Source organism: Streptomyces sp. NPDC001406, from assembly GCF_042895285.1.
In the GTDB taxonomy this organism is placed as follows: domain Bacteria; phylum Actinomycetota; class Actinomycetes; order Streptomycetales; family Streptomycetaceae; genus Streptomyces.
Genome location: NZ_JBIAWG010000003.1, coordinates 304,008 through 360,808 on the forward strand (window position 1 = coordinate 304,008; position 56,801 = coordinate 360,808).

Annotated in this window: 51 protein-coding genes and 1 tRNA gene (2 of these 52 cut by a window edge); 29 read left to right on the forward strand and 23 right to left on the reverse strand. The window is 71.1% G+C overall.

Annotation, left to right across the window (positions count from 1 at the left end; all coding sequences use genetic code 11):
- Both ACFY1J_RS08745 and ACFY1J_RS08750 read left to right on the forward strand, forming a co-directional pair.
- Positions 1–581: the final stretch of a DUF2334 domain-containing protein gene (locus tag ACFY1J_RS08745; protein ID WP_390730922.1), read on the forward strand. Its footprint begins 1,204 nt before the window's first position; 581 of the gene's 1,785 nt are visible here — the last part of the coding sequence; the start codon falls outside the window, past its left edge; its stop codon occupies positions 579–581.
- A gap of 35 nt (positions 582–616) precedes the next feature.
- A complete protein-coding gene (locus tag ACFY1J_RS08750; RefSeq protein ID WP_390730923.1) occupies positions 617–1,642 on the forward strand; it encodes a glycoside hydrolase family 113 in 1,026 nt (341 codons plus the stop codon).
- Between the two features lie 9 nt (positions 1,643–1,651).
- Here the strand turns inward: ACFY1J_RS08750 and ACFY1J_RS08755 are convergent, their stop codons facing one another.
- Positions 1,652–2,536: a rhomboid family intramembrane serine protease gene (locus ACFY1J_RS08755; RefSeq protein ID WP_390730924.1), complete on the reverse strand. Its 885-nt coding sequence runs from the start codon at positions 2,534–2,536 to the stop codon at positions 1,652–1,654.
- 96 nt (positions 2,537–2,632) lie between these two features.
- Between ACFY1J_RS08755 and ACFY1J_RS08760 the strand changes: the two genes are divergently transcribed.
- Together ACFY1J_RS08760 and ACFY1J_RS08765 are read left to right on the forward strand one after the other, a co-directional pair.
- Positions 2,633–3,355 carry a vWA domain-containing protein gene (locus ACFY1J_RS08760; RefSeq protein ID WP_390709094.1) on the forward strand — a complete coding sequence of 241 codons (723 nt, stop codon included), beginning with the start codon at positions 2,633–2,635 and terminating at the stop codon, positions 3,353–3,355.
- A 94-nt stretch (positions 3,356–3,449) separates the two neighbouring features.
- The gene (locus tag ACFY1J_RS08765; RefSeq protein WP_390709093.1) at positions 3,450–5,099 is read left to right on the forward strand and encodes a cytochrome bc complex cytochrome b subunit; all 1,650 of its coding nucleotides are present in this window, start codon (positions 3,450–3,452) and stop codon (positions 5,097–5,099) included.
- Here the strand turns inward: ACFY1J_RS08765 and ACFY1J_RS08770 are convergent.
- Together ACFY1J_RS08770 and ACFY1J_RS08775 are read right to left on the reverse strand one after the other, a co-directional pair.
- Positions 5,074–6,030, reverse strand: a complete 957-nt coding sequence (locus tag ACFY1J_RS08770) for an acyl-CoA dehydrogenase family protein (protein ID WP_390709092.1) — start codon at positions 6,028–6,030, stop codon at positions 5,074–5,076. The genes ACFY1J_RS08765 and ACFY1J_RS08770 overlap by 26 nt on opposite strands.
- A complete protein-coding gene (locus ACFY1J_RS08775; protein WP_390709091.1) occupies positions 6,030–7,169 on the reverse strand; it encodes an acyl-CoA dehydrogenase family protein in 1,140 nt (379 codons plus the stop codon). Before ACFY1J_RS08775 ends, ACFY1J_RS08770 begins: the two co-directional genes overlap by 1 nt.
- A gap of 59 nt (positions 7,170–7,228) precedes the next feature.
- Here ACFY1J_RS08775 and ACFY1J_RS08780 point away from each other — a divergent pair, with 59 nt between their 5' ends.
- From ACFY1J_RS08780 to ACFY1J_RS08790, 3 genes are read left to right on the forward strand one after another with little or no spacing between them, the layout of a single operon-like run.
- Positions 7,229–8,014, forward strand: a complete 786-nt coding sequence (locus ACFY1J_RS08780; protein ID WP_390709090.1) for an SDR family oxidoreductase — start codon at positions 7,229–7,231, stop codon at positions 8,012–8,014.
- 15 nt (positions 8,015–8,029) lie between these two features.
- Positions 8,030–8,665, forward strand: a complete 636-nt coding sequence (locus tag ACFY1J_RS08785; protein WP_390709089.1) for a TetR/AcrR family transcriptional regulator — start codon at positions 8,030–8,032, stop codon at positions 8,663–8,665.
- Positions 8,666–8,682: 17 nt separating this feature from the next.
- Complete coding sequence (locus tag ACFY1J_RS08790) at positions 8,683–9,840, forward strand: acetyl-CoA C-acetyltransferase (RefSeq protein ID WP_390730925.1); 1,158 nt, start codon at positions 8,683–8,685, stop codon at positions 9,838–9,840.
- 151 nt (positions 9,841–9,991) lie between these two features.
- Here the strand turns inward: ACFY1J_RS08790 and ACFY1J_RS08795 are convergent, their stop codons facing one another.
- From ACFY1J_RS08795 to ACFY1J_RS08810, 4 genes are read right to left on the reverse strand one after another with little or no spacing between them, the layout of a single operon-like run.
- Complete coding sequence (locus ACFY1J_RS08795) at positions 9,992–11,041, reverse strand: NAD(P)H-dependent flavin oxidoreductase (RefSeq protein ID WP_390730926.1); 1,050 nt, start codon at positions 11,039–11,041, stop codon at positions 9,992–9,994.
- Entirely contained in the window at positions 11,041–11,781 is a 741-nt protein-coding gene (locus tag ACFY1J_RS08800) for a CoA-transferase subunit beta (protein ID WP_390730927.1), read from the reverse strand. Before ACFY1J_RS08800 ends, ACFY1J_RS08795 begins: the two co-directional genes overlap by 1 nt.
- Positions 11,778–12,629, reverse strand: a complete 852-nt coding sequence (locus tag ACFY1J_RS08805; RefSeq protein ID WP_390730928.1) for a CoA transferase subunit A — start codon at positions 12,627–12,629, stop codon at positions 11,778–11,780. Before ACFY1J_RS08805 ends, ACFY1J_RS08800 begins: the two co-directional genes overlap by 4 nt.
- Positions 12,630–13,373, reverse strand: coding sequence for an enoyl-CoA hydratase family protein (locus ACFY1J_RS08810; RefSeq protein WP_390709084.1), 744 nt, complete (start codon positions 13,371–13,373; stop codon positions 12,630–12,632).
- 101 nt (positions 13,374–13,474) lie between these two features.
- Between ACFY1J_RS08810 and ACFY1J_RS08815 the strand changes: the two genes are divergently transcribed.
- The 3 genes from ACFY1J_RS08815 to ACFY1J_RS08825 are packed head-to-tail and all read left to right on the forward strand — an operon-like array spanning position 13,475 to position 15,402.
- Positions 13,475–14,233 (forward strand): SDR family oxidoreductase, encoded by a 759-nt coding sequence (locus ACFY1J_RS08815; RefSeq protein ID WP_390709083.1) that lies wholly within the window; start codon positions 13,475–13,477, stop codon positions 14,231–14,233.
- 1 nt (position 14,234) lies between these two features.
- The gene (locus ACFY1J_RS08820) at positions 14,235–15,140 is read left to right on the forward strand and encodes an SDR family oxidoreductase (protein WP_390730929.1); all 906 of its coding nucleotides are present in this window, start codon (positions 14,235–14,237) and stop codon (positions 15,138–15,140) included.
- Between the two features lie 49 nt (positions 15,141–15,189).
- On the forward strand, positions 15,190–15,402 hold the full coding sequence (locus ACFY1J_RS08825; RefSeq protein ID WP_390730930.1) for a hypothetical protein: 213 nt from the start codon (positions 15,190–15,192) through the stop codon (positions 15,400–15,402).
- Between the two features lie 87 nt (positions 15,403–15,489).
- On the opposite strand, the gene ACFY1J_RS08830 is transcribed toward ACFY1J_RS08825, so the two are convergent.
- Entirely contained in the window at positions 15,490–16,374 is an 885-nt protein-coding gene (locus ACFY1J_RS08830; protein ID WP_390709080.1) for a hypothetical protein, read from the reverse strand.
- A gap of 138 nt (positions 16,375–16,512) precedes the next feature.
- Here ACFY1J_RS08830 and ACFY1J_RS08835 point away from each other — a divergent pair, with 138 nt between their 5' ends.
- The 6 genes from ACFY1J_RS08835 to ACFY1J_RS08860 all read left to right on the forward strand — a co-directional run bounded on the left by ACFY1J_RS08835 (position 16,513) and on the right by ACFY1J_RS08860 (position 24,862).
- Positions 16,513–16,863 carry a chorismate mutase gene (locus ACFY1J_RS08835; protein ID WP_363297136.1) on the forward strand — a complete coding sequence of 117 codons (351 nt, stop codon included), beginning with the start codon at positions 16,513–16,515 and terminating at the stop codon, positions 16,861–16,863.
- A gap of 138 nt (positions 16,864–17,001) precedes the next feature.
- On the forward strand, positions 17,002–17,547 hold the full coding sequence (locus ACFY1J_RS08840) for a two-component system response regulator (RefSeq protein WP_390709079.1): 546 nt from the start codon (positions 17,002–17,004) through the stop codon (positions 17,545–17,547).
- A gap of 56 nt (positions 17,548–17,603) precedes the next feature.
- Positions 17,604–20,102 carry an aminopeptidase N gene (pepN, locus tag ACFY1J_RS08845; protein WP_390730931.1) on the forward strand — a complete coding sequence of 833 codons (2,499 nt, stop codon included), beginning with the start codon at positions 17,604–17,606 and terminating at the stop codon, positions 20,100–20,102.
- Positions 20,103–20,147: 45 nt separating this feature from the next.
- A complete protein-coding gene (locus tag ACFY1J_RS08850; protein ID WP_390730932.1) occupies positions 20,148–20,984 on the forward strand; it encodes an NAD(P)H-binding protein in 837 nt (278 codons plus the stop codon).
- A gap of 1,110 nt (positions 20,985–22,094) precedes the next feature.
- Positions 22,095–23,456: a pyridoxal phosphate-dependent decarboxylase family protein gene (locus tag ACFY1J_RS08855; protein ID WP_390709076.1), complete on the forward strand. Its 1,362-nt coding sequence runs from the start codon at positions 22,095–22,097 to the stop codon at positions 23,454–23,456.
- Positions 23,453–24,862 (forward strand): lysine N(6)-hydroxylase/L-ornithine N(5)-oxygenase family protein, encoded by a 1,410-nt coding sequence (locus ACFY1J_RS08860; RefSeq protein WP_390730933.1) that lies wholly within the window; start codon positions 23,453–23,455, stop codon positions 24,860–24,862. Before ACFY1J_RS08855 ends, ACFY1J_RS08860 begins: the two co-directional genes overlap by 4 nt.
- A 97-nt stretch (positions 24,863–24,959) precedes the next feature.
- Here the strand turns inward: ACFY1J_RS08860 and ACFY1J_RS08865 are convergent, their stop codons facing one another.
- Entirely contained in the window at positions 24,960–26,765 is a 1,806-nt protein-coding gene (locus ACFY1J_RS08865) for a bifunctional metallophosphatase/5'-nucleotidase (RefSeq protein ID WP_390730934.1), read from the reverse strand.
- Positions 26,766–26,915: 150 nt separating this feature from the next.
- Here ACFY1J_RS08865 and ACFY1J_RS08870 point away from each other — a divergent pair, with 150 nt between their 5' ends.
- Positions 26,916–27,602: an SIMPL domain-containing protein gene (locus ACFY1J_RS08870; protein ID WP_390730935.1), complete on the forward strand. Its 687-nt coding sequence runs from the start codon at positions 26,916–26,918 to the stop codon at positions 27,600–27,602.
- Between the two features lie 165 nt (positions 27,603–27,767).
- Complete coding sequence (gene pyk / locus ACFY1J_RS08875; RefSeq protein WP_390709072.1) at positions 27,768–29,204, forward strand: pyruvate kinase; 1,437 nt, start codon at positions 27,768–27,770, stop codon at positions 29,202–29,204.
- Positions 29,205–29,321: 117 nt separating this feature from the next.
- Here pyk and ACFY1J_RS08880 read toward each other — a convergent pair.
- Positions 29,322–29,405: transfer RNA gene (locus tag ACFY1J_RS08880), tRNA-Leu, on the reverse strand.
- Positions 29,406–29,500: 95 nt separating this feature from the next.
- Between ACFY1J_RS08880 and ACFY1J_RS08885 the strand changes: the two genes are divergently transcribed.
- Complete coding sequence (locus ACFY1J_RS08885) at positions 29,501–30,154, forward strand: ANTAR domain-containing response regulator (RefSeq protein ID WP_390709071.1); 654 nt, start codon at positions 29,501–29,503, stop codon at positions 30,152–30,154.
- A gap of 65 nt (positions 30,155–30,219) precedes the next feature.
- Here ACFY1J_RS08885 and ACFY1J_RS08890 read toward each other — a convergent pair whose 3' ends face one another.
- The 9 genes from ACFY1J_RS08890 to ACFY1J_RS08930 all read right to left on the reverse strand — a co-directional run bounded on the left by ACFY1J_RS08890 (position 30,220) and on the right by ACFY1J_RS08930 (position 40,176).
- On the reverse strand, positions 30,220–30,936 hold the full coding sequence (locus ACFY1J_RS08890) for an ABC transporter ATP-binding protein (protein ID WP_390709070.1): 717 nt from the start codon (positions 30,934–30,936) through the stop codon (positions 30,220–30,222).
- On the reverse strand, positions 30,933–31,844 hold the full coding sequence (locus tag ACFY1J_RS08895; RefSeq protein WP_390709069.1) for an ABC transporter ATP-binding protein: 912 nt from the start codon (positions 31,842–31,844) through the stop codon (positions 30,933–30,935). Before ACFY1J_RS08895 ends, ACFY1J_RS08890 begins: the two co-directional genes overlap by 4 nt.
- 5 nt (positions 31,845–31,849) lie before the next feature.
- Entirely contained in the window at positions 31,850–33,670 is a 1,821-nt protein-coding gene (locus tag ACFY1J_RS08900) for a branched-chain amino acid ABC transporter permease (RefSeq protein ID WP_390709068.1), read from the reverse strand.
- 5 nt (positions 33,671–33,675) lie between these two features.
- The gene (locus tag ACFY1J_RS08905) at positions 33,676–34,608 is read right to left on the reverse strand and encodes a branched-chain amino acid ABC transporter permease (RefSeq protein WP_390709067.1); all 933 of its coding nucleotides are present in this window, start codon (positions 34,606–34,608) and stop codon (positions 33,676–33,678) included.
- Between the two features lie 106 nt (positions 34,609–34,714).
- Positions 34,715–35,950, reverse strand: coding sequence for a branched-chain amino acid ABC transporter substrate-binding protein (locus ACFY1J_RS08910; protein WP_390709066.1), 1,236 nt, complete (start codon positions 35,948–35,950; stop codon positions 34,715–34,717).
- Between the two features lie 290 nt (positions 35,951–36,240).
- Positions 36,241–36,858 carry a Tat pathway signal sequence domain protein gene (locus ACFY1J_RS08915; protein WP_390730936.1) on the reverse strand — a complete coding sequence of 206 codons (618 nt, stop codon included), beginning with the start codon at positions 36,856–36,858 and terminating at the stop codon, positions 36,241–36,243.
- Positions 36,855–37,274 (reverse strand): hypothetical protein, encoded by a 420-nt coding sequence (locus tag ACFY1J_RS08920; RefSeq protein ID WP_390709064.1) that lies wholly within the window; start codon positions 37,272–37,274, stop codon positions 36,855–36,857. Before ACFY1J_RS08920 ends, ACFY1J_RS08915 begins: the two co-directional genes overlap by 4 nt.
- 64 nt (positions 37,275–37,338) lie before the next feature.
- Positions 37,339–37,830, reverse strand: a complete 492-nt coding sequence (locus tag ACFY1J_RS08925) for a PaaI family thioesterase (protein WP_390709063.1) — start codon at positions 37,828–37,830, stop codon at positions 37,339–37,341.
- Positions 37,831–37,896: 66 nt separating this feature from the next.
- Positions 37,897–40,176, reverse strand: a complete 2,280-nt coding sequence (locus ACFY1J_RS08930) for an FdhF/YdeP family oxidoreductase (RefSeq protein ID WP_390709062.1) — start codon at positions 40,174–40,176, stop codon at positions 37,897–37,899.
- Between the two features lie 232 nt (positions 40,177–40,408).
- On the opposite strand from ACFY1J_RS08930, the gene polA reads away from it, so the two are divergent.
- Positions 40,409–43,135: a DNA polymerase I gene (polA, locus tag ACFY1J_RS08935; protein ID WP_390730937.1), complete on the forward strand. Its 2,727-nt coding sequence runs from the start codon at positions 40,409–40,411 to the stop codon at positions 43,133–43,135.
- Positions 43,136–43,530: 395 nt separating this feature from the next.
- A complete protein-coding gene (locus ACFY1J_RS08940) occupies positions 43,531–43,938 on the forward strand; it encodes a hypothetical protein (RefSeq protein ID WP_390709060.1) in 408 nt (135 codons plus the stop codon).
- On the opposite strand, the gene ACFY1J_RS08945 is transcribed toward ACFY1J_RS08940, so the two are convergent.
- On the reverse strand, positions 43,859–44,716 hold the full coding sequence (locus ACFY1J_RS08945; RefSeq protein WP_390730938.1) for a DUF4184 family protein: 858 nt from the start codon (positions 44,714–44,716) through the stop codon (positions 43,859–43,861). The genes ACFY1J_RS08940 and ACFY1J_RS08945 overlap by 80 nt on opposite strands.
- 315 nt (positions 44,717–45,031) lie before the next feature.
- On the opposite strand from ACFY1J_RS08945, the gene ACFY1J_RS08950 reads away from it, so the two are divergent.
- From ACFY1J_RS08950 to ACFY1J_RS08960, 3 genes are all read left to right on the forward strand, one after another.
- Positions 45,032–46,738 carry a lytic transglycosylase domain-containing protein gene (locus tag ACFY1J_RS08950; protein WP_390730939.1) on the forward strand — a complete coding sequence of 569 codons (1,707 nt, stop codon included), beginning with the start codon at positions 45,032–45,034 and terminating at the stop codon, positions 46,736–46,738.
- Between the two features lie 144 nt (positions 46,739–46,882).
- On the forward strand, positions 46,883–47,017 hold the full coding sequence (locus ACFY1J_RS08955; protein WP_345010136.1) for an SPW_0924 family protein: 135 nt from the start codon (positions 46,883–46,885) through the stop codon (positions 47,015–47,017).
- Positions 47,018–47,042: 25 nt separating this feature from the next.
- Complete coding sequence (locus ACFY1J_RS08960; protein WP_390730940.1) at positions 47,043–48,035, forward strand: DUF3068 domain-containing protein; 993 nt, start codon at positions 47,043–47,045, stop codon at positions 48,033–48,035.
- 5 nt (positions 48,036–48,040) lie between these two features.
- On the opposite strand, the gene hrpB is transcribed toward ACFY1J_RS08960, so the two are convergent.
- Together hrpB and ACFY1J_RS08970 are read right to left on the reverse strand one after the other, a co-directional pair.
- Positions 48,041–50,569 carry an ATP-dependent helicase HrpB gene (gene hrpB / locus ACFY1J_RS08965; protein ID WP_390730941.1) on the reverse strand — a complete coding sequence of 843 codons (2,529 nt, stop codon included), beginning with the start codon at positions 50,567–50,569 and terminating at the stop codon, positions 48,041–48,043.
- Positions 50,570–50,627: 58 nt separating this feature from the next.
- Positions 50,628–51,437, reverse strand: a complete 810-nt coding sequence (locus ACFY1J_RS08970; RefSeq protein ID WP_390709342.1) for a class I SAM-dependent methyltransferase — start codon at positions 51,435–51,437, stop codon at positions 50,628–50,630.
- 368 nt (positions 51,438–51,805) lie between these two features.
- On the opposite strand from ACFY1J_RS08970, the gene rpsA reads away from it, so the two are divergent.
- The 4 genes from rpsA to ACFY1J_RS08990 all read left to right on the forward strand — a co-directional run bounded on the left by rpsA (position 51,806) and on the right by ACFY1J_RS08990 (position 55,577).
- Complete coding sequence (rpsA, locus tag ACFY1J_RS08975) at positions 51,806–53,296, forward strand: 30S ribosomal protein S1 (RefSeq protein WP_067042841.1); 1,491 nt, start codon at positions 51,806–51,808, stop codon at positions 53,294–53,296.
- Positions 53,297–53,556: 260 nt separating this feature from the next.
- The gene (locus tag ACFY1J_RS08980) at positions 53,557–54,495 is read left to right on the forward strand and encodes a PAC2 family protein (protein ID WP_390730942.1); all 939 of its coding nucleotides are present in this window, start codon (positions 53,557–53,559) and stop codon (positions 54,493–54,495) included.
- Positions 54,496–54,546: 51 nt separating this feature from the next.
- On the forward strand, positions 54,547–55,146 hold the full coding sequence (gene coaE, locus ACFY1J_RS08985) for a dephospho-CoA kinase (RefSeq protein WP_390730943.1): 600 nt from the start codon (positions 54,547–54,549) through the stop codon (positions 55,144–55,146).
- A gap of 50 nt (positions 55,147–55,196) precedes the next feature.
- Entirely contained in the window at positions 55,197–55,577 is a 381-nt protein-coding gene (locus tag ACFY1J_RS08990) for a tetratricopeptide repeat protein (RefSeq protein WP_316753559.1), read from the forward strand.
- A 54-nt stretch (positions 55,578–55,631) separates the two neighbouring features.
- On the opposite strand, the gene ACFY1J_RS08995 is transcribed toward ACFY1J_RS08990, so the two are convergent.
- The gene (locus ACFY1J_RS08995) at positions 55,632–55,940 is read right to left on the reverse strand and encodes a DUF6343 family protein (RefSeq protein ID WP_390709053.1); all 309 of its coding nucleotides are present in this window, start codon (positions 55,938–55,940) and stop codon (positions 55,632–55,634) included.
- A gap of 55 nt (positions 55,941–55,995) precedes the next feature.
- On the opposite strand from ACFY1J_RS08995, the gene ACFY1J_RS09000 reads away from it, so the two are divergent.
- A protein-coding gene (locus tag ACFY1J_RS09000) for an acyltransferase domain-containing protein (RefSeq protein ID WP_390730944.1) crosses the window boundary here: on the forward strand, positions 55,996–56,801 show its 5' portion. The gene runs 106 nt beyond the window's last position; only the first 806 of its 912 coding nucleotides appear in the window; it begins with the start codon at positions 55,996–55,998; its stop codon lies beyond the right edge, outside the window.

Sequence of the window (56,801 nt, forward strand, 5' to 3'; positions counted from 1 at the left end):
CCAACCCCTACGACGGCGTGACCGGTGACGACTTCGAGTTCTACCGGGCGCACGTCGACGCCGCCGACAACGTCGTCTACGACGGCCCGGTCGCCGAGGACTCCGCCCTGTGGGCGCAGACCCGCGTCACCAGCGCGCTCCTCCAGTTCGCCCTGGCCGGCCTGCCCAAGCCGGCGCTGTGGACCACCCCGCACTACGCGGGCTCGGCGGCCGACTACAAGGTCTTCAGCTCCAACTTCTCGGCGCGGCTGGAGCGTTCGCTCTACTTCGCCGGGACGCTGAGCGGGGCCCCGTCCGACCCGAACCGGTTCATCGGCCAGTTCTTCCCGTACGTGGTGAAGGACGTGTACGGCACCAAGGTGCTGCCGGAGAACATCGGCAACTACGAACCGGAGGCGTACAACAACCACCCGGCCCGGCTGCCCGCCGACCTCATCGCGTCGGCGAAGGCCAACCTGGCCGTACGGGACGGCGTGGCGAGCTTCTTCTACCACCCGTACTACCCGGTGCAGCCGTTGAAGGACACGATCGACGGCATGAAGGCACTCGGCTACACCTTCGTCAGCCCGGCGGCGCTGTGACGGCGCCCGCCCCCAGGAGGAGGACCGTCGCCGTCATGGCGGCGGTCCTCCTCGCCGTCGGCGGCTGCGTGTCCACCGGCGGCGGCAAGGGGTCCGCCCACGGCAGCACGCACGCCCCCCGTCCCGAACCGGGGACCTCGACCATGCGCGGCATCACACTGCCCTCGTGGTACCGCACCGACTACGACAGCCCGGCCGCACCCCGCTACCTGCGCGGCATCAGGGCCACCGGGGCACGCTGGGTCACCTTCACCCCGACCTGGTACCAGAAGCGCGTCACCGACTCCGCCCTGCACACCACCGAGGAGACGGCGAGCGACGCGAGCCTGCGCGGGATCGTCGAGCGCGCCCATGCGGCCGGCCTCAAGGTGATGATCAAGCCGCACGTGGACCTGCCCGGCGACGCGGACCGCGCCGGGATCCGCCCCCGCGACCGGGCCGCCTGGTTCGCCGCCTACCGCCGCTTCATCACCCACTACGCGGACATCGCCGCCGACACCGGAGCCGAACAGCTCGCGGTCGGCACCGAACTCGCCGGGGTGTCCGGCGACACCGCCGCCTGGACGCAGGTGATCAAGTCGGTCCGCGACCACTACGACGGCCCGTTGACCTACGCCGCCAACTACGACGAGTACCAGCACATCCACTTCTGGCAGGCCCTCGATCTCATCGGCATCGACGCCTACTGGCCCCTCGTCGAGAAACCCACCACCGATCCCGCCCTGCTGGACCGCGCCTGGGCGCCGATCCGGGAGAAGCTCGCCGCGTACTCCGCACGGCAGCACCGCCGGATCCTGTTCACCGAGGCCGGCTACGTCAGCCAGCGCGGCGCCACCACCGCCCCGTACTCCTGGACCGTCAGCACACACCCGGCGGATGCCGAACAGGCCGCCGCCTACCGGGCGCTCCTCGACTCCTTCGAGGGCCGCACCTGGTGGGCCGGCGTCTGCTGGTGGATGTGGGACGACTGGCCGAACAGCGGAGAGACCCCGGCACACCTGGCGTACACCCCGCACGGCAAACCCGCGGAGGAGGTGCTGCGCCAGAAGTGGGCCGGCTGACTCCCTGACCTAGGCAGCGGCCCCGGTCAGCTCCGTGACCTTCGTGATCGTCAGCACCACCAGCAGGGCCAGGAGCGCCACGCACACGCCCGCCTGGACGAGGGCCCGTCGGCGGTCCCGGGGCGCGTAGGCGTATCCCAGCGTCACCACACCGCCCGCCAGGAGACCGCCGAGGTGCCCCTGCCAGGAGGTCACCCACGCGGAGGCCACCAGCCACAGCAGCAGACCCGTCATCAACCGGTTGACCGCGTTCATGTCGGCGTCCAGGCGGCGGGCCATGACGTAGTAGGCGGCACCCAGCCCGAAGATCGCGCCGGACGCGCCGAGCGTGGGCGTCTTCGGCGCGATCAGCAGCACGAGGACCGAACCGCCGAGCGCCGACAGCAGATACAGCGCCGTGAACCGCGCGCGGCCCAGCAGAGTCTCCACCACCCGGCCCAGGTTCCACAGCGACACCATGTTCATCACGATGTGCAGGATGCCGAACGTGCCCTGGGTGGGCGGCAGATGGAGAAACGCCCCGGTCAGCAGCCGGTACCACTCCCCGTGGGCGACGCCCTCGGGAAGGTAGCCGACGGGCACGGTCCCCAGCATGTCGAACCGGTCGACCACCGACGGGCGCACCAGCTCGGCAAGGTAGGCGAGGACGTTGAGCCCGATGAGCACGTACGTCACGAGCGGCACCGCGGAGATCCGGCCGCCGAACGCGGTACGCGCCTGCCGCACCGACCGCGCGCCCTCCTTCACGCACTCCACGCACTGGTGGCCCACGGCGGCCTCGCGCATGCAGTCGGGGCAGATGTAGCGGTCGCAACGGGTACAGCGGACGTACGACTCCACCTTGGGATGGCGGTAGCAGGTGGTGACGGTGGACTCGGGGGACTCGGCATCCACGGCCGGCTCCTCGCAAGGGTCTGGGGACAGGGTGAGCCGGTGGGGTCGGCGGCGAACAAAATAGCGAACCCCGGTGCGTGTGGGAGGGTGGGGGCCATGGTTGCGATCAGTCTCAGCAAGGTTCAGGAGACCGCGCCCGCGCTGGTCAACCTGTACAAGACGGCCGGAGTGTCCCTCACGAAGCACGGGCTGGACGGACAGCGGGCCGCCGTGTACCTCGTGGTCGACTACTCGGGCTCCATGAAGCCGTACTACCAGGACGGCAGCGTCCAGGCGCTCGCCGACCGGGTCCTCGGGCTGTCCGCGCACTTCGACGACGACGGCCGGGTGCCGGTGGTGTTCTTCTCCACCGACATCGACGCGGTCACCGACATCGCCCTCGCCGACCACGAGGGCCGCATCGCACGGATCGCGGCCGGGCTCGGGCACATGGGCAAGACCAGCTACCACCTGGCGATGGACGCCGTCATCGACCATTACCTCGACAGCGGGTCCACCGCCCCCGCCCTGGTGATCTTCCAGACCGACGGCGGCCCGATCAACAAGCTCGCCGCCGAACGGTTCCTGTGCAAGGCCGCGCCCCTGCCGCTGTTCTGGCAGTTCGTCGGCTTCGGCGACCCGGACAGCAAGCAGTTCGACTTCCTGCGGAAGCTGGACGAGCTGGCCGTGCCGCAGAAGCGGGTGGTGGACAACGCGGGCTTCTTCCACGCGGGTTCCGATCCGCGGCAGGTGTCCGACGCCGAGCTGTACGACCGTCTCGTGGGCGAGTTCCCCCAGTGGCTGGTGGCCGCGCGGGCGCGGGGGATCGTACGGGCATAGATCGTGTCGGCCGGCCATAGATCGTGTCGGCCCCGTTGGCTCAGCCGCAGCGTCGTGTCACCCTGAGGGAGATCCGGCGGGGAGGCGACGACGTATGGACGGCGCACGATCGGGGAACGGCGAAGGGGCTTTTGCCCGCAGGGGCGAGCCCGCCAAGGGTGAGCGGCTCGCCGACTGGGCCGACGGACGGCTCGGGCTCTACGCCCTGGCCAAGGCCAATATGCGCAAGGTGTTCCCGGACCACTGGTCCTTCATGCTCGGCGAGGTCTGTCTCTACAGCTTCCTCATCCTGATCCTCACCGGCGTCTACCTCACGCTCTTCTTCGAGCCGAGCGGCGCAGAGGTCGTCTACCACGGCTCCTACGGCCCGCTCAACGGCATCGTCATGACCAAGGCGTACGAGTCGACGCTGCACATCAGCTTCGATGTGCGCGGCGGACTGCTGATCCGGCAGATCCACCACTGGGCGGCGCTGGTCTTCGTCACCGGCATGCTCGTGCACATGATGCGGGTGTTCTTCACCGGCGCCTTCCGCAAGCCGCGCGAGCTCAACTGGGTGTTCGGCTGGACCCTGCTGATGCTCGGCATCATCACCGGCCTGACCGGCTACTCGCTCCCCGACGACCTGCTCTCCGGGACCGGCATCCGCTTCGCCGACGGCGCGATCCTGTCCGTCCCGGTCGTGGGGACGTATCTGTCCATGTTCCTGTTCGGCGGGGAGTTCCCCGGCCACGACATCATCTCGCGGCTCTTCCCGATCCATGTCCTGCTGCTGCCCGGGATCATGCTGGGCCTGGTCGTGGCCCATCTGATCCTGGTCTTCTTCCACAAGCACACCCAGTACCCCGGGCCCGGACGGGACCAGAAGAGCGTGGTCGGCATGCCCTTCCTGCCGGTCTACATGGCCAAGGCGGGCGGCTTCTTCTTCCTCACCTTCGGCGTGCTCGCGCTGATGGGCGGGATCGCCAGCATCAACCCGGTGTGGGCCTTCGGGCCGTACCGGCCGGACCTCGTCACCACGGGCGCGCAACCCGACTGGTACCTCGGCTTCTCCGAGGGCCTGATCCGGGTGATGCCGGGATGGGAGATCGACGTCTGGGGCCACACGCTGGAGCTGGGCGTCTTCATCCCGTTCTCGCTGTTCCCGCTGATCCTGCTCGCGCTGGGCCTCTATCCCTTCGTCGAGGCGTGGGTCACCGGCGACCGGCGCGAGCACCACATCCTGGACCGGCCGCGCAATGTGCCCGTGCGCACCGGGCTGGGCGTGGCCTGGCTGAGCCTGTACGTGGTGCTGCTGATCGGCGGCGGCAACGACATCGTGGCCACGCATCTGCATCTGTCGATCAACTCGATCACCTGGTTCGTGCGGATCTCCGTCTTCGTCGTGCCGGTCGTCGCCTTCACGCTGACCAAGCGCATCTGTCTCGGGCTGCAACGCCGGGACCGGGACAAGGTGCTGCACGGCAGGGAGACGGGCATCATCAAACTGCTGCCGCACGGCGAGTACGTCGAGGTCCATGAACCCCTGTCGCAGGACCGGCTGTTCGTCCTGACCCAGCACGAGCAGAACCCGCCGTACGAGATCGGGCCCCGTGAGGACGCAGGCGGCGTGCGGCGGCCGGTCACCGTGTCCCAGCGCGTGCGCGCACGGCTCGCCCGGGCGTTGTTCGGGCCCGAGACCCATGTCCCGAAGCCGACCCGCGAGGAGTACCGGGAGCTCACCAGCGGCGACCACCACCACTGAGGACCCGCTCACGGCACTCGTCCGGGCCGCCCCAGGCCATGCGCAGCGCGCGGGCCCTGGTCAGCCACAGGGACAGGTCGTACTCGGCCGTGTACCCGATCGCGCCGTGCAGGTGCAACGCGGTGCGGGCGGTGGCGTAGGCGGCCTCGCACGCCTTCAGCTTGGCGGCGGCCACGTCGGCCGGGTCCATCGTCAGCGCGGCGCCGAAGAGCAGGGGGCGCGCGAACGCGAGGGCGGTCCTCGCGTCGGCCAGCCGGTGCTTCACGGCCTGGAACGAGCCGATGGGGACGCCGAACTGGGTGCGCTGCCGGACGTACGCGACGGTCCGGTCGAGCAGCGCGAGGCCGACGCCGAGGGCCTGGGCGGCGGTGGCGAGGCGCGCCCAGGTGAGGGCGTGGTCCACGGGCGGGTCGGGGGTGAGGAGTTCGCCGCCGGGCAAGAGCGGGGTGAGACGGCGCGCCGGGTCGAGGGAGGGGCGCACCGGGCCGGCGCCCGGGGACAGGCGCAGACCGTCGGGGGTGAGGGCGAGACGGGCGGTCGCCGCGTCCCCGTCCAGCGCGTACCCGCCCGCCGCGACCGTCGCCAGGGTCTCGCCCGCCGCGAGCGACGGGAGGAACCGCTTGGCCGGGCCGGGCTCGGTGAGCAGCGCGGCCGCCGCGACGGTCTCGACCAGCGGGCCGGGCACGACGTGCCGCCCCAGCTCCACGAAGGCGACGGCGAGTTCCACCGGCCGGGGCCCCATCCCTTCGTACGCCTCCGGTACCACGAGCCCGAACACCCCCGCCTCTGCGATACGGCGCCACAGCGCGCGGCCGCTCGTACGGTCGCCGCGGCTCCAGTCACGGACGACCGACGGTGTGTCCGCGGCGGCCAGCATCGCGTGCAGGGAGCCGGCGAAGGCGCGCTGCTCGGCGTCGGGCAGGAACCGCATCAGCGACGTCCCTTCGGCAGGCCGAGCAGGCGCTCGGCGATGATGTCGCGCTGAATCTCGTTGGTGCCCGCGTAGATGGGTCCGGCGAGGGAGAAGACATAGCCCTCCGCCCAGGGTGTGTCCGCCAACTCGCCCTCCTCGCCCAGGAGATCGAGCGCCGTCTCGTGCAGCGCGAGGTCGTACTCGGACCAGAACACCTTGTTCAGGCTGGACTTCGGGCCGAGCGGCTCGCCGTCCAGGAAGCGGGAGGCGGCCTCGTAGGTGAACAGTTGGTAGGCGCGGGCGCCGATCAGGGCGTCGGCGACCCGGGCGCGCGCCTGCTCCGGACTGCCCTGAGCCCGCCACAGGTCGAAGAGCCTGTCGGCGGCGGCCAGGAAACGGCCGGGGGAGCGCAGCGTGAGGCCGCGTTCGTCTCCGGTCGTCGACATCGCGATCCGCCAGCCCTGGCCGGGCTCGCCGATCACGTCCTCGTCCGGCACGAACACCTCGTCCAGGAACAGCTCGGCGAACGCGGGCTTCCCGTCGAGGCGTCCGATCGGGCGGACCGTGACGCCCGGGGCCCGCAGGTCGAACATGAGGTAGGTGAGGCCCTGGTGGGGCTTCGGGGCACCCGGATCGCTGCGGAACAGGCCGAAGGCGCGGTCGGCGAAGGCGGCCCGCGACGACCAGGTCTTCTGTCCGCTCAGCAGCCAGCCGCCGTCCGTGCGCACGGCCCGGGAGGTGAGGGAGGCCAGGTCGGAGCCCGCCTCCGGCTCGGACCAGGCCTGCGCCCAGACCACCTCCCCGGATGCCATCCGGGGCAGCACGCGCGCGCGTTGCTCCGTGGTGCCGTGGTCGAAGAGGGTCGGGGCGAGCAGGCTGATGCCGTTCTGGCTCACCCGGCCCGGCGCACCCGCCGCCCAGTACTCCTCCTCGAAGACCAGCCACCGGATCAGCCCCGCGCCCCGGCCGCCGTACTGCTCGGGCCAGGACACCACCGACCAGCGGTCCGCGGCCAGTTCGGCCTCCCAGGCGCGGTGCGCCGCGAAGCCCTCCTCGGTCTCCAGGGAGGGCAGAGGAGTGCCGGGCACGTGCGCGTCGAGCCAGGCGCGGGCCTCGGCGCGGAACTCCTCGTCGGCCGGAGCGTGGGTGAGGTCCACGGTGGTCCTCCTTCCCTGAGACCTTCCCTAACAAGTGTTTGGTAGGTTAGCGTGGGCCCATGACAGGCGTCGAGAGCCCGGCGTACGTGCCCGGGCACGGACTGCTGAAGGGGCGCACCGCCGTCATCACCGCGGCGGCCGGAGCGGGGATCGGCGGGGCGACCGCCCGCCGCTTCCTGGAGGAGGGCGCGCGCGTGCTGATCAGCGACGCGCACGCGCGACGGCTGAAGGAGCACGAGGCACAACTGGGCCGCGAGCACCCGGGTGCCGTGACCGCGGTCCCCTGTGACGTCACCGACGAGTCCCAGGTGCGGGCCCTGTTCGACACCGCCGTGCGGGACCACGGGCGGCTGGACATCGTCGTCAACAACGCCGGTCTGGGCGGCACTTCGGCCCTGGTCGACATGACCGACGAGCAGTGGTCCCGCGTCCTGGACGTGACACTGAACGGCACCTTTCGCTGCACCCGGGCGGCCCTGCGGTCGATGAAGGAGACCGGCGGGGGCGTGATCGTCAACAACGCCTCCGTCGTCGGCTGGCGCGCCCAGGCCGGGCAGGCGCACTACGCGGCCGCGAAGGCCGGCGTGATGGCGCTGACCCGGTGCGCCGCCGTCGAGGCCGCCGAGTACGGCGTGCGGGTCAACGCGGTGGCGCCGAGCCTCGCCATGCACCCGCACCTGGCGAAGGTGACCACACCCGAACTGCTGGCGGAGCTGACCGCCCGCGAGGCCTTCGGACGGTACGCGGAACCGTGGGAGGTCGCCAACGCGATCGTCTTCCTGGCCTCCGGCTACTCCTCCTACCTGACCGGTGAAGTCGTCAGCGTCAGCAGCCAGCACGCCTAGGACCACAATGGACCCGTGCCGACCAAGAAGAAGCCCCAGGTGACCGCCCCGAAGAAGCCGGCGGCCGCCGCCGCTCACGCGCGCCGCAGCGAGCTCCTGGAGACCGCCGCCGAGGTCTTCGCCGAGCAGGGCTACAACGCCACCACCGTGCGCAGGATCGCGGACCACGCGGGCATGCTCGCGGGCAGCCTCTATTACCACTTCGACTCCAAGGAGTCGATGCTCGAAGAGATCCTGCGCACCTTCCTCGACGAGCTCTGGGACGGCTACGACACCGTCCTCGCCGCCGGACTCGGGCCCCGCGAGACGCTGGAGGCCCTGGTCACCGAGTCGTTCCGGGAGATCGACCGGCACCGCGCCGCCGTCGCGATCTACCAGAAGGAGAGCAAGCAGCTGGTCGCGCAGGACCGGTTCACCTTCCTCGCCGAGTCCCAGCGCAAGTTCGAGAAGGCCTGGCTGTCCACGCTGGAGCTCGGGGTCGCCGAGCGCGTCTTCCGCGCCGACCTCGACGTCCGGCTCACCTACCGCTTCGTGCGCGACACGGTCTGGGTCGCCGCGTCCTGGTACCGGCCCGGCGGACAGCACAGCCCGGAGGAGATCGCCCGGCAGTACCTGTCGATGGTGCTGGACGGGATCGCCGTCCGCACGTAACCCACTGGGGAGTTGTCATGTCCGAGGCCTACATGGTCGAAGCGGTCCGCACGCCCGTCGGACGGCGTGGCGGTGGACTGAGCGCAGTCCACCCGGCCGACCTGGGCGCCCATGTCCTCAAGGAACTCGTCGCGCGTGCCGGCGTGGACCCGGGTGCCGTGGAGGACGTCGTGTTCGGCTGTCTGGACACGGTCGGACCGCAGGCCGGGGACATCGCCCGGACCTGCTGGCTGGCGGCCGGGCTGCCCGAGGAGGTGCCCGGTGTGACCGTGGACCGGCAGTGCGGCTCCTCGCAGCAGGCCGTGCACTTCGCCGCGCAGGCCGTGCTGTCCGGCACCCAGGACCTGGTGGTCGCCGGCGGTGTCCAGAACATGTCGCAGATCCCCATCGCCTTCGCCTCCCGGCAGGCCGCCGAGCCGCTCGGCCTGACCGAGGGCCCCTTCCTGGGCAGCGAGGGCTGGCGGGCCCGCTACGGCAGGCAGCCCGTCAACCAGTTCACCGGCGCCGAGACGATCGCCGCCAAGTGGGGGATCAGCAGGCAGGACCAGGAGGAGTTCGCCCTGCGCTCGCACCGGCGGGCGGTGCGGGCGATCGACGAGGGCCGCTTCGACCGCGAACTCGTCCCCCACGGGGACGTCACCGCCGACGAGGGCCCGCGCCGGGACACCTCCCTGGAGAAGATGGCCGCGCTGAAGCCCGTGATCGACGGCGGCACCATCACCGCCGCCTGCTCCTCGCAGGTCTCCGACGGCGCGGCGGCCATGCTGCTGGCCTCGGAGCGGGCGGTGCGCGAGCACGGGCTGCGCCCGCGGGCCCGTGTGCACCACCTCTCCGTGCGCGGCGAGGACCCCATCCGTATGCTCTCCGCCCCCATCCCGGCCACCGCGCACGCCCTGAAGAAGACCGGACTCACCATCGACGACATCGACCTCGTCGAGATCAACGAGGCCTTCGCGCCCGTCGTGCTGGCCTGGCTGAAGGAGACCGGCGCCGACCCGGAGAAGGTCAACGTCAACGGCGGCGCGATCGCCCTCGGCCACCCCCTGGGGGCCACCGGCGTCCGGCTGATGACGACCCTGCTGCACGAACTGGAGCGCACCGGCGGCCGATTGGGCCTGCAGACCATGTGCGAGGGCGGCGGCCAGGCCAACGTGACGATCATCGAACGCGTGTGACCCGAGCGGCGACGAGGGCGGCCACCCGCTTCGGCGGACGGAGTCCGGCGCAGGCTCCCGAAGCCTGGGAGGCCCCCTGGGGCCGAGCAGTGCGAGGGGGTCGTCGGGGATGGTGCCCATGTGCGAGGCGGCGGCCGGGCCAACGTCACGATCATCGAACGGCTGTGAGCCTCTCCCGCACCTCCTGAGCCTCCTTCATGATCCGCTCCATCAGCTCCGCGCACGACGGCAGGTCGTCGATCACTCCGGCGACCTGCCCGGACGCCATCACCCCGAGGTCCGTACGGCCGTCCAGCATCGCGGACTTCAGCAGCATCGGCGTGTTCGCGGCGAGCAGCACCTGACTCCAGGACAGCTCCCTGCCGTGCTTCAGGGCGAGCCCGTCGCGGACCATCCGCCGCCAGGTGAGACCCGACAGCCTCCGGAACCCGTCCGCCCGGCGCACGGCGTGCACCAGCGCGCGGGCGCGACCGGAACGCTCCAGGGAGTCCACCAGATCCGTGCGCAGCATGCGGTGCGGCAGACCGTCGACCGCCGTGGTGACGGTGACGTCCCGGACCGTCGCCGCCAGGTACCTGGCCTTCACCGCGTCCGGCACCGTCGAGTCCGAGGTGAGCAGGAACCGCGTCCCCATCGCGACCCCCGCCGCCCCGTACGCGAGCGCCGCGACCAGGCCCCGGCCGTCGAAGAAGCCACCGGCCGCCACCACGGGTATCCGCACCGCGTCCACCACCTGCGGCAGCAGTACGGTCGTCGCCACCTCGCCGGTGTGTCCGCCCCCCTCTCCACCCTGCACGATCACCGCGTCCGCGCCCCAGGCCGCGACCTTCTCCGCATGCCGCCGCGCCCCGACGGACGGGATCACGACCACCCCGGCCTCCTTGAGCTCGGCGATCAGCTCACGGGAGGGGGCGAGCGCGAAGGACGCCACCCGCACCCCCTCGTCGATGATCAGGCGCACCCGGTCGCCGGCGTCGCCCGCGTCCGCCCGGAGGTTCACCCCGAACGGCGCGTCCGTCCGCGACCCGACCTTGCGTATCGCCCCGCGCAGCTGATCCAGGGTCATCGTCGCCGACGCCAGGATGCCCAGCGCGCCCGCGTTCGCCGCCGCAGAGACCAGCCGCGGGCCCGCCACCCAGCCCATCCCGGTCTGCACGACCGGGTGCCGGACCCCGACCAGCCGGGTGAGCGCCGTCTCCATCAGCCCCTCGCCCTCTCCGGCACCTCACGCGCGCGGGCGCCCCCGGGATCGAGCACGTCCCGGATCAGCCGCAGCTCCCGCTCGGTGGGCTCACGGGTGTACGGCACCTCGTCCGGGACGGTGAGCGCGAAGTCCGTCGCCTCCCGCACCTGTTCGACGTCCACCCCCGGATGCAGCGAGGCCAGCCGCATGCTGCGGTCGGGCGTGGCGAAGTCGAAGACGCCGAGGTCGGAGACCACGCGCGCGATGCGGTGATGGCGGGCCGTGTCCGGGTGCTCGGCGGCACGGTCGTACCCCACCCCGCACACCATGTCGACCTTCTCCACGAAGACCCGCCGCGAGTGTCTCGGGATCCAGTAACTCGTCGGGTTGTTCAGCGTGTTGAGCGGAGCACCCCGCACGCCGAGCAGTTGCCGCGCGGGCCGCGCCCAGTCGCCGATGCACGAGATGTTCTGGTTGCCGAATCGGTCGATCTGGCTCGCGCCCATCATCACGTGCCGCCGCCCGCCGGCCACCAGGGCCAGATGCTGCCGGTAAGGAAGCCAGCCCTCGGGTGTCCCGTCCGGGCGGACGAGCGTCGCCTCGCCGTCGGTCAGAAGCAGGTCCGGCGCGAAGGTCAGCCGGGCCAGCCGCGCCCCCAGCGAGGGGATCACGCCCATCGGACTCGCCAGGATCTCACCAAAGCCGCGCCAGGCCTCGGCGCAGGCGATCACGCAGTACTCGGCGCGGGTTGCACTCATCGCTCCTGCTCCCTGAGCCAGTTCCGCACCGCCGACTCGTAGGCCTGCTCGTCTTCGCCGAGGAACCGCTCGGCGAACTCGGGCCACGGAGTGGACGCGTACGCCTTCTGGAAGCTCTCGTCCCTGCCGTAGTCGGGCGCGCACGAGGTGAAGTGGGCGCCGTTCGGCGCCTCCACCACGCCCGTCACCGTGTGCCGCTTGAGCAGCAGCGACTGCGGGGCCGCCTCCTTCGTCAACTCGGCCGTGTCCACGATCCGTTCGCACGAGACATAGGCTGCAGTCGCCGCCTCGCAGAACAGGTCGTCGAAGTACGGATCCGGGCCCAGGTACTGCCCGTTGCCCAGCTGGTCGGCGCGGTTGACGTGCACCAGGGCCGCGTCCAGCCGCAGGGCGGGCATCGCCACGAACGTCTCCCCGTCCTCGTACGGCGAAGTGACCGTGCGCAGGCCGGGGTTGACCCGCATCACGTCGGAGCCGATCCCCGCCCGCACCGGAAGGAACGGCAGCCGGTTCGCCGCCGCCTGCAGCCCCCACATGAACATCCCCTCGTCGACCTCCGTCAGCTCGAAGGCCCCGCGCTCGCGCGCCGCGCGGTAGTGCGGTTCGAGCGGGATCGAGTCGAGGGTGACGAAGGCCGTCACCAGCTTGCGCACGCGTCCGGCCGCCGCCAGCATGCCGACGTCCGGGCCGCCGTACGACACGACGGTGAGATCGCCGATCCCGGTTCGGAGCAGTGCTCTGACCAGGGCCATCGGCTTGCGTCGTGACCCCCAGCCGCCGATGCCGAGGGTCATGCCGCTCTCCAGGCGGGAGACCACCTCGTCGGCGGTCATCGTCTTGTCGCCCACCTATGCGCCCTCCTTCCCGAACGTGTCCCGGACCCGGTCGGCCAGCCCGCTGAGGTTGGCCTCGAAGGTGAAGCCCTGTTCGAAGCGGTAGCTGCGGCGCACGTCGACCGGATCGATCCCGTTGATGGCCGCCTTGGCCATGCGCAGCAGCCGCCCGTCCTTGGCAGCGATCTCCCGCGCCAGCTCCAGCGCGGCCGCCCGTAAGCCCTCGCGCGGCACCACCCGCCACACCGAGCCGTGCGCACGCAGCTCGGCCGCGCTCGCCGTACGCGAGGTGTAGTACAACGCGCGCATCAGATGCTGCGGGACCAGCCGGGCCAGATGCGTGGCGGCACCGAGCGCGCCCCGGTCCAGCTCGGGCAGCCCGAACGAGGCGTCGTCGCTCGCAACGATCGCGTCCGCGTTCCCCACCAGGCCTATTCCGCCGCCCAGACAGAACCCCTGCACCGCCGCGACCACGGGCGTCTCGCACTCGTAGACCGCCGCGAAGGCCGCCGCGCAGCCCTGGTTGGCGCCGATCAGCGCCGCCTGCCCGTCCGCCTGTATCTCCTTGATGTCCACGCCCGCGTTGAAGCCCCGCCCCTCGGCGGCCAGCACGACGCACCGGACCTCCGGGTCACGGCCCGCCGCGCGCACGGCCTCGGCCAGGGCGAACCATCCGGCCACCGGCAGCGCGTTCACCGGTGGGAAGTCGACCGTGACGAGCGAAATCCCCTTTTCCGGGGACGAGGTGGAGACACCCATGGACGCATCAGCTACCTTCGCACTCAGCTGCCTTTCCACCAAACATTTGTTAGGTGTGAGGCTTCGAAGCTAGCAGTCGGCGCAGACGAGCGGGAGGCCCTGTGGATAACTCACCGCGCGACAGAACCGTCGTCGTCACGGGCGGCACCCGGGGTGTCGGCGCGGGGCTCGCGAGGGCCTTCGCCGAGACCGGCGACCGGGTCCTCGTCTGCGCCCGCAGACCACCCGAAGTGCCCCTCGACGGCGTCGAGTTCACGCCCCTCGACCTGCGCGACCCGCCCGCCGTACACGCCTTCTTCGACGCGCTGCCCCGGCTTGACGTCCTCGTCAACAACGCCGGCGGCACCCCGTACCGGCGGCTGGCCGACGCGGACGCCGAGCGGCACGCACGGGTGATCGAGCTGAACCTCGTCACCCCGCTGACGGCCTCCCTCGCGGCATACGACCACCTCCGACGGGCCCGGGGCTCGGTCGTGATGATCGGCAGCGTCAGCGGCAGCCGCCCCTCACCCGGCTCGGCGGCCTACGGCGCGGCCAAGGCGGGGCTGGAGAACCTGGCCCGTTCCATGGCGGTGGAGTGGGCGCCGGAGGTCCGCGTCAACACCCTCGTCGTCGGCATGGTCCGCACCGAACTGTCCCACCTCCACTACGGCGGTGAGGACGGCGTCGCCGCGGTCTCCGGCACCGTGCCGCTCGGACGGCTGGCCGCTCCGTCCGACATCGGCGCGGCCGCCGTCTTCCTCGCCTCCGACGCGGCCGCGTACATCAGCGGGGCGAGTCTGCTCGTGCACGGAGGAGGGGAGCGGCCGGCCTTCCTGGACGCCGCGACCGCCAACAAGCCCGCCGACAAGGAGGAGTGAGATGAGCGGAATCTGCGCGGGACGGGTCGTCGTCGTCACCGGCGCCGGGCGGGGGCTGGGCCGGGCCCACGCGCTCGCGTTCGCCGCGGAGGGCGCCCGCGTCGTCGTCAACGACCTGGGCGTCGGGCTCGACGGGGCACCCGGGCCCGGCAGCCCGGCCCACCGGGTCGTCGGGGAGATCCGCGCGGCGGGCGGCGAGGCCGTCGCCCACGGCGCCGACATCGCCACGAGCGCCGGGGCCCAATCCCTGGTGGCGGCGGCCCTGGAGACGTACGGCCGGCTCGACACACTCGTCAACAACGCCGGCTTCCTGCGCGACCGCATGCTCGTCAACCTCGACGAGGACGACTGGGACGCCGTGCTCCGCGTCCACCTCAAAGGCCACTTCCTGCCCCTCAAGCACGCCGCCGCGCACTGGCGGGCCGAGGCCAAGGCGGGCCGGACACCGGTGGCCCGGATCGTCAACACCAGCAGCGGCGCCGGACTGCTGGGCTCCGTCGGGCAGGGGAACTACAGCGCCGCGAAGGCCGGGATCGTCGGGCTGACCCTGGTCGCGGCGGCCGAACTCGGCCGGTACGGCGTCCAGGTCAACGCGGTTGCCCCCGCGGCTCGCACCCGTATGACCGAAAGCACCTTCGCCGAGACCATGGCGGCCCCCGACTCCGGCTTCGACGCCATGGCGCCGGCGAACGTGTCCCCGCTGGTGGTCTGGCTGGGCTCCGCCGCGAGCGCCGGTGTCACCGGCCGGGTCTTCGAGGCGGAGGGCGGCCGGATCACCGTCATGGAGGGCTGGCGGCCGGGACCCACCGCCGACAAGGGCGCGCTGTGGACACCGGCCGAGGCGGGGGAGACAGCAGGCAAACTGCTCGCCGAGGCGGAGGTTCCCGGGCGGGTCTACGGGGCGTAGGCGCTCCTACGACGACAGCCGGGCGGCACCCTTGCGCTGTGCCTCCGACATGACCGTCAGAAACCTGACCACGGTCACGGCTCAGCAGTTCGGTGGAGCGCTGGGCGCCGCGGTGGTCGGCACGGTGTTCTTCGACCATGTGGGGGAGGGCATGACCGAGGCCCTCGGCGCGGCGATGCCGTGGGTGGCCGGCGGGTTCCTGGTGTGTGCCGGGTTGTGCGTGGCGGTGCCGCGGCGGGCGGTGGCGGGGCACGAGGGGTGAGGCGAGCGATGGTTCGGGGCGGGGCCCGGTGGGCTCCGCCCCTTCCGCTTCCCGGCAACGCCCACCGCGGCGGACGACGCCGGCCACCTACGTGTCGCACTCCAGCACCGTCCGGCACAGCCCGCACCGCGCCCGGACCCGCCCCCGTACCGGCACCCTGATCCGCTGGTGGCAGGTGGGGCAGGGGAACGAGACGCGCAGGTGGCCGCCGGCCCCGTCGGGGGTGAAGGTGTACGGGACCCCGGGCTGCGGACCGTGGGCGTGACGGCGGTCGTGGGCGTAACGGCGGCGGCCCGCCCAGCCGGCCGCGGTCAGCGGGGGCTGCTGCTCGTCGCGGCGGGCCTGGGCCATGCCCTTGGTGTACGCCGTGTAGGCCTGCGGGCTGGTGAACCACACCGAAGGGTCCTCGCCGAAGACCAGGGAGCGCTTCGCCAGGACGTAGCCGAACTCCTCCGGGGTGAGATACCCGAGCTTCTGGGACGACACCGTGTCCTCCCGGTACGCGTCCAGCAGCAGCCAGCCCGCCCCCAGGTACGTCGTCGCCGTGTCCGTGAGGATCTCGTTGTGCGCGGTGCCCGGGAACGACAGGTCCAGACGGTGCAGATAGACGTGCATCACCTCGTGGGCGAGCGCCGCGCCGATGTCCCTGCGATGGGTGCGGAACCGGTCGTTCAGCTCGACGAAGTACTCCGGGCCCGCCGCGAGTTCCACGTTCGCCGCATGCGTCATCTCGCGGAAGCAGACGATCAGCCGGGCATCCGGCAGCCGGAAGTGCCGCATCATCTCGCGGGCCACGCGCTGCGCGCCCAGATGCAGGTCGTCCGTGTCGCAGAACGCCACGTCGGCGGGGGCCACGCTGGCCGAGAAGGTCTGGATGGTGTCGTACGAGAGGCGCTGGTACAGCGCGGTGATGGCCGCCCGCACCGTCTCCAGATGCGGGTAGCCGTGCTCGACCGGTCCGTCGTTCGCCACGCCCTGACCCCCAAAGACGCCCAGAACTCCTCTCCACTGTAGGCGGGTGTGCGCCGAAGTCGTCCTCCTCGGTGAGCACCCCGACCCCGACGATCCGCCGGTGATCGAGAACCCGTCCGCCCCTTAGGGTTGACATCCATGACCACCAGCCACACCGGTACCGGTGACGTCGACCCCGCGGTGCGCGAGGAACTCGACCGCCTGCGCGACAGCATCGACAACATCGACGCGGCCGTCGTCCACATGCTCGCCGAGCGCTTCAAGTGCACCCAGCAGGTCGGCCGGCTCAAGGCCGTCCACCAACTGCCGCCCGCCGATCCCGCCCGCGAGGCACGGCAGATCGCCCGGCTGCGCACCCTCGCCGAGAACGCCAAGCTGGACCCGGCGTTCGCTGAGAAATTTCTCAATTTCATCATCGCCGAGGTGATCAGACACCACGAGCGAATCGCCGGGGACACCGTCAACGGACAGGCGCCGGGAGCGAACTGACCTCGGCCGACGCGGCGGGGGTCGTGACAGCGGGGGCGAGGAGGGGCATGCTGCGCTGTGCACTCCTCGTCAGCCGGCGAGCACTCCGTGTCAGTGCGGGGTCGTACGCTGGTTGTCCACACGGGAGGGACCTGGGCCATGCCGCCGGATGCCAAGATCCTCATCGTCGACGACCACAAGGAAACGCTGTACGCGCTGGAGAGCGCCCTCGCCCCGCTGGGCTACCAACTCGGCCGTGCCACCAGCGGCGACGAGGCGCTCAAACAGGTGCTCCGCGGCCGGGTCGGCCTCCTGCTGCTGGATGTGCGCATGCCGGGCGTCAGCGGTCTGGACGTGGTGCGTTACATGCGCCGCGTCGAGCAGACCCAGCACATACCGGTCGTCCTGCTCACCGGATTCGGCCCGGACCACGAACTGACCGCCACCGCGTTCGGGCTGGGCGTCGCCGACCTCGTCCTCAAGCCCATCGACCCCTGGGCCCTGCGCACCAAGGTGCGCTACCTGTACGACACCCATCAGCGCAACCTCGCCCTGGAGCGGGAGGTCCGCGAACTGCGTGCCCGCGTCGAGGGCCGCGCCGAGGGCGGAAAGAGCGCTCCGCGACGTGCGCCGGCCCGCCCCGGCAGCCGGGTTCCGCCCCAGCGGGACACCTCCCTGACCGCCCCGGCGCAGGACCGGACATAAGCCGTGTACCGATCCGCCCCTGTGCGCCGTCAGTGCCATCAGGCAGCATGTCCTGCATGTCCGTACTGACGCGCGACGAAGCGCAGATCCGAGCACAGCTCCTCGACGTCCACCGCTACGCGATCGAACTCGACCTGACCACCGGGGACGAGACCTTCGACTCGCGCACCGTGATCCGGTTCGGCGTGCGGACCGCCGGGGACACGTTCGTCGAGCTCAAGCCCGCCGAGCTGCGCTCCGTCACCCTCGACGGACAGCCCCTGGACCCGGAGACCCTGGACCAGGACCGGCTGCCGCTGAAGGGCCTCACCGCCGGTGAGCACGAGCTGCGCGTCGACGCCGTCATGCGCTACTCCCGCACCGGGGAGGGCATGCACCGCTTCACCGACCCCACCGACGGGGAGACGTACGCCTACACGCAGCTGTTCATGGACGACGTGCAGCGCGTCTTCGCCGCCTTCGACCAGCCCGACCTGAAGGCCGTCTTCGAGCTGACCGTCAAGGCCCCCGAGGGCTGGACCGTCCTCGCCAACGGCATCACCGAGCACCTGGGCGAGGGCCGCTGGCAGGCCGCACCCACCCCGCTGATCTCCACGTACCTGGTCGCCGTCGCCGCCGGCCCCTGGCACTCCGTGCGCACCGAGCACCGCGGCCTGCCCTTCGGCATCCACTGCCGCCGCTCCCTCGCGCCGTACCTCGACGCGGACGCCGACGAGATCCTCGACATCACGCGCGCGTGCTTCGACCGGTTCCACGAGAAGTTCGAGGAGCCCTACCCCTTCGACTCCTACGACCAGGCCTTCGTCCCCGAGTTCAACGCGGGCGCCATGGAGAACCCGGGCCTGGTCACCTTCCGCGACGAGTTCGTCTACCGCTCCGCCGTCACCGACACCGAGCGGCAGACCCGCGCCATGGTCATCGCCCACGAGATGGCCCACATGTGGTTCGGTGACCTCGTCACCCTCAAGTGGTGGGACGACATCTGGCTGAACGAGTCCTTCGCCGAGTACATGGGCTACCAGACCACCATCGAGGCAACCCGCTTCACCGACACCTGGGTCGACTTCGGCGTGGCCCGCAAGGCCTGGGGCTACGACGCCGACCAGCGCCCCTCCACGCACCCCGTCGCCCCCGAGGCCGTCGACGACACGGCCGCCGCGCTGCTCAACTTCGACGGCATCTCCTACGCCAAGGGCGCCTCCGCGCTGCGCCAGCTGGTGGCCTGGCTCGGTGAGAAGGACTTCCTCGCCGGCATCAACATCCACTTCGCCCGGCACAGGTTCGGCAACGCCACCCTCGCCGACTTCATCGACTCCCTGTCCGCCGCCACCGACCGCGACGTCCACGCCTGGGCGGACGCCTGGCTGCGCACCACCGGCGTCGACACGCTCACCCCGGTGGTCACCGCGGGTGACGAGACCGGCACGTACGCGCTCACCGTGAACCGCGACGGCAGCCGCCCGCACCGCATCAGCGTCGGGGTGTACGACCACGACCTCGCCGACGAGGGCGGCCTCGTCCTGCGTGAGCGCATCGGCCTCGACGTCCCGCAGACCGCCCCGCAGCCCATCGGCAAGCGCCCCGCGCTGCTCCTGCTCAACGACGGCGACCTGACCTACGCCAAGGTCCGGTTCGACGCCGGGTCCTTCGAGGCGGTCCGCACGGGCCTGTCCGGCCTGCCCGAGCCGCTCACCCGCGCGGTGGTGTGGAACGCCCTCAGGGACGCCGTCCGCGACGGGGAACTCCCGCCCGCCGCGTTCCTGGAGACCGCGCGCGCCCACCTTCCTCGCGAGAAGGACCTGGCCCTCGTCCAGGGCGTGCTGGCCTTCGCCTCGACGTACATCGCCGACCGCTACCTCGACCCCGAGGAGCGCCCGGCGGCCCTGGCCACCCTCTCCTCGCTGTGCCGCGACTTCATCCGGCGCACCGAGGACGGCGACAACCCCGGACTGCGGCTGATCGCCGTCCGCCACTTCATCGACGTCGCCGCCCACCCGGACACCATCGCCGCCTGGCTCGCCGACGGCACCGTGCCCGGCGGGCCGGAGCTCGACCCGGAGCTGCGCTGGCGCATCCTGGGCCGCCTCGCCGTCCTCGGCGCCACCGACGAGGCCGCGATCGCCGCCGAGCTGGAGCGCGACCCGAGCGCCACCGGCCAGGAGGGCGCCGCCCGCTGCCGGGCCGCGCTGCCCGATCCCGAGACCAAGCGCGCGGCCTGGGACGCGATGTTCGCCACGGACGACCTGTCCAACTACCTCTTCACGGCCACCGCCCAGGGCTTCTGGCAGCCCGAGCAGGCCGACCTGGTCCGGGAGTACGTGGCGCGGTACTACACGGACGCGCTCCCGATGGCCGCCCGCCGCGGACCCGCCATCGCCACCGCCACCGGCCGGTACGCCTTCCCGTCCTACGCCGTGGACGCGGAGAACCTCGCCCTGGGCGAGGCCTGTCTGCGCGACGCCGACCCGGTGACGGCCCTGCGCCGCCGACTCGTCGACGAACTCGACGACCTGGCGCGGGCGTTGCGGGTGCGGGGGCGGGAGTTGTCTGTCTAGGTTCGACTGGTCAGGAAGTACTCCGCCCCCCCCAGGAGGATTCCAGTGATCGTAGTCACCGGTGCCACCGGCCACGTCGGCCGGGCTCTCGTCGACCGGCTCGTCGCCGCGGACCGGCCCGTACGGGCGCTCACTCGCGACCCGGAGCGGGCCCGGCTGCCCAGGAAGGCCCAGGTGGTGAAATTCCGCCTGGACGAGCCCGACGCGCTCTTCGAAGGAGCGTCAGGGCTCTTCCTCTACGTCCAGGCGGCCGGCGCGCAGACCCCGGCCCTGCTCGGCGCCGCCCGCAAGGCCGGTGTGCGGCACGTCGTCCTGCTCTCCTCCGGGATCGTCCAGGAGGGTGCCGACGAGACGCACCCCATCCACGTCATGCATGCCACGGCCGAGCGGCAGGTCCGCGACAGCGGCCTGGAGTGGACCTTCCTGCGCCCCCACGCGTTCGCCACCAACGCACTCCAGTGGGCGCCGCAGATCCGGGCCGGGAACACCGTCCGCGGCGTCTTCGCGGACATGCTCACGGCGCCGATCCACGAGGACGACATCGCCGCCGTCGCCGAACGCGCCCTCGTCGACGGCGGTCACGAGGGCGCGGCCCACCGGCTCACCGGCCCCGGGGCCACCACCAACACCGACCAGATCGCCGCGATCGGCCGAGCGATCGGCCGCGATCTGACGTTCGTCGAGGTGCCGCCGGAGGAGGCGGGACCCGAACTGTTCCCCGGCGCCCCACCGGAGTTCGTACGGTCCCTCCTGCAGAGCTTCGCCGCCACGGTCGGCGTACCCCCGGAGATCACCACCACGGTCCAGGACATCACCGGCACCCCGGCCCGCACCTTCGCCCAATGGTCCAAGGACCACGCGACCGACTTCCGAACACCGTGATCCGGTGCGCGGGGCCGCACCGGGGCGTGCACAGGTCTGAGGCGCCGGGAGTCTCGCCATAGGGCGTGCGCAGGTCTGGCGAGCGGAGCGCGCCGCTGTCGGGGTGCGAAGGCCTGTGGCGCGGGTGTCCTGCCCGCGGGCGCGGGCGCGGACTGTTCCTGCGTGGGGTGCGCCGCCCCTCGGGTGTGCGCGGATGTGAGGTGGGGGGTCTGTCATGGGGTGCGCCCTGATCCGATGCGCGGCGCGACGGGGTGCGTACGGGTCCGTGGTGTGGGTGTCCTGTCCTCGGGCGCGGGCTGTTCCTGCGTGGGGTGCGCCGCCCCTCGGGTGTGCGCGGATGTGAGGCGGGGGTCTGTCATCGGGTGCGCCCTGATCCGATGCGCGGTGCGCGGCGCGACGGGGCGTGCCCAGGTCTGTGGTGTAGGGCGTTCCGCATCGGGGCGAGCCCTGAACCGGTGCGCGGGCTGCGCCGCCATCGGATGTGCGTTGATCCGCCGCGCCCAGATCCGGCAGACCAGGCTCCCGCCACCGCGCGTCCACGGCCCCCCCCGGGGGTGGCCGGGTCGCGCCTGTTGGATGACCCGCACCGGACGTCCGTGGGCCGGCCCCGGCCCCGGGTCCGTGACCGAGCCGCCGAACCCTCCGGCCGCGACCCGCCTGCCGCCAGGCCCGCGTGGCGTCAGCAGGAACAGGCCAACTGAGACCGCGCCCGGTGCCGGGTGGTTCCGTCTCGCGTTCAGCAGGCCGATTACGGTGCCGGACCGCTCCACCAGCAGGAGCAGCTTGGCTTCGCGGGCCCGCGCCCGATGGCAGCGCGTAGCGAAGGCTCTGCGCCTCACCCGGCACGGACGGCAGTCCCGTCCCTGTCACGAACAGGGCCGGCAGCCGTGCCTCGTCGGTCGGGGTCGGCTCCCGCGGCAGCGTCTGCCCACTGGGCGTATCGATCGCGGTCACGTCAACCATCCGCAGCCCCAACACGCTTTCCCCGCACGGGAGTACCCACTTTCGGGTTTCGATCGTTGGACTTTCCGGGCGCGTCGGCCCGATGGCGTACAAGCTGGAAGTCTCCACATGGATGTTCGCCTGCCCCGCGCCCCCGGAGGAGAGCTCATGAGCACGCCGCACCCCCTCGCCTCAGGCCCCGAAGGGCCCGACGCCCTGCGGCCGTTGATCGACACCGTGCTCGACGCCCTGCGGGAGGGTGGGCGGGCCCGTGGCGGACCGCTGCCCGCGGGCGGGCCGGAGGCGGTTGCCGCGGCCGTCGCGGAAGCCGTAGGGGACGTACTGCCGGACGAGGGCGACCCCGACGCGCTGCGCACCCTCGTCCGCGTCTTCGCCGAGGGCGCCGCCGACCCCGCCGACCCGCTCTGCGCGGCGCATCTGCACTGCCCGCCACTCGCCCTCGCCACCGCCGCCGACCTCGCCGCAAGCGCCCTCAACCCGTCCCTGGACTCCTGGGACCAGGCACCGGCCGCCTCCGCCCTGGAGGCCCTGGTCACCCGCGAGCTCGCCCACGAGATCGGCCTGGCCGACTCGCTCGTCACCACCGGCGGCACCGAGTCCAACCAGCTCGCCCTGCTGCTCGCCCGCGAGGCCCACGGCGGAAGCGTGCGGCTCGTGTGCGGCGCCAACGCCCATCACTCCCTGCCCCGCGCGGCCTGGCTGCTGGGCCTGCCCGACCCGGTGGTCGTCCCCGCCCCCAACGGCACCCTCGACCCCGCCGCCCTGGACGAGGTCCTCACCCGCTTCCCCCGCCCCGTGCTGGTCGCCGCCACCGCCGGTACCACGGACGCCGGTCTCATCGACCCGCTGCCCGAGATCGCCGGCCTCTGTGCCGCCCACGGGGCCCGTCTGCACATCGACGCGGCGTACGGCGGCGGACTGGTCTTCAGCGAACGGCACCGCGAGAAGCTCGCCGGGCTGGAGGCCGCCCACACCGTCACCCTCGACCTGCACAAACTCGGCTGGCAGCCGGTCGCCGCGGGCCTGCTCGCCGTCTCGCGCCCCCGCGATCTGGCCGTACTGCACCAGCACGCCGACTACCTCAACGCCGACGACGACACCGAGGCCGGCCTGCCCGACCTGCTCGGCCGGTCCCTGCGCACCTCCCGCCGCCCCGACGTCCTCAAGATCGCCGTCACCCTCAGGACCCTCGGCCGCACCGGCCTCGGCGCCCTCGTCGACCAGGTCTGCGCACGGGCAAGGGAGTTCGCGGCCCTCGTCCAGGAGCACCCCGCCTTCGAGCTGTACGACCGGCCGGTCATCAGCACCGTCCTGTTCCGGCCCGCCGGGGCCACCGACGAAGCCGTCGCCGGCGTACGCCGCACCCTGCTGCACGAGGGCCGCGCCGTCCTCGGCCGGGCCCGCCTCGACGGCCGCCTCTGGCTCAAGGCCACCCTCCTGAACCCCCACACCCGGCCGGACGAGCCGGCCGAGCTGCTGAAACTCGTGGAAGGAACCCCCACCAGATGACCCACCCCCCGGACCACGAGCCAGAAGCACCCCGTGACCTGGTCGGCATCGGCATCGGACCGTTCAACCTCTCCCTCGCCGCCCTCGCCCACCCGCTCGCCGAACTCGACGCCGTCTTCTACGAGCAGCGCCCCGGCTTCGACTGGCACCCCGGCCTGCTCATCGAGGGCGCGACCATCCAGGTCCCGTTCCTCGCCGACCTGGTGACCCTCGCCGACCCGGCCAGCCGCTGGAGCTTCCTCAACTACCTCAAGGCCCGCAACCGGCTGTTCCCCTTCTACTTCGCCGAGCGCTTCCACATCCAGCGCACCGAGTACGACTCCTACTGCCGCTGGGTCTCCGAGAACCTCCCCGGGCTGTGCTTCTCCCACCAGGTCGACGCCGTCCGCTGGAGCCCCGGACGCGACGCCTTCGAGGTCGACTTCACCCGGCTCGACGCCGAAGGGAACGCCGAGGCCACCGGCTGTACGTACACGAAGAACATCGTCCTCGGCGTCGGCACCGCCCCCTACGTCCCCGACCCCCTCAAGCCCCTCGTCGAGGCCCCCGGCGCGCCCGTCATCCACGCCTCCGACTACCTCGACCACCGCGACGCCTTCCTCGCCGCCGGCCATGTCACCGTCGTCGGCTCGGGACAGTCCGGCGCCGAGGTCTTCCTCGACCTGCTGCGCCACCGCCCCGCCGGACGCGAGCGGCTGCACTGGATCGGCCGGACGGAGGCCTTCGCGCCGATGGAGTACTCCAAGCTCGGCCTGGAGCACTTCACGCCCGACTACACGCGCTACTTCCACGCCCTGGAGGAAGGCGTCCGCGACGGGCTCGTGGCCTCCCAGTGGCAGCTCCACAAGGGCATCGACGCCGACACCATCGCCGCGATCCACGACGAGCTCTACCGCCGCACCCTGCGCGGCGGCTGGCCCGACGCCGTCCTCACCCCCGGTGTCCGGGTCCGTACGGCGGGGCGCGTCGCCACCACCAAGGTCGAGCTCCATCTGGAGCACGTCCAGCAGAACAGCCGCTCCCGGCTCACCACCGACGCGGTCGTCCTCGCCACCGGCTACCGCGAGCGCCCCCTGGACCGCATCCTGGCCGGTCTCGACCCCTACCTGCGCCGCGACGCCAGCGAACGCCCGCGTGTCGACGAGCGGTTCCGGCTCGTCCTCGACCGCGCGGTCACCGGCACGGCCTATGTGCAGAACGCCGAACTCCACACCCACGGAGTCGGCGCCCCCGACCTCGGCCTCGCCGCCTGGCGCAGCGCCGTCATCCTCAACTCCCTGACCGGGAAGGAACCGTATCCGCTGCCCGCGCGCGCGGCGTTCACCACGTTCGGACTCGACCAGCCGGAGCGGGTCCCCGAGGCCAGGCGCGGGAAGACGCTGACCCCGCTGGCGGAGAGCCGGTAGGAGAGACACCGGACGCGCAGGAGGCGGCGCGTACGCCGGCGGCGCCGGGGCCACGGATGACCGCCGACGCCGCCGACCCGGCCCTGCCGGACAGGCCCTAGAACACCGGGGTTCCGTTGCGGGTGAGCTTCCAGTCCACCGACGCGAAGTCCTTCGGGTCCAGCACACCCTTCGCGGTCACCCACTCCGCGATCCGGGTCCGGATCTCCGTCGACTCCGACCACAGCTCCTTGGCCGAGGCGACGTTCGGGAACGCGCCGCCGCCGTTCGCGCGGTAGTTGTTCACCGCGAACACGAACTGCTGGGCGTCGTCCAGCGCGGCACCGTTGTAGGTGAGGTTCTTGATCCGCGAACCGGCCGCCTGGGCGATGTCGATCTCGTACTGGAAGCCCGACACGTAGTCGTAGTTGTAGTCCGGGCGGTTGTTGGCGTTCGTCAGCTTCTCGACGTCGACGGCGGCGTCGGCGGCCGTCTGGACGAAGTACTCGGCCGAGTACTCCAGGTACGCCCGGATCTGGGCGCCCGTCAGCAGCTTGGCGACCAGCGTGTTGTCGTACACGTACAGGCTCGACAGGTCGCGGATGGTCACCTTGCCGGCCGGGATCTCCGAGGTGCGGGAGAACGGCGAGGCCTGCGAGACCACCGGCAGCGCGGCGTACTCGGTGCCCGCCAGCGCCGCCTTGACCACGTCCTCCTGGACCTTGGTGATCAGGTCGATGATCGGGGCGTCCTTGTAGCGGGCGTCGACCGTGGTCAGGGTCTCGGTCGCGGAGCCGACGACCTGGTTGACGTACTCGACGACCTTCGCGTGCTCGTCGGTCAGCAGCTTGGTGATCTTCGGGTCGTCGGTGACCGTGTTGGAGTTGAGCACCTTCGAGGAGACGGACTCGACGGTCCACCTGCCCCTGCCGAAGACCAGCTCGATGTCGAACACGGACAGGCGCTCGGCGAACGCCAGCGGCTCCGACAGCACGACCGTCTTTCCGGTCTTGGCGTTGGTGACCTTCAGCTCCGGGATCTCCAGATGCGCATGGCCGACGAGGATCGCGTCGATGCCGGGCACCTGTTGGGCGACCAGCGCCGCCGAGTTCTCGACGTACGGCAGCTGGTCACCGTACGACGAGGTGCCGGACGAGCCGGAGTGCGCCGACACGACAACCACGTCCGCGCCCATCGCCCGCAGCTTCGGCACCCACTTCGCGGCCTGCTCCTCCAGGCCCGGGAAGGCCAGCTTGCCCTGGACGTAGGCCTTGTCCCAGATCGCGATGCCCGGGTTGGTCAGACCGAGGACGGCGACCTTGACCGGCGGGGCGCCCGGTACCTGGAACTTCTTGATGAAGTAGGGCGGGAAGGCGGGCTTCAGCGACTTCGCGTCCACGGCGTTGGCGCCGAGCAGCGGGAAGTGACACTGCTCCTCGAACTTGCGCAGCGTCTCGATGCCGTAGTTGAACTCGTGGTTGCCGAGCGCCGCGGCGTCGTAGCCGATGGCGTTCATCGCCTGCGCCATCGGGTGCACCGGACCGCCCTTGGCCGTGATCGGGTCGACCTTGGCGTAGTAGTACGTGAGCGGGGTGCCCTGGATCGTGTCGCCCGCGTCCAGCAGCAGCGTGTTGCAGTGGCCCTTCTCGGCGCGGATCCGGTTCACCAGGGTGGAGATACGGGACAGGCCCTGCGCGTTGCCCGCCTTGTCCGTGTACTCCGCGTTCTTGAAGTAGTCCCAGTTGAAGACGTGACCGTGCAGGTCGGTGGTGCCCATGACGGTCAAGGAGTAGCGCTTCGCCGGCTTCGCCGCCGCCCCAATCTCCGCAGCCTGCGCGGCCGGAGCCGCCGCCGCACCGGCGATCGCCACGCCCGCTCCGGTCGCGGCGGACTTCTTCAGGAACTTCCGACGGTTCAACGGCATGTCTGGATCTCCTAGGGAAACGGTCAACAACGCGCGTAGATTCTGGCCCGGCCAAGACTGACGGCAACAGGTCCGGGAGGTTGCGATCTGGTGACCTCATCGGTGAACTCCGTTGCCACCAAACAGCTAAGACATGACAGAGTGGGGCGTATGACCGCTCCGTACGGCACCGCCGACGCCCCCCGCATCGCCGTCCGCGGCGAGGCCCATCTCGAAGTCGCCCCCGAGATCGCCCGCATCGGGGTCACCGTCAACGCGCGGGGACGGGACCGGCGTTCCGCCCTGGACGACCTCACCCGCCGCAACGCCGCCGTCCTCGACCTCGTGAAGTCCTACGGCGAGGCCGTGGAGCGCCTGGAGACCGGCTTCTTCTCCATCACCCCGGAACTGTCCTCGCACGGCCGGAGCGAGCGCGTGCGCACCTACCACGGCCGCGTTCATGTCACCGTGGAACTCTCCGACTTCACCGCCCTCGGCGAACTCACCATGCGTCTGGCCGACTTGGAGCTGACCCGGGTCGACGGCCCGTGGTGGGCCCTGCGCCCCGACTCGCCGGTGCACCGTCAGGCCCGCCAGCAGGCGGTGCGCGAGGCGGTCCAGCGCGCCCGCGAGTACGCGGAGGCGCTCGGCACCACACTGGCCGCGCTGGTGGAGCTCGCCGACATCGGCGCGGAGAAGGCGGAGCCCTACGCCCCCCAGGCCGCCGGCCGAACCCGCTCCATGGCCTTCGCCGCGGCGGCGGAGGACACGGCGGCCCCCCTGGACCTCGAACCCCAATGCCAACACGTCTATGCCCAGGTGAACGCCCGTTTCACGATGACGCCGCCGCGCCTGTGAGGAAAAGCGGAACGCCTCTGCTCAGAAAGTGCCACGGCGCTCCATATGCTCATCGGAGCGCCGGCGCGCACAATTCAACACTTGTCAATGAGGCTTCACGCAAAGGTTGTTGAGTGGTCACCCCCGGCGAATTCTCTACCGACGGGTAAGGCCTAGGCTCGATTCATGCGCCGAGCAAAGATCGTTTGTACTCTGGGGCCCGCCACCGACTCGTACGACCAGATCAAGGCACTGGTCGAGGCCGGAATGGACGTCGCCCGACTCAATCTCAGCCACGGCAGCTACGCCGAGCACGAGGAGCGTTACCAGCGCGTGCGAAAGGCGGCCGACGAGTCCGGCCGCAGTGTCGGAGTCCTCGCGGACCTTCAGGGTCCGAAGATCCGGCTCGGCCGATTCGCCGAAGGACCCGTACTCCTTGAACGCGGCGACTCCTTCGTCATCACCGTGGAACCGGGCGCCGAGGGGGACCGCAACCAGTGCGGCACCACCTACTCCGGGCTCGCCGCCGACGTCACTCCGGGTGAGCGCGTCCTCGTCGACGACGGCAAGGTCTGCCTCGAAGTCACCTCCGTCGACGGCCCGCGCGTGCACACCGTCGTGGTCGAGGGCGGCATGGTCTCCGACCACAAGGGCCTGAACCTGCCCGGCGTCGCCGTCTCCGTCCCGGCGCTCTCCGAGAAGGACGAGGCCGACCTCCGCTGGGCGCTGCGCACCGGCTGCGACGTCATCGCGCTGTCCTTCGTCCGCAGCGGCAAGGACGTCGAGGACGTCCACCGCATCATGGACGAGGAGGGCCGCCGGCTCCCGGTGATCGCCAAGGTGGAGAAGCCGCAGGCGGTCGAGGCGATCGACGACATCGTCGCCGCCTTCGACGGCCTCATGGTGGCCCGTGGCGATCTGGGCGTGGAGATGCCTCTGGAGCAGGTCCCGATCGTCCAGAAGCGCGCCATCAAGCTGGCCAAGCGCAATGCCAAGCCGGTCATCGTGGCGACGCAGATGCTCGACTCCATGATCGACAACGCGCGCCCGACCCGCGCGGAGGCCTCCGACGTCGCCAACGCGGTCATCGACGGCACGGACGCGGTGATGCTGTCCGGCGAGACGAGCGTCGGCAAGTACGCCGTGGAGACGGTGCGCACCATGGCCCGTATCGTCGAGGCGGCCGAGGAGGACATCCTGGCCAAGGGCCTCTCGCCGCTGACCGAGCGGAACAAGCCCCGTACCCAGGGCGGCGCGGTCGCCCGGGCCGCGGCCGAGATGGGCGACTTCCTCAGCGCGAAGTTCCTGGTCGCCTTCACCGAGTCCGGCGACACCGCGCGCCGCCTGTCCCGCTACCGCTCGCCCATTCCGCTGCTGGCCTTCACCCCCGAGCAGGCCACCCGCTCACAGCTCAGCCTCACCTGGGGCGTCGAGACCTTCCTCGGCCCGCACGTCGGCTCGACGGACGCGATGGTCGACCAGGTGGACGAACTCCTCCTGAAGTACGGCCGGTGCCAGAAGGGCGACATCGTGGTCATCACGGCCGGCTCCCCGCCCGGCGTCTCCGGCTCGACCAACATGGTCCGCGTCCACCACATCGGCGAGGACGACAGCCCCAGGTAGCGGGCGGAGGGCCCCTCGAAGGGCTGTGCCGATTCATGCCGACACTCTGTGTCACCATCGTGGCCGCATGCAGCAAAAAGCGGAGGATCACGCGTAACGTGATCCTCCGCTTACGGGTGCCGGGTATGGGATTCGAACCCACACGTCCTTGCGGACAGAGGTGTTTGAGACCTCCGCGTCAACCAGTTGCGCCAACCCGGCTCGGCGACCCCGGAGGAGTCTACCGGGTCACCGATGAGAAGCGCAGCTAGGTAGGCTCTTGTCAGCAGTACCTCCGCCCTGAACGAGGAGCCCCCGTGACCCCCGAGTCGCCCCAGCCCGTAGACGCGCCCGACGACGACAAGTCGCACGTGCCTCCGCTGACGACCCGAGTCGTCATCGCCGAGGACGAGGCCCTGATCCGGCTCGACCTCAAGGAGATGCTGGAGGAGGAGGGGTACACCGTCGTCGGCGAGGCCGGTGACGGCGAGCAGGCCGTGGAGCTCGCCCGTGAGCACCAGCCGGACCTGGTCATCCTCGATGTGAAGATGCCCAAGCTGGACGGCATCTCGGCGGCGGAGAAGATCGCCGAGGAGTCCATCGCACCGGTCCTCATGCTCACCGCCTTCTCGCAGCGCGACCTCGTCGAGCGGGCCCGTGACGCCGGCGCCATGGCCTACCTGGTGAAGCCGTTCAGCAAGAGCGATGTCGTGCCGGCCATCGAGATGGCCGTCTCCCGCTTCACCGAACTGAAGCAGCTGGAGCGGGAGGTCGCCGACCTCACCCAGCGGCTGGAGACCCGCAAGCTCGTCGACCGGGCGAAGTCCGTCCTCCAGACCGAGTACGGGCTGACCGAGCCGGCGGCCTTCCGGTGGATCCAGAAGACCTCCATGGACCGCCGGATGTCCATGCAGCAGGTGGCCGAGGCCGTCATCGCGGACAGCGAGGAGAAGAAGGCCGGCAAGGGCTGAACCGCCCGGGACGTACGACGAGGCCCGCGCCCGGAGAAGGGGCGCGGGCCTCGTCGTATGCGCGCTCAGTCCTCGCCGAGGTAGGCCTTGCGCACGGACTCGTCGTGCAGCAGGTCTTGGCCGGTGCCCGACAGGACGATGTTGCCGACCTCCATGACGTGGCCGTGGTCGGCCAGCGACAGGGCGGCCTGGGCGTTCTGCTCGACCAGCAGAATCGTTGTTCCCCGGGACTTCAGCTCCGCGATGGTCGCCATGATCTTCTGCATCATGATCGGGGAGAGTCCCATGGACGGCTCGTCGAGCATCAGCAGCTTCGGCTGGGACATCAGGGCCCGGCCCATCGCCAGCATCTGCTGCTCACCGCCCGAGAGGGTGCCGGCCGCCTGCTTCCTGCGCTCCCCGAGGATGGGGAACAGGTCGTAGGCACGCTGGATGTCCTTCTCGATGCCCGGCTTGTCGTTCCGCAGGAACGCACCGAGACGCAGGTTGTCCTCGATGGTCATACGGGGGAAGATGTGCCGCCCCTCGGGGGAGTGGGCGAGCCCCAGCGAGACCACCTGATGGGCCGGGACCTTCTTCAGCGACTTGCCGTTGAACCTGATCTGTCCGCCGACCGGCTTGAGCAGGCCGGACAGGGTGCGCAGGGTCGTGGTCTTGCCGGCACCGTTGGTGCCGATCAGGGTGACCACCTCGCCGGCGTCGACCTTGAAGGAGATGCCCTTGACGGCCTCGATCTTGCCGTAGGCGACCCGGAGGTCCTCGACTTCGAGCAGTGCGGTCATCGGTCGTTCTCCTTGCCGGGCGCGGCGTCCGTCGTGGTCTCGGCGTGCGCCTCGGCGGCCTCGACCTCGGCCACCTCCTCGTCGCCGGGAGCGTTCTCGAAGGGTTCGCCGAGATACGCGGCGACGACCCGCTCGTCGCCCTGCACGGTCGCGCTGTCGCCCTCGACGAGCTTCTCGCCCTGCACCAGGACGGCGACGCGGTCGCAGAGGTTGAAGATGAAGCGCATGTCGTGCTCGATGACGAGGACGGCGATGCCCCTGTCACGGATCGCGAAGACCAGTTCCTCGGTGGCCCGGGTCTCCTGCGGGTTCATACCCGCGGTCGGCTCGTCGAGGAGCAGCAGGCCGGGCTCGCTCGCCAGCGCCCGGGCGATCTCCAGCTTGCGCTGCTCGCCGTAGGGCAGGTTGCGGGCCAGGTGCTCGGCCTTCTTCTCCAGGCCCACGAACTCCAGGAGCTCCATGGCGCGTTCGCGGGAGGCCGCCTCGGCCTTGTGGAAGCCGGGGCCGCGCAGCAGGGCGGACCAGAGGCCCTCCTTGGTGCGGGTGTGGCGGCCGACGAGGACGTTCTCCAGGACCGTCATGTTGGCGAACAGACGGATGTTCTGGAAGGTACGGGCGATGCCGGCCGCGGTGACCTTGAAGGACTTCGGCGGCAGGACGTTGCCCTTGTAGCGGACCTCGCCCTCGGTGGGGACGTACAGGCCGGTGAGGCAGTTGAAGAAGGTCGTCTTGCCGGCGCCGTTGGGGCCGATCAGGCCGACGATCTCGCCACTGTTGACGGTGAGGTCGACATTGCGCACGGCCGTCAGGCCGCCGAAGCGCATCGTGACGCCACGGGCGTCGAGCACGACCTCGCCGGGGGCGGGGGCGCCGGGTGCGGCGTCCTTGGTGGTGGTGTCGGTAGTCATCGTGGTCAGGCCCCTGCCTTGGTGAGGACGGCGGGCGCTTCGGCCTCTTCGTGGAATTCGAGCTGGCGGCGCCGGTTCGGGATGAGGCCCTCCGGACGGAAGCGCATGAGGACCATGAGCGTGACGCCGAAGGCGAAGAGCTGGTAGTCGCCCAGGAACTGGAGCTTGGCGGGGATCAGGTAGAGCAGCGCCGCGCCGACCAGCGGTCCGGCGATGGTGCCCATGCCGCCGAGGACGACCGCGGCCAGCAGGAAGGCCGAGTTCGGCGGGACGACGTGGGCGAACTGGTACTGCTCCGGGGTCACCGTGTAGGTGACGTGGGCCTGGACGGAGCCGGCGAGGCCCGCCAGGCTGGCACCCAGGGCGAACGCGATGAGCTTGACCCGGAAGCCGTTGATGCCCATGGCGAGCGCCGCGGTCTCGTCCTCGCGGATGGCGATCCAGGCGCGGCCGATGCGGGAGTCGCTGCTGCGCCGGAACACCACGACCACGATGAGCGTGATGAGCAGCATCAGCAGGAAGTAGTTCGCGAACCGGCCGACGGTGGTCCCGAGGATGACGTGCTCCTGGCCGAAGTCGAAGCCGAGGATGTTCAGGTTCGGGATCGAGGAGATGCCGTTGGAGCCGTTGGTGACGTCCGGACCGGAGGTGCCGTCCATGTTGAGGACGGTGATACGGAAGATCTCACCGAAGCCGAGGGTCACGATGGCGAGGTAGTCGCCGCGCAGACGCAGCGTCGGGGCGCCGATCAGCACACCGAAGACCATGGCGACGGCCGCGCCGCACAGCGCCGAGGCCCAGAACGGCCAGTTCACGTGCAGCGGCGAGGACGGCGAACCGGAGACCAGGGCGGCGGTGTAGGCGCCGACACCGAGGAAGGCGACGTAACCGAGGTCGAGGAGGCCGGCGAGGCCGACGACGATGTTCAGGCCGAGCGCGACGGTGGCGAAGATCAGGATGTAGACGCCGATGGTCGCGTACTGGTCGTTGGACTGGGTGAAGGGGAAGGCGGCGGCGGCCGCGAAGGCGCCGGCCATGGTCACCGTGCGGTGCCGTGCGGTGATCGCCGAGACCCGGGCCACGAGCCCGGCCTTGGCGACGGCGGAGAAGCTGAAACCGGCGGTGATGAGGAAGCCGATGAACAGCTGGTCGTACTCGGTGCCGATGCCGTAGGTGAAGACGATCAGGCCGACGGCCATGGCCGCCACGATGACGAGGATCTCGACGTAGCCGGGCAGGTTGCGGGCCGGCGCCGGGGTCTCGGCGGTGAAGGCCGCCTTGAAGACACTCCAGTTCTGGCGGGCCTTGTGGCGGAACGCCTCCATGCCGGTGTCGTCCGGGTCGGACGGCTCGGGGGCCGGACGCTCGAACGGCAGGGCCAGCGCGCCGAGGAGGGCGCCCAGCGTGGCACCGGCGACGACGAAGCCGCCGGCCTCCAGGTTCACCAGGCCGCCCAGCTTGGCGCTGATGGCGATGACGGTGTACCAGGCGGTGGCGAAGGTGCCGAGTGCGGACATCTTCAGGGCGGCGTCGGCACTCCCGGGAGTCAGCCGGCCGAGGCCCTTGACGCCGTACGAGGCGAGGCCGAACAGGGTGGTCAGGATGCCGCCGATGAGGACGAGGACCTGAAGGCCGCCCGGGTAGCCGTAGACGGTCAGGTCACCGGGGAAGTCCGAGGTCCAGGTCCAGGCGAGGAACGTGGAGACGATCGTCAGGGCACCGCCACCGGTGGCGAGGGCCCGCCCGAGGGAGGCCGGGAGGCCGATCAGTCCGGACTGAGCGGCCGCGGGGGCGCTCGGGGTTTCTGCTGCGGTCTGTGTGGTCATCGGTGTCACGCCCTGTCCGCGACGCGCTCGCCGAGCAGACCCTGAGGCCTGAACAGCAGCACGAGGATGAGGAGTACGAACGCCCAGACGTCTGCCCAGGACTGGCTGCCGAACTTGTCCATGCCGGGGATGTCCGAGATGTACGCGGTGGACAGGGCCTCGGCGATACCGAGGACGATGCCGCCGAGCATGGCGCCGTAGATGTTGCCGATGCCGCCGAGGACGGCCGCGGTGAAGGCCTTCAGACCGAGGATGAAGCCCATGCGGAAGTCGATCTGGCCGTACTTGAAGCCGTAGGCGACGGATCCGACGGCGGCGAAGGTGGCACCGAGGGCGAACGCGACCACGATGATGCGGTCGGTGTTGACGCCCATCAGCTTCGCGGTGTCCGGGTCCTGGGCGGTGGCCTGCATACCGCGCCCGGTACGGGTGCGCATCACGAAGTAGGCCAGGAACGCCATGCTGATCGGGGCTGCGATGAGCAGGAAGATGTCGCCGCTCTGGATGGTGACGTTGCCGATGTCGAAGGGGCCGCCCGGCAGGCTCGGGAAGGTGCGGGCCGACTTCGCCTCGGGGTACCACGCCCACACCGCCTGCTGCAGGGCCAGGGAGAGGCCGATCGCGGTGATCAGGGGGGCGAGGCGGGGCGCGTTGCGCAGGGGGCGGTAGGCGAACCGTTCCGCTCCGACGGCGATCGTGACGGCGACCAGGATGGCGCCGATGAGCATCAGCGGCAGGGCCAGCCACATGTTGGTGCCGTCGGGAAGGATGTACACGTAGACCGTGAGCGCACCGAAGGCGCCGGTCATGAATATCTCGCCGTGGGCGAAGTTGATGAGCTGGACAATGCCATAGACCATCGTGTAGCCGATGGCGACCAGCCCGTACATGGATCCAAGTAGCAGGCCGTTGACCAGCTGCTGCGGCAGTTCGTTCACCGCATGTCCTCCGAGACTTCGGATGTTCGACGGATGTGCCGGATGCGAGTCCGCGCGGGGCGCCAGTGGAACAGCGCCCCGCGCGGCTCGATGGTGCGGGTGTGGATCAGCTGCCGTTGTAGGTGCCGGACTCCACGGCCTTCCAGGCCCCGCCCTCGACGGAGTACACGGTGAGCTGCTTGTTGGTCGCGTCACCGTACTCGTCGAAGGAGACCTTGCCGGTCACACCGTCGAAGGAGACGTTCTGCACCGCGGCGGTGATCTTCGCGCGGGCGTCGGACGGCAGCTTGCCGCCGTTGTCGTCGACGACCTTCTTCACGGCCTCGATGATCGCCCAGGTCGAGTCGTAGGAGTAACCGCCGTACGCGCCGTACGCCTCGCTGTAGCCGCCGGCCTTGTAGTTGGCGACGAACTCCTTGGCGGAGGCCAGGGTCTCGACCGGCGCGCCGACCGAGGTGGCGAGGTCGCCGGTGCCGGAGGTGCCCGCCAGCTTGATGAAGTCGTCGGCGTAGATGCCGTCGCCGCCGGCCAGCGGGATCTTGGCACCGGCCGACTTGATCTGCTTGCTGAGCGGACCGGCCTGCGGGTACTCGCCGCCGTAGTAGACCACGTCGGCCCCGGAGTTCTTCACCTTGGTCGCGACCGCGGAGAAGTCCTTGGTGTCGGGGTTGATGTGCTCGGTGCCGACCACCTTGCCGCCGAGCTTCTTGAACTCGGAGGTGAACGTGGCGGCGAGGCCGGCGCCGTAGGTCTTCTTGTCGTCGATGACGAAGACCTTGGTCTTCTTGGCCTTGTTGTAGATGTACTGGGCGGCGAACGGGCCCTGGATGGCGTCCGTGGTCGCGGTACGGAAGTACGACTTGTACGGCCGCGCCTTCGTCTTCTGCCAGTTGTCGCCCTGGGTCAGGGCCGGGTTGGTGTTGGCCGGCGAGACCTCGACGAGCTTGGCGTCGTCGAAGACCTTCTGCATCGACTGGGCCACGGAGGAGTTCAGCGGGCCGACGACGCCGAGGACGTCGTTCTCGCTGACGAACTTGGAGGCGTTCGACTGGCCCGAGGAGGGCTGCGCCTGGTCGTCGAGGGCCTCGACCTTGAAGGTCACGCCCTTGACGAAGTTCTTCTTGTTGGCCTGTTTGGCCGCGAGGTCCGCCGAATTCTTGATGCCCAGGCCGAGCGCGGACAGGTCGCCGGTCAGCGGGGCGTCGACGCCGATGACCACCGTGGTGCCACCGTTGCCGGAGTCCGAGCCCTTGTCGCCGCTGTCGCGTGAACCGCAGGCGGTGAGGGTGAGTGCTCCCGCCGCCAGTGCGGCGGTGATGGCGATGAGCGAACGTTGACGCACGATCAGTCCTTTCCCCTGGCACGACCGCCTCCCCGTGGAAGCGGCCGAGTCGCCCGCAGAGTCGAACTGAGAAATCCGACGGCGTGGTGACTGGCGGTGACTCTAAGCGCGGGTGGGGAACGTCGAGGAGGGTCTGACGAATGCTGTGACGCTCTTGTTATGACACGAGGTAACGCACAGCGGTACACGGTGGGGGGAACAGCGAAATTCAGGCCGATTCGCCCCGTCCACATTGTGAGAACTTGCAGGACTCACCCCCCTGCGTTCAGGCGTCTCAGGGGTTTTGGTGATTACCTGGAATTGTTGCCGCAGGCGACCTGAACGGCCTCTGACAGGTGCTGGGCGTACCGGGAGCCAAGGATGAAACTCTGGACCTGTATTGCGCGCGTATTACGTAGAGTTACCTCCAGGAAAGGCAGTCCGGCGTCCTTCGGAACCTTTCCGCATTCGGTCACGTGCATGGTTATCGTGATCTTGCGGGTGTGGCCCGCTTTTGTACCGAAGGGGGCGCGCGGCGTCTCGGTCAGCGAGAGCCCGGCGTACGGCTGGGTGACCCGGGTCACAGTCACCGGCGGCCCGGACAGGACGCTCAGGGACACCGCGAAGCTGAAACTGCGGGGCGGGGCGCCGGGCGGGGTGGGCCGGCCGTCGAGGAAGGCCATCTGAACCACCTGCGCGGGGTACGGCGGCTCGGGCGGGGGCGGTTGCCGCGGCCGGGTCGCGTAGAGGTAGCCGCCGCCCGCGAGGAGGGCGGCGGCCGCGGCGAGGGCCAGGGCGGCCCGGCGGTGGCGGGCGTACAGCGGCGCGAGACGTGCGCGCGTGCGACCGGGGGGCCGGACGGCCTCCGCCTCGTGGGTGTCCCACGCGCGCGTGCCTTCCCCCGGCTCGACCGGGCCCACGCCGCTCATCGCCACGGACCTCCGCTCGGGGTTCCTGCGCGGTACCGCTCGGCACAGGCCGCGCGCGCCCGACGGTCGATCAGTTCGTCGGCGGCCTCGGCCCCTTGACGCCGTTTCGCGGTCCGCGCGGCATCCACGACGTCCCGCAGGATCTCGTACTGCCCGTTGGACAGTCCCATCGACTGGTAGTCGCCGTAGGTACCGCTGTCGAGCACCTTGCGCGACCAGTGCGCGACGATCGTGGCGCACAGCTCGGCGTCGGAGGTCGCCGACGCCGAGACGGAGCGGGAAGTGCCCCCGGGGCGGCCGGATCCGTCGGCCGAGGCTCCGGACCCGTCGCACCCGGTCGCCAACACGCCCGCCAGCAGCGCCAGTCCGAGCCCCAGTGTGGTCGCCCCCGGGCGGGGGACTCCTCGCCGTTCCATGTGCCGACGCTAAAGGGACGGACGGCGGGGAGCAACGGCCCGGCGGGCCCCTTCGGGGCCGGGCTCAGCCCTGAGGGGTCTGGGCGTGGGCCTCGTCGCCCGCCTTCACGTCCCGGAGCAGACAGGTCAGCCGGGCGCTGCACACCCGGCGCTCCTGCTCGTCGCTGATCACGATCTCGTACGTCGCCGTCGACCGCCCCCGGTGCACGGGCGTGGCCACCCCGGTGACCAGCCCGGAGCGCACCCCGCGGTGATGGGTGCAGTTGAGGTCCACACCGACCGCGATCTTGGAGCTGCCGCCGTGCAGCATCGCGCCCACCGAGCCCAGGGTCTCCGCCAGCACGGCGGACGCGCCGCCGTGCAGCAGCCCGTACGGCTGGGTGTTCCCCTCCACCGGCATGGTGGCGACGACCCGCTCCGCCGACGCCTCGACGATCTGCACGCCCATCCGCGTCCCGAGGTGCCCCGCGGAGAACAGCGCCGGCAGGTCGACCCCGAGCGCGGCGTACTCGTCGATGACCTCCTGCGGGAACTTCACCTGCTGCTGCTCACCCATGGGACCCGGCTCCGTTCGTCGTGATCAGTGGTTCTGATCGGTCGCTCCAGTCGACTGAGCAAACGCTCAGTCGGTCGCCGATTGTTCCAGACGCACCACCACGGACTTGCTGGCCGGGGTGTTGCTGGTGTCCGCGGTGGCGTCCAGCGGCACCAGCACATTGGTCTCCGGGTAGTACGCCGCCGCACATCCGCGTGCCGTCGGGTAGTGCACGACCCGGAAGCCGGGTGCCCGCCGCTCCACGCCGTCCTGCCACTCGCTCACCAGATCCACGTACGACCCGTCCGCGACCTTGAGCTCCCGCGCGTCCTCGGGGTTGACCAGCACCACCCGGCGGCCGTTGCGGATGCCCCGGTAACGGTCGTCGAGACCGTAGATCGTGGTGTTGTACTGGTCGTGCGAGCGCAGCGTCTGGAGCAGCAGCCGGCCCTCGGGCAGCCCGGGGAACTCGACCGGCGCCGCCGTGAAGTTCGCCTTGCCCGTGGCCGTCGGGAAACGCCGCTCGTCGCGCGGGGCGTGCGGCAGCGCGAAGCCGCCGGGCCGGGCCACGCGCGCGTTGAAGTCCTGGAAGCCGGGGATCACCCGCGCGATGCGGTCGCGGATCGTCCCGTAGTCCTTCTCGAACTCCTCCCACGGCACCACGCTGGCCTCGCCGAGCACCCGGCGCGCGAGACGGCAGACGATGGCCGGCTCGGACAGCAGCCGGGCACCGGCCGGCTCCAGGCGGCCGCGCGAGGCGTGCACCATGCCCATGGAGTCCTCGACGGTCACGAACTGCTCGCCGGAGTCCTGCAGATCCCGCTCGGTGCGGCCGAGGGTGGGCAGGATCAGCGCACGCGCGCCCGTGACCACGTGCGAGCGGTTCAGCTTGGTCGACACGTGCACGGTCAGCCGCGCGCGCCGCATGGCCGCCTCGGTGACCTCCGTGTCGGGGGACGCGGCGACGAAGTTGCCGCCCATCGCGAAGAACACCTTCGCCTCGCCGTCGCGCAGCGCGCGGATGGCCCGTACGACGTCGAAGCCGTGCTCGCGCGGCGGCGCGAAGCCGAACTCCTTCTCCAGGGCGTCCAGGAAGGCAGGGGCGGGCCGCTCGAAGATGCCCATGGTGCGGTCGCCCTGCACGTTCGAGTGACCGCGCACCGGGCACACGCCCGCGCCCGGGCGGCCGATGTTGCCGCGCAGGAGAAGGAAGTTGACGACCTCGCGGATGGTCGGCACCGAGTGCTTGTGCTGCGTGAGACCCATGGCCCAGCAGACGATGGTGCGCCGCGAGGCGAGCACCATCCGCAGCGTTTCGTCGATCTCCGCGCGCGTGAGTCCGGTCGCCGCGAGCGTCTCGTCCCAGTCCGCGGCACGGGCGGCCTCGGCGAACTCCTCGTACCCGTGCGTGTGTTCGCGCACGAAGTCCTCGTCGACCGCGCCGTCCGTCTCGAGGATCAGCTTGTTGAGGAGGCGGAAGAGGGCCTGGTCGCCACCGATGCGGATCTGCAGGAAGAGATCGGTCAGCGCGGCGCCCCTGAGCATGCCCTGCGGGGTCTGCGGGTTCTTGAAGCGCTCCAGGCCCGCCTCGGGCAGCGGATTGACACTGATGATCTTCGCGCCGTTGGCCTTGGCCTTCTCCAGGGCGGCGAGCATGCGCGGATGGTTGGTGCCGGGGTTCTGCCCCGCGACGACGATCAGGTCCGCCTTGTAGAGGTCGTCGAGCAGGACGCTGCCCTTGCCGATGCCGATCGTCTCGTTCAGCGCCGAGCCGGACGACTCGTGGCACATGTTCGAGCAGTCCGGCAGGTTGTTGGTGCCCAGCTCGCGCGCGAACAGCTGATAGAGGAAGGCGGCCTCGTTGCTCGTACGCCCCGAGGTGTAGAAGACGGCCTCGTCGGGGGAGGCGAGGCCGGCGATCTCCTCGGCGACGATGTCGAAGGCGCGCTCCCAGGAGACCGGCTCGTAGCGCTCGCCCCCTTCGGGGAGATACATGGGGTGGGTGAGGCGGCCCTGCTGGCCCAGCCAGTAGCCGCTGCGGGTCGCCAGATCCGCCACTGTGTGCGCGGCGAAGAACTCCGGGGTGACCCGGCGCAGCGTGGCCTCCTCGGCCACCGCCTTCGCGCCGTTCTCGCAGAACTCCGCCTTGTGCCGGTGGTCCGGCTCCGGCCAGGCGCAGCCCGGGCAGTCGAAGCCGTTCTTCTGGTTGACGCTCAGCAGCGTCAGCATGGTGCGCTTCACGCCCATCTGCTGCTGGGCGATGCGCAGCGTGTGCCCGATCGCCGGGAGACCGGCCGCCGCGTGCTTGGGCTCGGCGACCTGCGGCGCGTCCTGAACCGGGTCACCCTGGGGTGGCTTCGTTGCCATGGCTGCGCTCTCCTTCACCGGCACCCGTGAACTACGTCTTTGATCCTCGCACGCACCTCCGACAGGCAAAGCGGCCGGGGTTTGCGGAGGACACGGGCAATGGTTGCGTATGAAGCAATGGTTGCGGAAGGGGCAACGAAGCGGGGTGTGGGTGCCGCCGGGGTGCCGCCCGGCCGCCGGGGCACGCACGGGTGGGGTCCGGCTGTCAGTGGCACGTGGCAGGATCGGGGGCGTGGCAGAGACAGCATCGAAGAAGACCGACAGCCCCCCCGGCGGAGCCCGCCCGCGGCTGATGCTCATGGACGGGCACTCCCTGGCCTACCGCGCGTTCTTCGCGCTGCCCGCGGAGAACTTCACGACCGCGACGGGCCAGCCGACGAACGCGATCTACGGCTTCGCGTCGATGCTGGCCAACACGCTCCGCGACGAGGCGCCCACGCACTTCGCGGTGGCGTTCGACGTCTCCCGCAAGACGTGGCGCTCGGAGGAGTTCACCGAGTACAAGGCCAACCGCTCCAAGACCCCGGACGAGTTCAAGGGCCAGGTCGAGCTGATCGGCGAGCTCCTCGACGCGATGCACGCCGAGCGCTTCGCCGTCGAGGGGTTCGAGGCGGACGACGTCATCGCCACGCTCGCCACCCAGGCCGAGGCCGAGGGCTTCGAGGTGCTGATCGTCACCGGCGACCGCGACTCCTTCCAACTGGTCTCCGAGCACACGACAGTGCTGTATCCGACGAAGGGCGTCTCGGAGCTGACCCGGTTCACCCCGGAGAAGGTCTTCGAGAAGTACGGCTTGACGCCCGCCCAGTACCCCGACTTCGCTGCGCTGCGCGGCGACCCGTCCGACAACCTCCCGGGCATCCCCGGTGTCGGCGAGAAGACGGCCGCGAAGTGGATCAACCAGTTCGGTTCCTTCGCCGAGCTGGTGGAGCGCGTCGAGGAGGTCAAGGGCAAGGCCGGGCAGAACCTCCGCGACCACCTGGAGGCGGTCAAGCTCAACCGCCGGCTCACCGAGCTGGAGCGCGCGGTGGAGCTGCCCAAGGCCGTCACCGACCTGGCGCGGGCCCCGTACGACCGCAAGACGGTCGCGATGGTCCTGGACACCCTGGAGATCAGGAACCCCTCCCTGCGCGAGCGCCTCTTCGCCGTCGACCCCGGTGCCGAGGAGGCCGAGACCACCCCCGTCGCCGCCGAGGGCGTGGAACTGGACGGCACCGTGCTCGGCACCGGCGAGCTGGCCCCGTGGCTCGCCGGGCACGGCACGCAGACCCTCGGAGTCGCCACGGTCGACGCCTGGGCGCTGGGCGCCGGCTCGGTCTCCGAGATCGCGCTCGCCGCGGACGACGGCGCGGCCGCCTGGTTCGACCCGTCCGAACTGGACGAGGCCGACGAGAACGCGTTCGCCGGCTGGCTGGCCGACGCGGCGAAGCCCAAGGTCTTCCACAACGCCAAGGGCGCCATGCGGGTCCTCGCCGAGCACGGCTGGAGTGTCGCGGGCGTCACCATGGACACCGCGCTCGCCGCCTACCTGGTCAAGCCGGGCCGCCGCTCCTTCGACCTGGACGCGCTGTCCCTGGAGTACCTGCACCGCGAGCTGGCCCCCGCCGCCGCGGCCGACGGCCAGCTGGCGTTCGGCGTGGACGACGGCGCCGAGGCCGAGGCCCTGATGATCCAGGCCCGCGCGATCCTCGACCTGGGCGAGGCCTTCGAGGGCAAGCTCCAGGAGGTCGGCGCGGCGGACCTGCTGCGCGACATGGAGCTGCCCACCTCCGCCCTGCTCGCCCGGATGGAGCGGCACGGCATCGCGGCCGACCGGGCCCACCTGGAGGCCATGGAGCAGACCTTCGCGGGCGCGGTGCAGCAGGCCGTGAAGGAGGCGCACGCCGCGGCCGGGCACGAGTTCAACCTGGGGTCGCCCAAGCAGCTCCAGGAGGTTCTCTTCGGCGAGCTGGCCCTGCCCAGGACAAAGAAGACCAAGACCGGCTACACCACCGACGCCGACGCCCTGGCCTGGCTCGCCACCCAGACCGACAACGAACTGCCGGTGATCATGCTCCGCCACCGCGAGCAGGCGAAGCTGCGCGTCACGGTCGAGGGCCTGATCAAGACCGTCGCCGCCGACGGCCGTATCCACACCACCTTCAACCAGACGGTGGCGGCGACCGGCCGGTTGTCCTCCACCGACCCCAACCTGCAGAACATCCCGGTCCGCACCGACGAGGGCCGGGCGATCCGCCGCGGCTTCGTGGTCGGCGAGGGCTTCGAGTCCCTCATGACCGCGGACTACAGCCAGATCGAACTGCGCGTGATGGCCCATCTCTCCGAGGACGAGGGCCTGATCGAGGCGTTCACCTCCGGGGAGGACCTGCACAACACGGTCGCCTCCCAGGTCTTCTCGGTCGAGCGCTCCGCCGTCGACGCGGAGATGCGCCGCAAGATCAAGGCGATGTCCTACGGCCTGGCGTACGGCCTGTCGGCCTTCGGTCTGTCCCAGCAGCTGAACATCGAGGCGGGCGAGGCCCGCGCCCTGATGGACACCTACTTCGAGCGGTTCGGCGGTGTGCGGGACTATCTGCGGCGGGCGGTCGACGAGGCCCGGGCCACCGGCTACACGGCGACGCTCTTCGGGCGCCGGCGCTACCTCCCCGACCTCAACAGCGACAACCGCCAGCGTCGCGAGGCGGCGGAGCGGATGGCCCTCAACGCGCCCATCCAGGGCACGGCCGCGGACATCGTCAAGATCGCCATGCTCCACGTCGACCGGGCTTTGCGGGAGGCGGGCCTCAAGTCGCGCATGCTCCTCCAGGTGCACGACGAAATCGTGCTGGAGATCGCCCCCGGGGAGCGCGCGGCCACGGAGGAGATCGTCCGCCGTGAGATGGCGGGCGCGGTCCATCTGAGGGCACCTCTGGACGTGTCGGTGGGCGTGGGCCCGGACTGGGAGTCCGCCGCGCACTAGCCTCCGGCGGCTCGGGCTCGGGCTCGGGCTCGGGCTCGGGCTCGGGCTCAGGCCCAGGCTCCAGCTTCGGATCCGGATCCAGCTCCGGCTTCGGGTCTGCGCAGCGGCCAGGAGCGCGGCGCCCCGCGTCGGGCTCCTGGCCGCGGCCTACGCCCGAGCCGCGCCGCCCGGCCGGGGGCCGGCTCGGTACCGGGCCGGCCAGCCTTTCGCCCCGCGCGCGGGAGCCCGGCGCAGCCGCGCCGACCGCAGGTCGGCCCGGCTCGGCGGAGGGGGTGCCCACCTCGGGGACGTCCTCTCCGCACCCGCACCACCCCGGCTCAGGCCCCGCGGGGCCCGTCACTCACGTGGCCCCCGTCAATGCGCCCCCCGGCCCTCCCGGCGGTGAGGATGCGGGCATGGGTATACGCATGCTCCACCGCCGGACGGCCCTGGCACGGACCACGGCACAGGCGGACGCCGTCGCGCCCCCGTCCATGCCGCCCTCGCGGATCCCGGCCTTCGCGGCCGACGCAAGCACCGCCCGCATCCACACCGACCTGAGGACAGCCGTGCGCAGGACCGCGGCAGCCCTCGGACACCGGCTCACCACCAGGGCCTCCAGAGCGGACCGGGCACTGGCCTGGCGCCAGTGGGCCGACCTCGGCCGCGGCTACCTCGCGCTGCTTCTGACCCTGCTCCCTAGGCCGCGCCCGCCCCGCACGATCACCGTCTTCGTCGCGCCCCTCACCGAGCGACCGGACGGCTCGGCTCGGCACGCTCCCCGCCGGGAACGGCGGCAACCGGGACAGGGCGCCACACCCTGACCCCGGCGGCGTACACCAGCAGCCCCAACACCAGGCCGGCGCCCGCCCCGAAGCACACCGTCGGCACCACCTCCCAGGGCTTGGCCGAGCCCCCGCCGCGGTACTCCCACCAGCCCGCCACACGCTGAGCCGCCCCGGCCACGGCGCAGCCGCCGATCACGGCCCCGGCCCACCACCGGTCACGTACCGACAACGGCGGCACCCCCACCGGCTCGCCCGAGGGCGCCCGCCGTACCGCATACGTCAGGAACACCGCGATCACGACCGCGGCCAGCGCCGAGCCGCCGTACTGCAGGTACCAGTACAGCGGTGTGCCCGCCAGCTCCCGGCCCAGGACCGGGAACAGCCGCATCCCCCACCGGTCGAGATGCGTGAACGCGTCCCACACGACGTGCGTCAGCGCGCCGAGCGCCGCGGAGACGTACCACCACGCCACCGAAGCGGGCCGCACGCGCGCGCGTGGTGCCCCGCAGCGCAGCAGTGCCGCCACTCGTCCCTGCCGGGCCCGCGGCGCCAGCGCCACCAGTGGCTCCCGCACCAGCAGCCACAGCCCCGCCAGCGCCCAGGCGATGAGCACGTCGACGGTGAAGACACCGGCGAACGAGTGCGTGACGTCCCCGAACTCCATCGCACCCGACAGGACACTGGCCGCGTAATAGGTCATGTCGGGAGAGAAGGAGCCCGCGACGAGCACCGCGGGCACGAGCCGCCCCCGGCCTGATCCGTCCCCGCGCACCGCGGGCAGGACCGCGGCCGCATGGCTGAGAGTGAACGGCAACGGGTCCCCCTGGAGTGGTTGTCGGCCGGCCCGAGAACGGTGATCACATCCGTCAAGTATGGGTGATGGCAACCCACGACAAGGGCACATGGACAGTGGGTGAAATCCGGACACCACCGGGTGCCTCCGCAAAGGAAGTTGTCGTAGGGTCACCTGGGTTGCGGTACCGGGGAGCAGGCGCGAAAGCGCCACCGCATCGCAGCGCACGCATCGAATGGCGCAACGGGGCAACCAGAGTTCCGGGTCAACCGTCACAACAGGGCGAGCAGACAGACAGAGACGGGCGCTCGGGCGTCCACGGGAGGGGTTCACGCCATGACGGCGCATTTCGGCAGGCGGCTGTACAAGGGGGCGGCGACGACCGCCGTGGCCGCGGCAGCGGTCGCGGCCCTCTCCGCGTCCCAGGCTCCGGGTGTCACGTCCGACGACCACGGCAGACAGTCCGCCGCCGGCGCCACCAGCCCGGCGCCCGAGGCGGAGGCCGACGGCAGTGCCAACGCCACCGGCAACTCGCCGTACTACACGGACCTTCCGCCGCTCAACAGCCCGAACCCCAGCCCGTCGTCGACCATAGGCACCCCCGTCTCCCAGGGGGAGGCCGAGTCGGGCATCCCCGCGACCGTCCTCGACGCCTACAAGAAGGCCGCGGCGGAGCTGCGGGGCTCGAAGCCGGGCTGCAACCTGCCCTGGCAACTCCTCGCCGCCATCGGCAAGGTCGAGTCGGGCCAGGCCCGCGGCGGCCGTGTCGACGCGAACGGCACCACCCTCGGCCGGATCCTCGGCCCGGAGCTCGACGGCAACGGCTTCGCGCTCATCAAGGACACCGACCACGGCCAGTACGACGGCAACAGCGAGTACGACCAGGCCGTCGGCCCCATGCAGTTCATCCCGTCGACCTGGGCCTGGGCGGGCCGCGACGGCAACGGCGACGGCGTCAAGGACCCCAACAACGTCTACGACGCGGCACTCGCCGCCGGCCACTACCTGTGCCGCAACGGCTGGGACCTGTCCGCCCAGGCGGACATGAACCGCGCGATCCTCAGCTACAACAACTCGCAGGACTACCTCAACACGGTCCTGTCGTGGTTCGAGTACTACCGCAAGGGCACCCACTCCGTCCCCGACGGCACCGGAACCTTGCCCTCGGGCCGCAGCGACGACCACACCGGGAAGAACGCGAAGCCGGGCAAGGAGACGCCGCCGAACCCCGGCAGGACGCGCGACACGAACCCGAGCCCCGACCCGTCCAAGCCGCCGCAGACGCCGCAGACCCCCACCGACACGGTGGACCACTTGGAGGACGCGGGCACCGCCAAGCTCACCGCGATGGCCGGGCACGCGTTCACCAAGAAGATCAGCACGCGCGCGGAGACCAAGGCGGGCAAGGCCGTCGGCAAGGTCAGGATCCGGTTCACCATCGTCGGGGACACGGACACCACCTTCACCGGCGGTGAGAGCGTCGCCACGGTCGCCACCGACAGCAAGGGCGTGGCCGTCGCGCCCGCGCTCCAGGCGGGCGAGAAGACCGGCGACTTCACCGTCCGTGCCACCATCGTGGGCCGCTCGGTCGCCGCCCCCGACTACAGGGCCACGGTCACCCCGCATGCCGCCGACACCCTCGCCCGGACCAGCGACACCGCGCTGACCTGCACCCCGGGCGGCGAGTTCGCCGACCAGGTCGAGGTGAAGGCCACGTACAAGGGCGCCGTCGCGGACAAGGTCGCGGCCACCGCGACCCTCGTCAAGTCGGCGGACGACGCGACCGAGAACGACAAGGGCCCCTACTTCAAGGACGCCGACGGCAAGGCCGTGCGCACCCTGACGGACCTCAAGACGGACGCGAACGGCCTGATCAAGCTGCCGAAGCTGTACGCGGACGACACCACCGGCACGTTCCTGCTCCGTATCACCACCACCGGTGGCGCCACGCTGACCGTCGAACTGACGGTCGCCGCGGCCGACCCGTCGCCCAGCCCGTCGCCCAGCACCTCCGCGAGCCCGTCCGCCAGTCCTTCGGCGTAGGCCGGGCCCGCTCCACAGGGCGCCCCTCCGCTCCGGCGAAGGGGCGCCCTCGTCTGTGTGTGCAACGTGTTCTCATCTCGCCCGCCCGTTGCTACGGTGCCGGACCTGACGACCTATCAGGAACCGTCCGCCGGGAGGACCCGCATGCGCGCCCTGATCGCCGCCGCGACCGGTCTCGCCCTCGCGCTCGCCCTGGTCCTCGCGATCACCGCCATGGGGGCGCCCACGGGAAAGACATCCCCGAAGCCACTGCTCACGACGGTGCCCGCACACCCGTAACCGCCCGTCCGGGAGGGAGGCCGAGATGCGCCGCACGACCAGTCTGATCCTGCTCGCCCTCGCCGTGTTCTTCACGGCGCTGTCCCCGCTGCTGCGCTGGTACGCCTTCCCGCGCCTGGCCAAGATCCCCGCGAACCAGTACCAGGACATGGTCCTGGAGGCGAAGGACGCCACGCTTCTCGACTACGGCACGATGCGGGCGAAGCAGGTCCCCGAGGTCACCATCGTGCAGACCCTCAAGGGCAACGTGGAGGCCTCCGACCGGATCGAGAAGACGGCGGGGAAGGACGTGGTCGTCTGGGACGGCCTGTCCTATGTCCAGGGCCCCGACGGCAAGATGGTCTCCCGCATCCCCGAGCGCTACATCTTCGACGCCCACTCCCAGGAACCCGTCCACGCCACCGGCGAGACGGTCGACGCAGACCCGGTCAAACGGGAGGGCATCGAGTTCAAGTGGCCCTTCCTCACCGAGAAACGGGACTACGAGTACTTCGACGCGCAGACCCGCACCACCAACCCCATCCACTACAAGGGCACCCAGACCTTCCGCGGTGTGCACGTCTACTACTTCGAGCAGACCATTCCCTGGACCAAGGTGCCCTTCCCGAAGACCATGCCCGTGCAGGGCATCACCCCCGAGTCGGTCGCCAGGACCGGGACGACCCGCTGGTACACCACGGTCCGCAAGTTCTGGGTCGAGCCCGTGACCGGCGCCCCCGTCTACGGCGAGGAGATCCACAAGGAGGAACTGCGCGGCGGCACCCTGCTCGGCGGCCGCGACCGGGTGACGGCGTTCGCCGGTCACGTGAAGATGCGCGAGGACTACATCGAGCACACCGTGGCCCTGGTCAAGCACAACCGCACCGTCGTCCTGCTGCTCACGTCCTATCTGCCCTGGGGCTTCCTGGCCCTCGGCCTGGTGCTGCTGTCGCTCTCCCTGTACCTGGAGGCGCGCGGCCGCCGGCCGGCGGACCCGGCACCGGCACAGACCGCGGAACCGGAGCCGGTCAGCGCCTGAGCGGGTCAGCGCCTGAGCCGGGCGTTGGTGTGCCGGGTGGGCTCGGCGGTGGCCGGGTCCTCCGGCCACGGATGCTTCGGGTACCGGCCGCGCAGCTCGGCCCGTACGCCCTTGTAGCCGTCCCTCCAGAAGGAGGCGAGGTCGGCGGTGACGGCGGCGGGCCGCCCGGCGGGGGAGAGGAGATGCACGAGCAGCGGCATTCCGGCCACCCGCGGCGACTCGTGCAGCCCGAACATTTCCTGCAGTTTCACGGCGAGGACGGGCTGCTCGGGGTTCGCGTAGTCGATCCGGATTCTGGACCCACTGGGGACGGCGATCCGCTCGGGGGCGATTTCGTCGAGCCGGGCGGCGTCCCCGCCGGCCCACGGCAACAGCCGTCCGAGCGCCTCCCCGGCATCGATCCGCGCGAGGTCGGCCCGCCGCCGGGCCCGTCCCAACTCGGGTTCCAGCCATTCGTCCACGCGCGCGTGGAGGGCACCGTCCGACACGTCCGGCCAGGGCTCGCCGACCCGCAGCCGCAGAAAGGCCAGCCGCTGTCGCAGTACCTCCGCCTCCGCCGACCACCGCAGCAGCCCGAACCCCTCCTGCCGCAGCCCTTCGAGAAGCGCGTCGCGTACGAGGGCCGGGTCGGCGTCCTTCAGCGGCCGCACCGCCAGCTCGACCGCCCCCAGCCGCTCCACCCGGCGCGCGACCACGTCCCCCTCCGTCCAAAGCACCTCGTTCCGCTCCTCGTACAGGGTCCGCGCCGCGAACCGCGCGAGTTCCTCGTCGACCACCGCCCCGAGCCGCACGCGCGCGTGCCCCTTGCCGAGCGGGCGGTCCGCCGCGGCGACGGCGATCCAGGGCACCTCGCGCAGCGGCGACCCGTCGGCGAGTTCGGCTCGCGTCCCGGAGAGCATCAGGTACGACCCGCCGTCGAGCCTGGCGATCCGCTCGGGAAAGGCGAGCGCGGCGACGAGCCCGGCGAGCTGCTGATCGCCGGTTCCCGTGCCGACCCGGGCGTCCACCGGCAACCGGGGGAGACCGGTGGGCGGGTGGGAAGCCCCCTCCGAGACGACGGCCCGCAGCCGCCGAACCTCAGCGGCCCACCGCTTGGCGTAGGCGTCACCACCGCGCCGCGCGACACGCAAGGCCGACGCCAGGTCGTCCCCGTATTCCCTGGGTGCCTCTTCACTCAGCAGCGCGACGACCTCGGCACCCCCGCCGGAGGTGTCCAGCAACGCCCTCCCCAGCCGTGGGTGCAACCCCAGCCGCGCGAGCCGAACCCCCCGCTCCGTGGCCCGCCCGGCGGAGTCCACCGCCCCCACGGCCGTCAGCGCGGAGCGCGCCGCCGCCATCGCCCCACCCGGCGGCGGATCCAGCAGCGCCAGCCCGGAGGCGTCCGGATCCCCCCAGCAGGCGGCCTGGAGCGCGAACGCCGTCAGGTCGGCCACCTTGATCTCCGGCAACGGATAACGGGGCAGACGGGCATCCTCGGCCTCCGCCCAGCACCGGTACACCGCACCCGGCGCCTCACGCCCGGCCCGCCCCGCACGCTGCCGCCCCGCCGCCTGCGAGGCCCGTACCGTCGTCAGCGCGCTCAGCCCGCGCGCGTGATCGACACGCGGTTCCCGCGCCAGCCCGGAGTCCACCACCACCCGCACCCCGGGCACCGTCAGCGAGGACTCCGCCACCGACGTGGCCAGCACCACCCGGCGCCGCTCACCGGGCGCCAGCACGGCGTCCTGCACCGCCGCCGGCGCCCGCCCGTGCACCTGGAGCACCTCGACGTCGCCCAGGTCCCCCAGTTGCCCGGCCACCTGCGCGATCTCGCCCACGCCGGGCAGAAAACACAGCACGTCCCCCGGCCGCTCGGCCAGCGCCCGCCGCACCACCGACGCCACGTGGGACAGCAGCGCGGGGTCGACGCGCATCCCGTGCGGCGGCCGTACCGGGCGCACCGGCGGCGCCCACACCACCTCCACGGGATACGACACGCCCGAGGCCTCGACCACCGGCGCCCCGCCCAGCAGCCGCGCCCACCCCTGCGCGTCGGTGGTCGCCGACGCGGCCACCAGCCGCAGCTCCGGCCGCAGGGTCTCCCGCACGTCCCACAGGAACGCCGCCACCGTGTCCGCGTCCAGATGCCGCTCGTGGCACTCGTCGAGCACGACCATGTCGACACCCGTCAGCTCCTGGTCCCGCTGGAGACGCTGGAGCAGCACACCGGTCGTGACGACCTCCACGCGCGCGTGGCGCCCCACGACCCGCTCCCCGCGCACGGTGTAGCCGACGCTCTCCCCGACCTTCTCGCCCAGCAGCCACGCCATCCGCCGCGCGGCCGCGCGCGCCGCGATCCGCCGCGGCTCGGCCACGACCACCCGCCGGGCCGGCCCCGCGCCCAGCAGCCCCGCCAGCGCCAGCGGCACCAGGGTCGTCTTGCCGGTGCCGGGCGGCGCGACCAGGACGGCGGTGCCGTGTCCCGCCAGGGCGTCGTCCAGGGCGGGCAGGGCACCACGTACGGGCAGGGCGTCCAGGGCGTCGTAACGGATCACGCCCCTAGTGTCGTACGGCCCCCGGAACCGCCCTCACGCGCGTGTGCCGGGCGGAATCTCAGTCCCGCTCGCACACGAAGATCGCCGTCCCGGGGATGAGGGCGCCCCGCAGCGGGGACCAGCCGCCCCACTCCGCGGTGTTCCAAGCCGGCCACTCCGGCTCCACCAGGTCCACCAGACGAAAGCCCGTGGCCACGATGTCCCGGACACGGTCGCCGATCGTCCTGTGGTGCTCTACGTAGACCGCCCGGCCCTCGTCGTCCTGTTCGACGTACGGCGTGCGGTCGAAATACGAGGCCGCCACCGACAGCCCCTCGGGCCCCGGCTCGTCCGGGAAGGCCCAGCGGACGGGATGGGTCACCGAGAACACGAAGCGGCCACCCGGGCGGAGTATCCGGTGCACCTCGCGCAGCACCAGCCGCGGGTCCGCCACGAACGGCAGCGCCCCGTAGGCCGAACACGCCAGGTCGAAGGAGGCGTCGGCGAAGGGGAGCGCACCGGCGTCGGCGCACACCAGAGGAAACGATCCGCCGATGCGCAGTGCGTGCTGGAGCTGACGGTGGGAGAGGTCAAGGGCCACCGGCCGGGCCCCCTGGGCGGTCAGCCAGCGCGAGCACTGCGCCGCGCCCGCGCCGATCTCCAGGACGTCCTTGCCCTTCAGCTCCTCCGGCGCGCCGAGCAGCTCGGCCTCCACCTCGTCGAGACCCTCGGGGCCCCACACGAAACGGTCGTCGCCGAGGAACGTGCCGTGTTCGACCTGGTACTCGTCCGCGTTCCGGTCCCACCAGCCCCGATTGGCCCTGGAGCTCTCGGTGGCACCGGCGTCGCGCCGGGTGGCTTCGGGTTCGAACGCTTCGGGCTCTTGGATGATCGGCTCCCTCGTCGTACTCTTCCGTCCAACCCTCAGGGCCGTGTCACGGAGGAGGTTCCCTCAGGCCTGCGTGGCCTGCTGGGACGTTTCTTGTGCCGGTTATGCGGCGATCCGCCCCGGGTGTGCGCCTTCGCGCATTGACCCTGTCCGGCTGCCCCCGTATGCTACAAGTTGCGCTGCGGGCCTGCGCACCTCAGACGTAGCAGGCTGCGCTCGCATCTGTTGTATGTCCCCTCGGTTGTCGAGGCGCCATCACCAGTTTCTGGTGGGGCGCTTCCTTGGCTGTCCGGCTTCTTCAGAGCGATACGGGCTCCCGGCGTAGCAGTACCTACGACTTCAATGTCCGTACCGGAGCCCTTTCCCACATGACGAGCAGCACCGAGACCACCGCCACCACCCCGCAGGTAGCGGTCAACGACATCGGTAACGAGGAAGCCTTCCTCGCCGCGATCGACGAGACGATCAAGTACTTCAACGACGGCGACATCGTCGACGGCGTCATCGTGAAGGTCGACCGGGACGAGGTCCTGCTCGACATCGGTTACAAGACCGAAGGTGTCATTCCGAGCCGCGAGCTCTCGATCAAGCACGACGTCGACCCCAACGAGGTCGTTGCCGTCGGCGACGAGATCGAGGCCCTCGTCCTCCAGAAGGAGGACAAGGAAGGCCGCCTGATCCTCTCGAAGAAGCGTGCCCAGTACGAGCGCGCCTGGGGCACCATCGAGAAGATCAAGGAAGAGGACGGCATCGTCACCGGTACCGTCATCGAGGTCGTCAAGGGTGGTCTCATCCTCGACATCGGCCTCCGTGGCTTCCTCCCGGCCTCCCTGGTCGAGATGCGCCGCGTCCGCGACCTCCAGCCGTACGTCGGCAAGGAGCTCGAGGCCAAGATCATCGAGCTGGACAAGAACCGCAACAACGTGGTCCTGTCCCGCCGTGCCTGGCTGGAGCAGACCCAGTCCGAGGTCCGCCAGACGTTCCTCACGACCCTCCAGAAGGGTCAGGTCCGCTCCGGTGTGGTCTCCTCGATCGTCAACTTCGGTGCCTTCGTGGACCTGGGTGGCGTCGACGGTCTGGTCCACGTCTCCGAGCTGTCCTGGAAGCACATCGACCACCCGTCCGAGGTCGTCGAGGTCGGCCAGGAGGTCACCGTCGAGGTCCTCGACGTCGACATGGACCGCGAGCGCGTCTCCCTGTCGCTGAAGGCGACCCAGGAAGACCCGTGGCAGCAGTTCGCCCGCACCCACCAGATCGGCCAGGTCGTGCCCGGCAAGGTCACGAAGCTGGTTCCGTTCGGTGCGTTCGTCCGCGTCGACGAGGGCATCGAGGGTCTGGTCCACATCTCCGAGCTGGCCGAGCGCCACGTGGAGATCCCGGAGCAGGTCGTCCAGGTCAACGACGAGATCTTCGTCAAGGTCATCGACATCGACCTCGAGCGTCGTCGCATCAGCCTCTCGCTGAAGCAGGCCAACGAGTCCTTCGGTGCCGACCCGGCCTCGGTCGAGTTCGACCCGACGCTGTACGGCATGGCCGCGTCGTACGACGACCAGGGCAACTACATCTACCCCGAGGGCTTCGACCCCGAGACCAACGACTGGCTCGAGGGCTACGAGAAGCAGCGCGAGGAGTGGGAGCGCCAGTACGCCGAGGCGCAGCAGCGCTTCGAGCAGCACCAGCAGCAGGTCATCAAGTCCCGCGAGGCCGACGCGGCTGCTGCCGCCGAGGGCGGCGAGGCTGCGGCTCCGGCCGCGACCGGTGGCTCGTACTCCTCCGAGGGCGCGGACACCTCTGGTGCCCTGGCCTCGGACGAGGCGCTTGCCGCGCTGCGCGAGAAGCTGGCCGGCGGCCAGAGCTGATCGCTGCCGCTGAGGCTTAGCCGTTGACTGCAGGGGCCGTACCTTTCGGGGTACGGCCCCTCAGTGCTGCCCGGGAGCGGGGAACCCGGCGTCCCCGTGCGGGAGTTCACGGCCACGCGCGTGACGGCCGCACGGCGCCTCGTGCCGTGGTGGACCAGTGCATGAAATCGCGGTGAGAGATGCCTGATCAGGGACGTGGCCGGGAATGCCCACGTTCCGGGCCGCGTTGTCGACTACTGACACGAGGAGGAGCGGTCACAGTGCTTGATCCGCAGGGTTTGTACGCATGGGAGCCGAAGGGGCTTGCCGTCGTCGACATGGCGCTCGCCCAGGAGTCGGCCGGACTTGTCATGCTCTACCACTTCGACGGATACATCGACGCGGGTGAGACCGGCGACCAGATCGTCGAGCGGCTCCTCGACTCCCAGCCCCACCAGGTCGTCGCCCGCTTCGACCACGACCGGCTCGTGGACTACCGGGCCCGCCGCCCGCTGCTCACCTTCAAGCGGGACCGCTGGACCGAGTACGAGGAGCCGACCATCGAGGTACGGCTCGTCCAGGACACCACGGGAGCGCCCTTCCTGGTGCTCTCCGGCCCCGAGCCGGACGTGGAGTGGGAGCGCTTCGCCGCCGCCGTACGGCAGATCGTGGAGCGCCTCGGCGTACGGCTCTCCGTCAACTTCCACGGCATCCCGATGGGCGTCCCGCACACCCGCCCGGTCGGCCTCACCCCGCACGGCAACCGCACCGACCTCGTCCCGGGCCACCGCAGCCCCTTCGACGAGGCGCAGGTGCCCGGCAGCGCCGAGGCGCTCGTCGAGTACCGCCTCATGGAGTCCGGGCACGACGTCCTGGGCGTCGCCGCGCACGTCCCGCACTACATTGCCCGCTCGGGCTACCCGGACGCGGCGCTGACCGTCCTGGAGGCCATCACGGCCGCGACCGGCCTGGTCCTGCCCGGCATCGCGCACTCCCTGCGCACGGAGGCGCACCGCACGCAGACGGAGATCGACCGGCAGATCCAGGAGGGCGACGAGGAGCTCACCTCCCTCGTCCAGGGCCTTGAGCACCAGTACGACGCCGCCGCGGGCGCCGAGAGCCGCGGCAACATGCTCGCCGAGTCGGCGGACATCCCGTCGGCGGACGAGATCGGCCGGGAATTCGAGAAGTTCCTGGCGGAGCGGGAGGGCGACAACTAGGCGGTGCGGCCGGTGGGCGCCCTGTCGGCGGCAGGGCCTAAGCTTCCGCTCATGCTGAAAGTTGGCCTCACCGGTGGGATCGGCGCCGGCAAGAGCGAGGTGTCGCGGCTGCTCGTCGCGCGCGGTGCCGTACTGATCGACGCCGACCGCATCGCACGCGAGGTCGTCGCGCCCGGAACCCCGGGCCTCGCTGCGGTCGTCGAGGCCTTCGGCAAGGAGGTGCTCGCCGCGGACGGCAGCCTGGACCGGCCCCGGCTGGGCTCCATCGTCTTCGCCGACCCGGAGAAGCTGGCCGTCCTCAACTCGATCGTGCATCCCCTGGTGGGCGCCCGCTCCCGCGAACTGGAGAGCGCGGCGGCCGACGACGCGGTGGTGATCCACGACGTCCCGCTCCTCGCGGAGAACGGCCTCGCGCCGCTGTACGACCTCGTGGTCGTCGTCGACGCGAGCCCCGAGACCCAGCTCGACCGGCTCGTCCGGCTGCGGGGCATGACCGATCAGGACGCACGCGCGCGCATGGCGGCGCAGGCGACGCGCGAGAAGCGCCTGGAGATCGCGGACGTCGTCATCGACAACGACGTACCGCTCGAAGCCCTGGAGCGGCGCGTGGACGAGGTGTGGAGCGAGCTGGTCCGCCGCGCGCGGGAATAGCGGCCCTCCGGCCGGGCGTTGAACGCCTCCAGCAAGGGAAGGACTTTGTCGTGCCCGAGACCAGCGGTTCGACCGGACGTACGCCGGAGACGCATGTCATCGACTTCCGTGCCGCCGAGCAACTGCTCAACGCACGGGACCCGAGGGGCGCGGTGAAGCTGCTCGACGGCGTCATCGCCGCCCATCCCGAGAACACGGCCGCGCGGCTGCTGCGTGCCCGCGCCTTCTTCGCCGCCGCCCAACTGCGGCCCGCCGAGCTGGAGTTCACCATCGTCCTGGAGCGCGAGCCGGACAACGCGTTCGCGCACTTCGCCCTCGCCCGCACCTATGAGCGGCTGGGACGCCCTGACCAGGCCAAGCGTCACTTCCGGCTGGCGGCCGCGCTGGACCCCAACCCGGAGTATCTGAAGGCCGCGCGGTTCGATTCCTGACGCGGACGGCGGTCCGACGCCGGCCGCGGTGCCGTGCCGCCATGCGTGCGCCCGTCACGGATGCCGGTGCTGCGGAGGCCGACGGAACGGCGGACGCCTGTCCACCGGCTCGTACGGCGGGACATCACGGCCCGGCTGGTAGTGCGGGCCCTCCCGCATGTGCTTGAGGATCATGGTCATGTCGACGGTGGCCACCACCCAGAGCACCCCGCAGGCGGCGGCCCAGCCGGGGCGCCCGACGAGCACGAAGACCACCGTGCCGAAGATCGCCCAGCCCAGCCCCCACACGCTCAGCCACAACCGCGCCCGCAGAGCACTGCGCGCGGTCGCCGGCTCACTGCCCGTACGCATCGGGATCACCATTCCTCCTTGCAACGTACTCTTCGAGGGGACGTTCACCAAAGGGGGGAATCGCACCGTGCTGCCGGACGCCGACGACCTGCCCGAACTGCTCCTCGACCTCTGTGTCCCCCATGAGGACATCAACGAATTGGTCGGACTGCGCCGCACGGTGACCGGCGACCCGGGCGCCCTGCGGTTCCTGGCGGAGTGCGTCGAGGAACTGGTCCGGGACCTGGGGGAGCCCGGCGGGGCACCGGGTCTGGAGGAGCGGCTGGCGGTGGCTCCGGCCGGGCTGGGCCCGTACTTCGTGGTGTACGTCTTCCTCGCCGGGCTTGCCCACACGCGCGCGTACCACCGCGAGCGCGGCATCCCGGCCGACGTCTGCCGGCGCACCCTCGCCGATCTGGGGCGGCACATGACGATCCACCGCAGACGGTCCGGCGCGGGCGGGTTGCACCCACGGCAGGCGCGCTGGCTGGCCCACCACTTCCGCGGTGAGCTGTACCAGCTGGGCCGACTGCAGTTCGAGCGCGCACGGCTCGGTGAGCGTACGGCGCGGGTGATCTCGGCCGCCGGACCGGACGTGGCCCCCGGTGTGCCCTGTCTGAACCTGCACATCCCCGACTTCCACGGTCCGCTGACCCCGGCCGCGTGCGACCGGTCGGTGGCGCTGGCCCGGGACTTCTTCGCCCGGTACTTTCCCGAGGAGAGGCCTCGGGCCGCGGTCTGCCACTCCTGGCTGCTCGATCCGCAGCTGAAGCGGTATCTCGCCGAGGATTCCAACATCGTCCGTTTCCAGGAGCGGTTCCGGGCGGGCCGGGAGGACACGGAGCCGGCCGACGGCGATCCCGTCCAGTTCGTGTTCGGGGATCCGGACCTGCC

Excerpts from the sequence above, each read along its gene's own strand:
- ACFY1J_RS08900 (WP_390709068.1), bottom strand. The coding sequence starts at position 33,670 with ATGACCACACAGACCGCAGCAGAAACCCCGAGCGCCCCCGCGGCCGCT.
- pepN (WP_390730931.1), top strand. The coding sequence starts at position 17,604 with ATGTCCGTACTGACGCGCGACGAAGCGCAGATCCGAGCACAGCTCCTC.
- ACFY1J_RS08840 (WP_390709079.1), top strand. The coding sequence starts at position 17,002 with ATGCCGCCGGATGCCAAGATCCTCATCGTCGACGACCACAAGGAAACG.
- ACFY1J_RS08810 (WP_390709084.1), bottom strand. The coding sequence starts at position 13,373 with ATGGGTGTCTCCACCTCGTCCCCGGAAAAGGGGATTTCGCTCGTCACG.
- ACFY1J_RS08955 (WP_345010136.1), top strand. The coding sequence starts at position 46,883 with ATGCGCGCCCTGATCGCCGCCGCGACCGGTCTCGCCCTCGCGCTCGCC.
- ACFY1J_RS08925 (WP_390709063.1), bottom strand. The coding sequence starts at position 37,830 with ATGGGTGAGCAGCAGCAGGTGAAGTTCCCGCAGGAGGTCATCGACGAG.
- ACFY1J_RS08770 (WP_390709092.1), bottom strand. The coding sequence starts at position 6,030 with ATGCGGTTCCTGCCCGACGCCGAGCAGCGCGCCTTCGCCGGCTCCCTG.
- ACFY1J_RS08765 (WP_390709093.1), top strand. The coding sequence starts at position 3,450 with ATGGACGGCGCACGATCGGGGAACGGCGAAGGGGCTTTTGCCCGCAGG.
- ACFY1J_RS08855 (WP_390709076.1), top strand. The coding sequence starts at position 22,095 with ATGAGCACGCCGCACCCCCTCGCCTCAGGCCCCGAAGGGCCCGACGCC.
- ACFY1J_RS08890 (WP_390709070.1), bottom strand. The coding sequence starts at position 30,936 with ATGACCGCACTGCTCGAAGTCGAGGACCTCCGGGTCGCCTACGGCAAG.
- ACFY1J_RS08915 (WP_390730936.1), bottom strand. The coding sequence starts at position 36,858 with ATGAGCGGCGTGGGCCCGGTCGAGCCGGGGGAAGGCACGCGCGCGTGG.
- ACFY1J_RS08950 (WP_390730939.1), top strand. The coding sequence starts at position 45,032 with ATGACGGCGCATTTCGGCAGGCGGCTGTACAAGGGGGCGGCGACGACC.
- ACFY1J_RS08895 (WP_390709069.1), bottom strand. The coding sequence starts at position 31,844 with ATGACTACCGACACCACCACCAAGGACGCCGCACCCGGCGCCCCCGCC.
- ACFY1J_RS08995 (WP_390709053.1), bottom strand. The coding sequence starts at position 55,940 with ATGGTGATCCCGATGCGTACGGGCAGTGAGCCGGCGACCGCGCGCAGT.
- ACFY1J_RS08795 (WP_390730926.1), bottom strand. The coding sequence starts at position 11,041 with ATGGAGACGGCGCTCACCCGGCTGGTCGGGGTCCGGCACCCGGTCGTG.
- ACFY1J_RS08825 (WP_390730930.1), top strand. The coding sequence starts at position 15,190 with ATGACCGTCAGAAACCTGACCACGGTCACGGCTCAGCAGTTCGGTGGA.
- ACFY1J_RS08790 (WP_390730925.1), top strand. The coding sequence starts at position 8,683 with ATGTCCGAGGCCTACATGGTCGAAGCGGTCCGCACGCCCGTCGGACGG.
- ACFY1J_RS08800 (WP_390730927.1), bottom strand. The coding sequence starts at position 11,781 with ATGAGTGCAACCCGCGCCGAGTACTGCGTGATCGCCTGCGCCGAGGCC.
- rpsA (WP_067042841.1), top strand. The coding sequence starts at position 51,806 with ATGACGAGCAGCACCGAGACCACCGCCACCACCCCGCAGGTAGCGGTC.
- ACFY1J_RS08780 (WP_390709090.1), top strand. The coding sequence starts at position 7,229 with ATGACAGGCGTCGAGAGCCCGGCGTACGTGCCCGGGCACGGACTGCTG.
- ACFY1J_RS08870 (WP_390730935.1), top strand. The coding sequence starts at position 26,916 with ATGACCGCTCCGTACGGCACCGCCGACGCCCCCCGCATCGCCGTCCGC.
- ACFY1J_RS08940 (WP_390709060.1), top strand. The coding sequence starts at position 43,531 with ATGGGTATACGCATGCTCCACCGCCGGACGGCCCTGGCACGGACCACG.
- coaE (WP_390730943.1), top strand. The coding sequence starts at position 54,547 with ATGCTGAAAGTTGGCCTCACCGGTGGGATCGGCGCCGGCAAGAGCGAG.
- ACFY1J_RS08920 (WP_390709064.1), bottom strand. The coding sequence starts at position 37,274 with ATGGAACGGCGAGGAGTCCCCCGCCCGGGGGCGACCACACTGGGGCTC.
- ACFY1J_RS08860 (WP_390730933.1), top strand. The coding sequence starts at position 23,453 with ATGACCCACCCCCCGGACCACGAGCCAGAAGCACCCCGTGACCTGGTC.
- ACFY1J_RS08835 (WP_363297136.1), top strand. The coding sequence starts at position 16,513 with ATGACCACCAGCCACACCGGTACCGGTGACGTCGACCCCGCGGTGCGC.
- ACFY1J_RS08930 (WP_390709062.1), bottom strand. The coding sequence starts at position 40,176 with ATGGCAACGAAGCCACCCCAGGGTGACCCGGTTCAGGACGCGCCGCAG.
- ACFY1J_RS08960 (WP_390730940.1), top strand. The coding sequence starts at position 47,043 with ATGCGCCGCACGACCAGTCTGATCCTGCTCGCCCTCGCCGTGTTCTTC.
- ACFY1J_RS08750 (WP_390730923.1), top strand. The coding sequence starts at position 617 with ATGGCGGCGGTCCTCCTCGCCGTCGGCGGCTGCGTGTCCACCGGCGGC.
- ACFY1J_RS08865 (WP_390730934.1), bottom strand. The coding sequence starts at position 26,765 with ATGCCGTTGAACCGTCGGAAGTTCCTGAAGAAGTCCGCCGCGACCGGA.
- ACFY1J_RS08760 (WP_390709094.1), top strand. The coding sequence starts at position 2,633 with ATGGTTGCGATCAGTCTCAGCAAGGTTCAGGAGACCGCGCCCGCGCTG.
- ACFY1J_RS08820 (WP_390730929.1), top strand. The coding sequence starts at position 14,235 with ATGAGCGGAATCTGCGCGGGACGGGTCGTCGTCGTCACCGGCGCCGGG.
- pyk (WP_390709072.1), top strand. The coding sequence starts at position 27,768 with ATGCGCCGAGCAAAGATCGTTTGTACTCTGGGGCCCGCCACCGACTCG.